The 56709-nt window shown below is 73.1% G+C and carries 53 protein-coding genes and 1 pseudogene (2 of these 54 cut by a window edge); 28 read left to right on the top strand and 26 right to left on the bottom strand.

What is annotated here, in order from left to right:
- The 15 genes from AC0B61_RS07680 to AC0B61_RS07610 form a co-directional block, all read right to left on the bottom strand.
- Positions 1 to 937, bottom strand: partial view of an immune inhibitor A domain-containing protein gene (locus tag AC0B61_RS07680; RefSeq protein ID WP_471739680.1) — the 5' end (the start) only. Its footprint begins 1385 nt before the window's first position; the window shows 937 of its 2322 coding nt (coding positions 1-937); the start codon lies at positions 935 to 937; the stop codon falls past the left edge of the window.
- A gap of 367 nt (positions 938 to 1304) precedes the next feature.
- On the bottom strand, positions 1305 to 3824 hold the full coding sequence (locus AC0B61_RS07675; protein WP_471739679.1) for an ATP-dependent Clp protease ATP-binding subunit: 2520 nt from the start codon (positions 3822 to 3824) through the stop codon (positions 1305 to 1307).
- A gap of 652 nt (positions 3825 to 4476) precedes the next feature.
- Entirely contained in the window at positions 4477 to 4827 is a 351-nt protein-coding gene (locus AC0B61_RS07670; RefSeq protein ID WP_471739678.1) for a histone-like nucleoid-structuring protein Lsr2, read from the bottom strand.
- 91 nt (positions 4828 to 4918) lie between these two features.
- Entirely contained in the window at positions 4919 to 5455 is a 537-nt protein-coding gene (locus AC0B61_RS07665) for an amino-acid N-acetyltransferase (RefSeq protein ID WP_471739677.1), read from the bottom strand.
- A gap of 9 nt (positions 5456 to 5464) precedes the next feature.
- Positions 5465 to 5902: a BlaI/MecI/CopY family transcriptional regulator gene (locus AC0B61_RS07660; RefSeq protein ID WP_471739676.1), complete on the bottom strand. Its 438-nt coding sequence runs from the start codon at positions 5900 to 5902 to the stop codon at positions 5465 to 5467.
- Between the two features lie 307 nt (positions 5903 to 6209).
- Complete coding sequence (gene lysX / locus AC0B61_RS07655; protein ID WP_471739675.1) at positions 6210 to 7766, bottom strand: bifunctional lysylphosphatidylglycerol synthetase/lysine--tRNA ligase LysX; 1557 nt, start codon at positions 7764 to 7766, stop codon at positions 6210 to 6212.
- Between the two features lie 93 nt (positions 7767 to 7859).
- Positions 7860 to 8609 carry a hypothetical protein gene (locus tag AC0B61_RS07650; protein WP_471739674.1) on the bottom strand — a complete coding sequence of 250 codons (750 nt, stop codon included), beginning with the start codon at positions 8607 to 8609 and terminating at the stop codon, positions 7860 to 7862.
- 179 nt (positions 8610 to 8788) lie between these two features.
- Positions 8789 to 9574 carry a type III pantothenate kinase gene (locus AC0B61_RS07645; RefSeq protein ID WP_471739673.1) on the bottom strand — a complete coding sequence of 262 codons (786 nt, stop codon included), beginning with the start codon at positions 9572 to 9574 and terminating at the stop codon, positions 8789 to 8791.
- A 46-nt stretch (positions 9575 to 9620) separates the two neighbouring features.
- Entirely contained in the window at positions 9621 to 10592 is a 972-nt protein-coding gene (gene nadC / locus AC0B61_RS07640; RefSeq protein ID WP_471739672.1) for a carboxylating nicotinate-nucleotide diphosphorylase, read from the bottom strand.
- A gap of 4 nt (positions 10593 to 10596) precedes the next feature.
- A complete protein-coding gene (locus tag AC0B61_RS07635; protein WP_471739671.1) occupies positions 10597 to 12270 on the bottom strand; it encodes an L-aspartate oxidase in 1674 nt (557 codons plus the stop codon).
- 16 nt (positions 12271 to 12286) lie between these two features.
- Complete coding sequence (gene panD / locus AC0B61_RS07630) at positions 12287 to 12736, bottom strand: aspartate 1-decarboxylase (RefSeq protein WP_471739670.1); 450 nt, start codon at positions 12734 to 12736, stop codon at positions 12287 to 12289.
- A gap of 116 nt (positions 12737 to 12852) precedes the next feature.
- The gene (gene panC / locus AC0B61_RS07625) at positions 12853 to 13758 is read right to left on the bottom strand and encodes a pantoate--beta-alanine ligase (protein ID WP_471739669.1); all 906 of its coding nucleotides are present in this window, start codon (positions 13756 to 13758) and stop codon (positions 12853 to 12855) included.
- Positions 13759 to 14622 (bottom strand): Rossmann-like and DUF2520 domain-containing protein, encoded by an 864-nt coding sequence (locus AC0B61_RS07620; protein WP_471739801.1) that lies wholly within the window; start codon positions 14620 to 14622, stop codon positions 13759 to 13761.
- A 261-nt stretch (positions 14623 to 14883) separates the two neighbouring features.
- A complete protein-coding gene (locus AC0B61_RS07615; protein ID WP_471739668.1) occupies positions 14884 to 15573 on the bottom strand; it encodes a response regulator in 690 nt (229 codons plus the stop codon).
- 34 nt (positions 15574 to 15607) lie between these two features.
- Positions 15608 to 16840 (bottom strand): sensor histidine kinase, encoded by a 1233-nt coding sequence (locus tag AC0B61_RS07610; RefSeq protein ID WP_471739667.1) that lies wholly within the window; start codon positions 16838 to 16840, stop codon positions 15608 to 15610.
- Between the two features lie 128 nt (positions 16841 to 16968).
- On the opposite strand from AC0B61_RS07610, the gene AC0B61_RS07605 reads away from it, so the two are divergent.
- Together AC0B61_RS07605 and AC0B61_RS07600 are read left to right on the top strand one after the other, a co-directional pair.
- A complete protein-coding gene (locus tag AC0B61_RS07605; RefSeq protein WP_471739666.1) occupies positions 16969 to 18057 on the top strand; it encodes an SAM-dependent methyltransferase in 1089 nt (362 codons plus the stop codon).
- Positions 18054 to 19223: an NADH-quinone oxidoreductase subunit D gene (locus tag AC0B61_RS07600; protein WP_471739665.1), complete on the top strand. Its 1170-nt coding sequence runs from the start codon at positions 18054 to 18056 to the stop codon at positions 19221 to 19223. Before AC0B61_RS07605 ends, AC0B61_RS07600 begins: the two co-directional genes overlap by 4 nt.
- A 10-nt stretch (positions 19224 to 19233) precedes the next feature.
- Here the strand turns inward: AC0B61_RS07600 and AC0B61_RS07595 are convergent, their stop codons facing one another.
- A complete protein-coding gene (locus tag AC0B61_RS07595; protein ID WP_471739800.1) occupies positions 19234 to 20121 on the bottom strand; it encodes a DUF3109 family protein in 888 nt (295 codons plus the stop codon).
- A gap of 276 nt (positions 20122 to 20397) precedes the next feature.
- Here AC0B61_RS07595 and AC0B61_RS07590 point away from each other — a divergent pair, with 276 nt between their 5' ends.
- The 5 genes and pseudogenes from AC0B61_RS07590 (at position 20398) to AC0B61_RS07570 (ending at position 25460) form a co-directional block, all read left to right on the top strand.
- Entirely contained in the window at positions 20398 to 20817 is a 420-nt protein-coding gene (locus AC0B61_RS07590; protein ID WP_471739664.1) for a hypothetical protein, read from the top strand.
- 71 nt (positions 20818 to 20888) lie between these two features.
- Positions 20889 to 23591: a toxin glutamine deamidase domain-containing protein gene (locus AC0B61_RS07585; protein ID WP_471739663.1), complete on the top strand. Its 2703-nt coding sequence runs from the start codon at positions 20889 to 20891 to the stop codon at positions 23589 to 23591.
- 309 nt (positions 23592 to 23900) lie between these two features.
- A pseudogene (locus AC0B61_RS07580) lies at positions 23901 to 24164 on the top strand (NF041680 family putative transposase); the annotation flags it as partial.
- Positions 24165 to 24197: 33 nt separating this feature from the next.
- The gene (locus AC0B61_RS07575; protein WP_471739662.1) at positions 24198 to 24722 is read left to right on the top strand and encodes a CbrC family protein; all 525 of its coding nucleotides are present in this window, start codon (positions 24198 to 24200) and stop codon (positions 24720 to 24722) included.
- Between the two features lie 243 nt (positions 24723 to 24965).
- Positions 24966 to 25460 (top strand): hypothetical protein, encoded by a 495-nt coding sequence (locus tag AC0B61_RS07570; protein WP_471739661.1) that lies wholly within the window; start codon positions 24966 to 24968, stop codon positions 25458 to 25460.
- Between the two features lie 42 nt (positions 25461 to 25502).
- On the opposite strand, the gene AC0B61_RS07565 is transcribed toward AC0B61_RS07570, so the two are convergent.
- On the bottom strand, positions 25503 to 25913 hold the full coding sequence (locus AC0B61_RS07565) for a transposase (protein ID WP_471739799.1): 411 nt from the start codon (positions 25911 to 25913) through the stop codon (positions 25503 to 25505).
- 590 nt (positions 25914 to 26503) lie between these two features.
- On the opposite strand from AC0B61_RS07565, the gene AC0B61_RS07560 reads away from it, so the two are divergent.
- From AC0B61_RS07560 to AC0B61_RS07535, 6 genes are all read left to right on the top strand, one after another.
- Entirely contained in the window at positions 26504 to 27565 is a 1062-nt protein-coding gene (locus tag AC0B61_RS07560; RefSeq protein ID WP_471739660.1) for an SUKH-4 family immunity protein, read from the top strand.
- Positions 27566 to 27770: 205 nt separating this feature from the next.
- Entirely contained in the window at positions 27771 to 28733 is a 963-nt protein-coding gene (locus tag AC0B61_RS07555; protein WP_471739659.1) for a Ppx/GppA family phosphatase, read from the top strand.
- A 648-nt stretch (positions 28734 to 29381) separates the two neighbouring features.
- Entirely contained in the window at positions 29382 to 30185 is an 804-nt protein-coding gene (locus tag AC0B61_RS07550) for a sugar phosphate isomerase/epimerase family protein (protein WP_471739798.1), read from the top strand.
- A gap of 51 nt (positions 30186 to 30236) precedes the next feature.
- Complete coding sequence (locus tag AC0B61_RS07545; RefSeq protein ID WP_471739658.1) at positions 30237 to 31061, top strand: class I SAM-dependent methyltransferase; 825 nt, start codon at positions 30237 to 30239, stop codon at positions 31059 to 31061.
- A gap of 220 nt (positions 31062 to 31281) precedes the next feature.
- Entirely contained in the window at positions 31282 to 33126 is a 1845-nt protein-coding gene (gene ilvD, locus AC0B61_RS07540) for a dihydroxy-acid dehydratase (protein ID WP_471739657.1), read from the top strand.
- Between the two features lie 83 nt (positions 33127 to 33209).
- Entirely contained in the window at positions 33210 to 33791 is a 582-nt protein-coding gene (locus AC0B61_RS07535; RefSeq protein ID WP_471739656.1) for a hypothetical protein, read from the top strand.
- Between the two features lie 4 nt (positions 33792 to 33795).
- Here AC0B61_RS07535 and AC0B61_RS07530 read toward each other — a convergent pair whose 3' ends face one another.
- Positions 33796 to 35160 carry an SCO2583/SCO2584 N-terminal domain-containing protein gene (locus tag AC0B61_RS07530; protein WP_471739655.1) on the bottom strand — a complete coding sequence of 455 codons (1365 nt, stop codon included), beginning with the start codon at positions 35158 to 35160 and terminating at the stop codon, positions 33796 to 33798.
- A 146-nt stretch (positions 35161 to 35306) separates the two neighbouring features.
- Positions 35307 to 35756, bottom strand: coding sequence for a hypothetical protein (locus tag AC0B61_RS07525; RefSeq protein ID WP_471739654.1), 450 nt, complete (start codon positions 35754 to 35756; stop codon positions 35307 to 35309).
- A gap of 195 nt (positions 35757 to 35951) precedes the next feature.
- On the opposite strand from AC0B61_RS07525, the gene proC reads away from it, so the two are divergent.
- Positions 35952 to 36779 carry a pyrroline-5-carboxylate reductase gene (proC, locus tag AC0B61_RS07520; protein ID WP_471739653.1) on the top strand — a complete coding sequence of 276 codons (828 nt, stop codon included), beginning with the start codon at positions 35952 to 35954 and terminating at the stop codon, positions 36777 to 36779.
- Positions 36780 to 36958: 179 nt separating this feature from the next.
- A complete protein-coding gene (locus AC0B61_RS07515; RefSeq protein ID WP_471739652.1) occupies positions 36959 to 38209 on the top strand; it encodes an MFS transporter in 1251 nt (416 codons plus the stop codon).
- A 27-nt stretch (positions 38210 to 38236) separates the two neighbouring features.
- On the opposite strand, the gene AC0B61_RS07510 is transcribed toward AC0B61_RS07515, so the two are convergent.
- Positions 38237 to 38758 carry a hypothetical protein gene (locus tag AC0B61_RS07510; RefSeq protein WP_471739651.1) on the bottom strand — a complete coding sequence of 174 codons (522 nt, stop codon included), beginning with the start codon at positions 38756 to 38758 and terminating at the stop codon, positions 38237 to 38239.
- Between the two features lie 171 nt (positions 38759 to 38929).
- On the opposite strand from AC0B61_RS07510, the gene AC0B61_RS07505 reads away from it, so the two are divergent.
- From AC0B61_RS07505 to AC0B61_RS07485, 5 genes are all read left to right on the top strand, one after another.
- Complete coding sequence (locus tag AC0B61_RS07505; RefSeq protein WP_471739650.1) at positions 38930 to 40126, top strand: acetoin utilization protein AcuC; 1197 nt, start codon at positions 38930 to 38932, stop codon at positions 40124 to 40126.
- Positions 40127 to 40352: 226 nt separating this feature from the next.
- On the top strand, positions 40353 to 40562 hold the full coding sequence (locus AC0B61_RS07500) for a helix-turn-helix domain-containing protein (protein WP_045699258.1): 210 nt from the start codon (positions 40353 to 40355) through the stop codon (positions 40560 to 40562).
- A gap of 172 nt (positions 40563 to 40734) precedes the next feature.
- A complete protein-coding gene (locus tag AC0B61_RS07495) occupies positions 40735 to 40851 on the top strand; it encodes a 30S ribosomal protein bS22 (RefSeq protein ID WP_425311139.1) in 117 nt (38 codons plus the stop codon).
- A gap of 219 nt (positions 40852 to 41070) precedes the next feature.
- On the top strand, positions 41071 to 42180 hold the full coding sequence (locus tag AC0B61_RS07490) for an NAD-dependent epimerase/dehydratase family protein (protein ID WP_471739797.1): 1110 nt from the start codon (positions 41071 to 41073) through the stop codon (positions 42178 to 42180).
- Positions 42181 to 42187: 7 nt separating this feature from the next.
- Complete coding sequence (locus AC0B61_RS07485) at positions 42188 to 43201, top strand: lysophospholipid acyltransferase family protein (protein WP_471739649.1); 1014 nt, start codon at positions 42188 to 42190, stop codon at positions 43199 to 43201.
- A gap of 135 nt (positions 43202 to 43336) precedes the next feature.
- On the opposite strand, the gene AC0B61_RS07480 is transcribed toward AC0B61_RS07485, so the two are convergent.
- The 3 genes from AC0B61_RS07480 to AC0B61_RS07470 all read right to left on the bottom strand — a co-directional run bounded on the left by AC0B61_RS07480 (position 43337) and on the right by AC0B61_RS07470 (position 47352).
- Positions 43337 to 44635, bottom strand: a complete 1299-nt coding sequence (locus AC0B61_RS07480) for a DUF5667 domain-containing protein (RefSeq protein ID WP_471739648.1) — start codon at positions 44633 to 44635, stop codon at positions 43337 to 43339.
- Between the two features lie 270 nt (positions 44636 to 44905).
- Positions 44906 to 45679, bottom strand: coding sequence for an ECF subfamily RNA polymerase sigma factor, BldN family (locus tag AC0B61_RS07475; RefSeq protein WP_471739796.1), 774 nt, complete (start codon positions 45677 to 45679; stop codon positions 44906 to 44908).
- Positions 45680 to 46338: 659 nt separating this feature from the next.
- Positions 46339 to 47352 carry an HAD family hydrolase gene (locus AC0B61_RS07470; RefSeq protein ID WP_471739647.1) on the bottom strand — a complete coding sequence of 338 codons (1014 nt, stop codon included), beginning with the start codon at positions 47350 to 47352 and terminating at the stop codon, positions 46339 to 46341.
- A gap of 103 nt (positions 47353 to 47455) precedes the next feature.
- Between AC0B61_RS07470 and AC0B61_RS07465 the strand changes: the two genes are divergently transcribed.
- From AC0B61_RS07465 to hemB, 7 genes are all read left to right on the top strand, one after another.
- Positions 47456 to 47746 (top strand): glutaredoxin family protein, encoded by a 291-nt coding sequence (locus AC0B61_RS07465; RefSeq protein ID WP_471739646.1) that lies wholly within the window; start codon positions 47456 to 47458, stop codon positions 47744 to 47746.
- 184 nt (positions 47747 to 47930) lie between these two features.
- Positions 47931 to 48653 (top strand): 3'-5' exonuclease, encoded by a 723-nt coding sequence (locus AC0B61_RS07460; RefSeq protein ID WP_471739645.1) that lies wholly within the window; start codon positions 47931 to 47933, stop codon positions 48651 to 48653.
- Positions 48654 to 48760: 107 nt separating this feature from the next.
- Complete coding sequence (locus AC0B61_RS07455) at positions 48761 to 49657, top strand: redox-sensing transcriptional repressor Rex (protein WP_471739795.1); 897 nt, start codon at positions 48761 to 48763, stop codon at positions 49655 to 49657.
- A gap of 25 nt (positions 49658 to 49682) precedes the next feature.
- Positions 49683 to 51023: a glutamyl-tRNA reductase gene (locus AC0B61_RS07450; protein ID WP_471739644.1), complete on the top strand. Its 1341-nt coding sequence runs from the start codon at positions 49683 to 49685 to the stop codon at positions 51021 to 51023.
- A gap of 41 nt (positions 51024 to 51064) precedes the next feature.
- A complete protein-coding gene (gene hemC / locus AC0B61_RS07445) occupies positions 51065 to 52072 on the top strand; it encodes a hydroxymethylbilane synthase (protein WP_471739643.1) in 1008 nt (335 codons plus the stop codon).
- The gene (locus AC0B61_RS07440) at positions 52069 to 53718 is read left to right on the top strand and encodes a bifunctional uroporphyrinogen-III C-methyltransferase/uroporphyrinogen-III synthase (RefSeq protein WP_471739642.1); all 1650 of its coding nucleotides are present in this window, start codon (positions 52069 to 52071) and stop codon (positions 53716 to 53718) included. The genes hemC and AC0B61_RS07440 overlap by 4 nt, the downstream gene beginning before the upstream one ends.
- Before the next feature lie 94 nt (positions 53719 to 53812).
- Complete coding sequence (gene hemB / locus AC0B61_RS07435) at positions 53813 to 54793, top strand: porphobilinogen synthase (RefSeq protein ID WP_471739641.1); 981 nt, start codon at positions 53813 to 53815, stop codon at positions 54791 to 54793.
- 90 nt (positions 54794 to 54883) lie between these two features.
- Here the strand turns inward: hemB and AC0B61_RS07430 are convergent, their stop codons facing one another.
- The 3 genes from AC0B61_RS07430 to AC0B61_RS07420 all read right to left on the bottom strand — a co-directional run bounded on the left by AC0B61_RS07430 (position 54884) and on the right by AC0B61_RS07420 (position 56134).
- Entirely contained in the window at positions 54884 to 55150 is a 267-nt protein-coding gene (locus AC0B61_RS07430) for a hypothetical protein (protein ID WP_471739640.1), read from the bottom strand.
- Positions 55151 to 55360: 210 nt separating this feature from the next.
- Entirely contained in the window at positions 55361 to 55705 is a 345-nt protein-coding gene (locus AC0B61_RS07425) for a rodlet layer protein (RefSeq protein WP_471739639.1), read from the bottom strand.
- Between the two features lie 84 nt (positions 55706 to 55789).
- A complete protein-coding gene (locus tag AC0B61_RS07420) occupies positions 55790 to 56134 on the bottom strand; it encodes a hypothetical protein (protein ID WP_030232098.1) in 345 nt (114 codons plus the stop codon).
- A gap of 306 nt (positions 56135 to 56440) precedes the next feature.
- Between AC0B61_RS07420 and AC0B61_RS07415 the strand changes: the two genes are divergently transcribed.
- Positions 56441 to 56709 carry the 5' portion of a hypothetical protein gene (locus AC0B61_RS07415; protein WP_471739638.1) on the top strand. 451 nt of this gene lie beyond the right edge of the window, so 269 of the gene's 720 nt are visible here — the first part of the coding sequence; the start codon lies at positions 56441 to 56443; its stop codon lies off the right edge, out of view.

Raw genomic sequence — 56709 nt, 5'->3', positions numbered from 1 at the left:
GGACGCCGCCGAGCTTGTTGCCGTCGGGGCCGGCCTGGCCCGTCAGGTTGCCGTAGGCGTAGGAGCGGTGGGCCCACAGGGCCTTGCTGCCCTGCTTGCCGCCGCCGGCCGACTTGTCCTCACCGGCGTGCACGATCTGGAAGTGATCGATGTACCCGTCGGGCTGGTTGAAGTTGCCGTCGTGGTGCGAGCCGTAGCGGTCCCACTGGTCGTACTGGGCCAGGGTCGCCTTGATCTGCTCCGGCGTCTGACCCTTCGCCAGCTGGTCCTTGTTCCAGATGTCCACGGCGTCGCGGATCAGGTCCTGGGCGCTGGCGCAGACGTTGGAGCCGCAGTAGTCGGAGCCGTAGCGGGCCTCGTTCCACGGCACCCGGACCCAGTCCGAGACCACGCCGTCGACCGAGTAGCGGCCCGAGGACTGCTTCTCGTAGAAGGTCTTCAGCGAGGGCTTGTCCTTGGAGAAGTACAGGTCCTGGTAGTGCTGCTGGTTGTAGTCGGCCTGCCAGGCGGTCGAGTTGTTGGTGGCCGGGTCCGGCTGCGCGATCTCGTTGTGCTTCGGGCCGGCCTCACCGCCGTACTTGACCTTGCCGTCCGGCGTCTTGGTGGTGCTGTCCACCTGGTCGCCGAAGTCGACCAGGATGGTGAAGATCTTGTCCGTGCGCTCGCGGGCGAGCTCCACGTACTTGTCCTTGCCGAGCTTCACGCTGGTGCTGCCGTTGTGCTGCTCGACCTGGGCGGTGCCGTCGAGCAGCTTCTCGGTGGCGGCCTTCTGCTCGGCCTCCACCTTCGCGGTCAGCGGGCCCGGGATGTTGTGCTCGGTGTTCTGCTGGACGGCGTCAGCCGGATCCCTCGGCACGGGCGCCGAACCGGCCGCGACGGCGGCGCTCGGGAACAGGCCCGCGCCGAGCGTGACTATGACCGCTGCGGCAGTGGCCACCGCAGCGGTTCTCGTGATGTTCTTCAACGGTGTGACGTCCTCCCCGACCGGGGCCAGCTCTTGGCCAAAGCCCGGCAAACCAAAATGAAAGACAGGTGGACGTCATTTGATACAAGCGTGCACAGAAAAGATAGATCTTGACCATGACATGGTCACGGCGCTATGCTCCGCGACTTCCTATCAGCTGACCGTCTGTCAACCGAATCTTCGTTAAACCTTCCTGAGAAAGAGCGCACCCGCACCAGCCAGCGTGGGAGCAGCCTCTCCGGCCCGCACCGGAACCGGCACCGGACGCCCGGAACGCACCGAGCCCCCGGCGCGGACGCCGGGGGCTCGGTTGCTGTGAAGTTGTCTGTTAAAAGTTGGGCTACTTCGTCAGGTCCGGACCGGACGAGGCGACCGCGGCCGGGGTGTCCGCGACGGCCGACTTCTCCTCGCCGCGGAAGGTGAACTTGGCTTCCTTGCCCTCGCCCTCGACGTCGACGACGACGATGTGGCCGGCCCGCAGCTCACCGAAGAGGATCTTCTCGGAGAGGTGGTCCTCGATCTCGCGCTGGATGGTGCGCCGCAGCGGCCGGGCGCCCAGGATCGGGTCGTAGCCGCGCTTGGCCAGCAGCTTCTTGGCCTCGACGCTGAGCTCCAGGCCCATGTCCTTGTCCTTGAGCCGCTCGTCCACCTTGTCGATCATGAGGTCGACGATCTGGATGATGTCTTCCTCGGACAGCTGGTGGAACACCACGATGTCGTCGACGCGGTTCAGGAACTCGGGGCGGAAGTGCTGCTTGAGCTCCTCGCCGACCTTCGCCTTCATCCGCTCGTACCCGGTCTGGGTGTCGCCCGTGGCCGCGAAGCCCAGGTTGAAGCCCTTGGAGATGTCCCGGGTGCCGAGGTTGGTCGTCATGATGATGACGGTGTTCTTGAAGTCGACCACGCGGCCCTGGGAGTCGGTCAGGCGACCGTCCTCCAGGATCTGCAGCAGCGAGTTGAAGATGTCCGGGTGGGCCTTCTCGACCTCGTCGAAGAGGACGACCGAGAACGGCTTGCGGCGGACCTTCTCGGTCAGCTGGCCGCCCTCCTCGTAGCCCACGTAGCCGGGCGGGGAGCCGAACAGCCGGGAGACGGTGTGCTTCTCGGAGAACTCGGACATGTCGAGCGCGATCAGCGCGTCCTCGTCGCCGAAGAGGAACTCCGCCAGCGTCTTGGACAGCTCCGTCTTACCGACGCCGGACGGGCCGGCGAAGATGAACGAACCGCCGGGACGCTTCGGGTCCTTGAGGCCCGCACGGGTGCGCCGGATGGCCTGGGAGAGCGCCTTGATGGCGTCCTTCTGGCCGATGACGCGCTTGTGCAGCTCGTCCTCCATGCGCAGCAGGCGGGAGGTCTCCTCCTCGGTCAGCTTGAAGACCGGGATGCCGGTGGCGGTGGCCAGGACCTCGGCGATGAGCTCCTCGTTGACCTCCGCGACGACATCCATGTCGCCGGCCTTCCACTCCTTCTCGCGCTTGGCCTTGGCCTGCAGGAGCTGCTTCTCGTCGTCGCGCAGGGACGCGGCCTTCTCGAAGTCCTGCGCGTCGATCGCGCTCTCCTTCTCGCGGCGCACGTCGGCGATCTTCTCGTCGAACTCGCGCAGGTCCGGCGGCGCGGTCATCCGGCGGATGCGCATCCGGGAGCCGGCCTCGTCGATCAGGTCGATCGCCTTGTCCGGCAGGAAGCGGTCCGAGATGTACCGGTCGGCCAGGGTGGCGGCGGCGACCAGGGCGGCGTCCGTGATGGAGACCCGGTGGTGGGCCTCGTAGCGGTCGCGCAGGCCCTTGAGGATCTCGATGGTGTGCGGCAGCGAGGGCTCCGCGACCTGGATCGGCTGGAAGCGGCGCTCCAGCGCGGCGTCCTTCTCCAGGTGCTTGCGGTACTCGTCCAGGGTGGTGGCACCGATGGTCTGCAGCTCGCCGCGGGCCAGCATCGGCTTGAGGATGCTGGCGGCGTCGATGGCGCCCTCGGCGGCGCCCGCGCCGACCAGGGTGTGCAGCTCGTCGATGAACAGGATGATGTCGCCGCGGGTGCGGATCTCCTTGAGCACCTTCTTCAGGCGCTCCTCGAAGTCACCGCGGTAGCGCGAGCCGGCCACCAGGGCGCCCAGGTCCAGCGTGTAGAGCTGCTTGTCCTTGAGCGTCTCCGGGACCTCGCCCTTGACGATCGCCTGCGCCAGGCCCTCGACCACGGCGGTCTTGCCGACGCCGGGCTCACCGATCAGCACCGGGTTGTTCTTGGTGCGGCGGGACAGCACCTGCATGACCCGCTCGATCTCCTTCTCGCGCCCGATGACCGGGTCGAGCTTGGCCTCGCGGGCGGCCTGGGTGAGGTTGCGGCCGAACTGGTCGAGGACCAGCGAGGTCGACGGGGTGCCCTCGGCGGGCCCGCCGGCCGTGGCCGACTCCTTGCCGCCGCCGGTCTGGTAGCCGGAGAGCAGCTGGATGACCTGCTGGCGCACCCGGTTGAGGTCGGCACCCAGCTTGACCAGGACCTGGGCGGCGACGCCCTCGCCCTCGCGGATCAGGCCCAGCAGGATGTGCTCGGTGCCGATGTAGTTGTGGCCGAGCTGAAGGGCCTCCCGGAGCGACAGCTCCAGGACCTTCTTCGCCCGGGGGGTGAAGGGAATGTGACCGGACGGGGCCTGCTGGCCCTGGCCGATGATCTCCTCGACCTGCTGGCGAACGGCCTCAAGAGAAATCCCGAGGCTCTCCAGGGCCTTGGCGGCGACGCCCTCGCCCTCGTGGATCAGACCCAGGAGGATGTGCTCGGTGCCGATGTAGTTGTGGTTGAGCATCCGGGCTTCTTCCTGAGCCAGGACGACAACCCGCCGCGCGCGGTCGGTGAACCTCTCGAACATCGTTTATCGCTCCTCAGAGCGGTCGGGCAGTTCGGGGTCCGTCCCCGCCCTGTCCTTCCGCATGCTAGTCCCGCTCAGCGGCGCGGCCCACGGATTCACTCCCCGGTACGGGAGCGAGATGCTGCGCGACCAGCCGACACCAATCCCAACCTGATGCTGGGAAACGGTGTTCCCGCAGGAGGGCCGGATGCACGGGAATCCGCTACGCCATCGGCGAACAAGCGCCGACGGGACGCAGCCGGACCCCCTGCGGCCGGTCACGCATACTGCCCCTGGACGGGTCGAGAACCCGTCCACCTGCATTCATACCCGGTATCGGGGCGCTTCTCGCGCAGTTTCCGCGGTGGCGGTGTTCGCCTGGCGAGAAGTCGGGCCGCGGTGGCGGTGGTTGAACGTCGGCCGGGACGGCCGGTATGCCATCCCGGCGCTGTCCGGCGTTACCGCTTCGCCCCTACAGCGTTGCACAGCTCGTGATTGTTCCGCCGCCCGAGCCGAGACCCCCGACGCCCCCCGGCAGCGGGGGCCGCGCGGCCGTGCGGGCGCGCGCCGCGGGGCGCGGAGGAGTCTCCTCCGCGCCCCGCGCGTGTGTCGTCGGCGCCGCGAGCGGCCGCCGGGGCCCCGCACCCGCTCCGGCGTGCCGGCGGCGCCGGGATCAGGACGCGTTGGCCTTGTCGTAGGCCTCGCGGACCGTGCTCGGCACCCGGCCGCGGTCGTTGACCTCCATGCCCTGCTCCTTGGCCCACGCGCGGACCTTCGCGGTGTCCGGAGCGCCGCCGGCGGGGCGCTGGGCCGAGCCGCGGCCCGGCCGTCGCGGGCCGGCGAGCCGGCCGCTCTGCTTGCGGCCCTTCTCCACGTACGGCGCCAGCAGACCGCGGAGCTTGTCCGCGTTGGCGCTCTTCAGGTCGATCTCGTAGGCAACGCCGTCGAGCGCGAACGTCACCGTCTCGTCCGCCGAACCGCCGTCGAGATCGTCTTCAAGAATGACCTGCACCCTCTGTGCCACGGGCTTCCCTTTCCGCTAAACGACCCATTGCCTGAGGAAAGGAAAGCGCTTTTCTCCGGAAAACACAAACCCCTGACCCGCGCGGAGCCGCTCAGAGGTGGAGCAGCATGCGCGAGTTGCCCAGTGTGTTGGGCTTCACGCGCTCCAGGTCAAGGAACTCGGCGACGCCTTCATCGTACGAGCGGAGGAGTTCTTCATAGACATCCGTAGCGATCGCCGCCGGGTCTGTCGTACCATCATCGGTTTCCTGGAGCTCGCCGATCTCGACGAAACCGTGTTTCGCGAAGAACGCGACCTCGAACGTCAAGCAGAAAATCCGACGGACGCCGAGCCAACGCGCCGTCTGCACAAGCTTCTCCAGCAGCAGGTGCCCGATCCCGTGGCCGCGGCAGGCCGGATCCACCGAGAGCGTCCGGACCTCGGCCAGGTCCTCCCACATCACGTGCAGGGCGCCGCAGGCCACCACCACGCCGTTGTCGTCGCGTTCCGCGACCCAGAACTCCTGGACGGACTCGAACAGTGTGACGGTGGGCTTGTCCAGCAGAATGCCGTCGCGCGAGTAGGCGTCGATGAGCCCGCGTACTGCCCGCACGTCCGTGGTCCGTGCGCGGCGGATGGTGACCTCCATGGCGGGACGTTATCGTGTCGGCCCCGGCGCGGTCTCCCCGGTATCCGGTCCGTCCGCCGCGGAATCCGCGCCCGGCGGATCGGGCGGGAACGGAGCGGCCACCCGCAACGCGTCCCGGAGTGCCTCGCGTTGCTCGGGCGACATCAGGCCGAAGAAGTGCACCAGGGCCGCCGCCGGATTGTCGCTGGTGGCCCAGGCGTCGTTCATCAGGGCCGCCGTGTACGCCTCGCGCGAGGAGACCGGTTCATATCGATAGGCCCGGCCGACCCGGTCGCGGCGCAGCCAGCCCTTTCTGTGGAGCTTGTCCAGGACCGTCATCACCGTGGTGTACGCGATTTCGCGTTCCGACCGCAGATCGAGGAGAACCTCGCGAACCGTCACCGGTCGGTTCCACTGCCACACCCGGGTCATGATGGCGTTCTCAAGTTCGCCGAGTTGCCGGACCATAGTGCGGACAGGATAGGGAGTGAATGGGGCAAATCTTGTGAAGTGCGCCAAACCGGCGCGCCGCCACCCCCGGGAATCGGGAATGGCGGCGCGCCGGTCGTCCGGGGCGGCTGACGGCGTCAGTCGCGGGTTCGCTCGCGGGTCGGTCCGGGGGCCGGCGGATGGTCCGGGCCCCCGGGGGGATCAGTCGAAGTCTTCCTTGGCCTTCTGGTTCCCGCCCTGGCTGCGGACGATGGCCCGCACCAGGAATCCAAAACCGATCGCCATGACCAGCGGCGGCACGATCGCGCTGACGTAGTCCATCAGGTCACTCCTCCTCGGTCTTCTCCGCCGTCGCGGCGGCAGCCTTGGGCTCCGGCTTCACCAGCGGGAAGAGCACGGTCTCCCGGATGTTCTTGCCGGTCAGCAGCATGATCAGACGGTCCACGCCGAGGCCGAGGCCACCGGTCGGGGGCATCGCGTACTCCAGGGCGCGCAGGAAGTCCTCGTCCACCTGCATCGCCTCGACGTCGCCGCCGGCCGCCAGCAGGGACTGGGCGGTGAGGCGGGCGCGCTGCTCGACCGGGTCGACCAGCTCGGAGTAGGCGGTGCCGATCTCGGTGCCGAAGATCACCAGGTCCCACTTCTCGGCCACGCCCGGGATCGAGCGGTGCTGGCGGGTCAGCGGGGAGACCTCGGTCGGGTAGTCCTTGATGAAGGTCGGCCGGACGGCGTTCTCCTCCAGCAGGCGCTCGACCATCTCCAGCACGATCTGGCCGTGGCCCCAGTCCTTCTCGAAGGGGATGCCGTGCGCGGTGGCCAGCTTGCGCAGCTCCTCGACGCCGGTCTCCGGGGTGACCTCGGTGCCCAGGCGGGCGGAGATGCCCGGGTAGACGCCGATCTCCTCCCACGGCTCGGCCAGGTCGATCTCGTGCTCGACGCCGTGCGCGTCCACGCCCTTGATCACCGTGGTGCCCAGCGCGTCCCGGGCCGCGTTGACGATCGTCGCGCGGATCAGCTCGGCCTGGGTGTCGTAGTCGCCGTAGGCCTCGTACGACTCCAGCGAGGTGAACTCCGGGTTGTGGGTGGAGTCCGCGCCCTCGTTGCGGAAGTTGCGGTTGATCTCGAAGACCTTCTCGGCGCCGCCGACCACCAGCCGCTTGAGGTACAGCTCGGGGGCGATGCGCAGGTAGAGGTCGATGTCGTACGCGTTGATGTGGGTCCGGAACGGACGGGCGTTGGCGCCGCCGTGCACCGGCTGCAGCATCGGGGTCTCGACCTCGATGTAGCCGCGGTCCTCGTAGGTGCGGCGGATCGAGCGGACCACGCGGCTGCGCAGGTGCAGGATCTCGCGGGCCTCCGGGTTGACGATCAGGTCCACGTAGCGCTGGCGGACCCGGGCCTCCGGGTCGGTCAAGCCCTTGTGCTTGTCCGGCAGCGGACGCAGGCACTTGGCGGTGAGCTCCCAGCGGTCCACCATCACCGACAGCTCGCCGCGCTTGGAGGTGATCACCTCGCCCTCGACGCCGACCTGGTCGCCGAGGTCGATGTCGGACTTCCAGGCTGCCAGGCGCTCCGCGCCGAGCCGGTCCAGGGAGAACATCACCTGCAGGTCGCCGGTGCCGTCGCGCAGGGTGGCGAAGCACAGCTTGCCGCCGGTGCGGGAGAGGATCACCCGGCCGGCGACGCCGGCCCGCTCGCCGGTGGCCGTGTCCGGCTCCAGGTCGGGGTGCTTGGCACGAAGGTCCGCGATGGTGCTGGTGCGGGGGAATCCGACCGGGTACGGGTCGACACCGGCCGCCCGGAGCCGGTCCAGCTTCTCGCGCCGGACGCGCATCTGCTCGGGAAGGTCGTCGGTCGCGGGGACAAGGCTCTGATCGCTCACCCCACAAGGGTAGCCAGCCACACACGGTGCTCCGCGACGGGATGAGCCCGGGGGGAGGCCGCGGTGGCGGCCTCCCCCCGGGGCGCGGGCGGCTCAGCCGGTGCCGGTGGCGAGTTCCAGGTCGTCGGGGGTCTGGTCGGCGGGCAGTTCGGGCTGCACCGGGGGCTTGGGGCGGCGGCCGAAGAGTTCGGCCGGGGTGGGCATCCGGTGAGGGCGGGGCGGGGTCTTCGCGGCGGAGGGCTCGGCGGGCTGCTCCGGGCGGGAGTCGGTGCTGCTCATGGTGGTCCGTCCTCCTACGTGGGTGGGGTGACTGTTCGGGGGTGCGGCGGGGCTCGGTACGGCCACCAGGTGGCGCGGCTGTCCGGTGGTGAGGGCGAGGCGTTCGCGGACGGCGGCCTCGGCCAGTGCGTGGCAGCGCCCGGCCAGCCGGGAGCGGCGGGACCGTTCGCCCTGCCCGCAGGGCTGCCGGGACAGCCCGCGCAGTGCGGTGAGGTCCTCGGGCCCGGGCAGGTACCCGTCGGACACCGCCTCCTCCAGCCGTTCCAGGTAGCCGGGGGCGCTGCCGGGCAGGGCGGAGCGGTAGCGGCCGAGGTCGGCGAGCAGGAAGGCGCGCAGTCGGCCGCCCTCCTGGACGGCCTCGTCGATCGCCTCGGTGAGGCGCAGCGCCTCCTGGACGTCCTCCGCCCAGAGTTCGGCGCCCGGCCCGGCGAACGCCGTCCGGTCGGGCCCCTGGAGGTGGACGGGGACGGCGGGGTGCAGGGCTTGGGCGAGGGCTCGGCGCAGCACGCGGACTTCGTCGGCGCTGAAGGCCATGCCGCCGCGCGATCCGTGTGGCGTAGGCATGGGCTGACACTACGTGAGGAATATCCGATTTGTCGGTAACCTCGCGCCGACCCACCCCCGTTCGGCCCGGCGGAGGGATTCCTCCGCCGGGCCGGTAACGCCGTCGGGGTGCACCGGGTCAGCCGGGCATCAGGGGAGCACGAGGCCCGCCGCCCCGACGCCCGGCTTCTGAGGGCCGCTCAGCTCGGGCGGTTGCGCTCGTACACCAGCCGCAGGCCGATCAGGGTCAGCCAGGGCTCGTGGACGTCGATGCTGGTGGCCTCGCCGAGGACGAGGGAGGCGAGGCCGCCGGTGGCGATCACCTGGACGTCGTCCGGGTCCTTGGCGAGCTCGCGGGCCATCCGCTCGACCAGGCCGTCGACCTGGCCGGCGAAGCCGTAGAGGATGCCGGACTGCATGCCCTCCACGGTGTTCTTGCCGATCACGTTGCGCGGGCGGGCCAGCTCGATCTTGCGCAGCTGGGCGCCGCGGACGCCGAGCGCCTCGACGGAGATCTCGATGCCGGGGGCGATCGCGCCGCCGACGTAGTCGCCGCGGTCGTTGACCGCGTCGAAGGTGGTCGCGGTGCCGAAGTCGACCACGATGCAGGGACCGCCGTACAGGTGGTTGGCGGCCAGCGCGTTGACGATCCGGTCGGCGCCGACCTCCTTGGGGTTGTCCATCAGGACGTGCACACCGGTCTTCACGCCGGGCTCCACGATCACCGCGGGCACGTCGCCGTAGTAGCGGCGGGTCACCTCGCGGAGCTCGTGGAGCACGGCGGGAACGGACGAGCAGATCGCCAGGCCCTCCACCGCGGCCTCCCGGACCGCGGTGTGGTTGCCCATCAACCCCTGCAGCAGCACCGCCAGTTCGTCGGCCGTGCGACGCGGATCGGTGGAGATCCGCCAGTGTTCCACCACGGTCTCGCCGTCGAACAGGCCGAGTGTGGTCTGGGTGTTGCCGACGTCGATCGTGAGGAGCATGGGCCGCTTTCTGCGAGTCGGGACGGGTCTGCGCTGGCCCGGACGGTCAGGCGCGCAGGTCCAGGCCGATGTCGAGGACCGGCGAGGAGTGCGTGAGCGCGCCCACCGCCAGGTAGTCGACACCAGTCTGGGCGACCTCGCGCGCGTCGGCCAGGGTCAGTCCGCCGGAGGCCTCCAGCTTCGCCCGGCCGGCCACCAGGGAGACGGCCTCCTTCAGCTGCTCGACGGTGAAGTTGTCCAGCAGGATCAGGTCGGCCCCGGCGTCCAGCACCGGCGCGATCTGCTCCAGGGAGTCCACCTCGATCTCGACCGGCAGGTCCGGGTACGCGGCCCGGACGGCCAGGAACGCCTCGGCCACGCCACCGGCCGCGATCACGTGGTTGTCCTTGACCAGGGCGGCGTCGGACAGCGCCATCCGGTGGTTGGCGCCGCCGCCGCAGCGCACCGCGAACTTCTCCAGCGCGCGCAGGCCCGGGGTGGTCTTGCGGGTGTCCCGGACGACCGCGCCGGTGCCCTCCAGGGCGTCCGCCCAGGCGCGGGTCGCGGTGGCGATGCCGGACAGGTGGCAGAGCAGGTTGAGCGCGCTGCGCTCGGCGGTCAGCAGGTCGCGGGTGCGGGAGCGCACCGACAGCAGCACCTGGCCGCCCGCCACCCGGTCGCCGTCCTCGACGTGCCGCTCGACCTCGAACTCCTCCTCGCAGACCAGCGAGAGGACCGCCTCGGCGACCCGCAGGCCGGCCACCACGCCGGCCTGGCGGGCGGTGAAGTCGGCGGTGGCGACGGCGTCGGCGGGCACGGTGGCCACCGAGGTGACGTCCTCGCCGCCGGCCAGGTCCTCGGCCAGCGCCAGGGTGGCGATGTCCTCGACCTCGACCGGGTCCAGCCCGGCCTGCTCCAGCAGCTCGGCCAGCTGCGGGTCCAGCCCGGTCTCGTAGCTCTCGCCGTCCCCGCAGGCGCAGCCGTCGCCGCAGCCGCCGGTCTGGTCGGCCAGGGGGAGTTCCTCGTGGGAGTGGGTCATGGCTCTACTGCTCCTCAGGGATGCTGCTGACGGGGCCGCCGGCGGCGGCGAGGGTGGTGATCAGGTGGCGCCGCCAGTGGGCGTCGTCGCGCTCGGGGTAGTCCTCGCGCCAGTGGCAGCCGCGGGTCTCCTCGCGCTGCGCGGCGGCCGACACCAGCGCGGTGGCGACCAGCAGCAGGTTGGCGGCCTCCCAGGTCTCCACCCGGGGGTCGGCCGGCTTCTCCTCCGCGACGTGCGCGTAGGCCTGCTCGGCGATCAGGGCGAGCCCCGCGGCCGTGTCGGCCATCGAGGCGGCCGTGCGCACCACGCCCGCGCCGCGCGACATCAGCCGCTGGATCTCGGCGCGCGCCTCGGACGGGGGCAGCGGCACCGCGTGCGCGGCCCGCGCGGCGTCCACGTCCACGGTGCGCTCGGGCAGGTCGCCGGCCCGGTGCCGCCCGGCCAGGTCGGCCGCGATCCGCTCGGCGAAGACCAGGCCCTCCAGCAGCGAGTTGGAGGCCAGCCGGTTGGCGCCGTGCACCCCGGTGCAGGCGACCTCGCCGCAGGCGTACAGGCCCGGGACGCTGGTGCGGCCGTGCCGGTCGGTGCGGACGCCGCCGGAGGCGTGGTGCGCGGCCGGGGCGACCGGGATCGGCTCGGTGACCGGGTCGATGCCGTGTGCGCGGCAGGAGGCGAGGATGGTCGGGAAGCGCCGCTCCCACATCTCGGCGCCGAAGTGCCGCCCGTCCAGGAACATGTGCTCGGCGCCCTGCTCCTGCATGCGCCGGGTGATCGCCTTGGCGACGACGTCGCGCGGGGCGAGCTCGGCCAGCTCGTGCTGCCCGACCATGAAGCGGACGCCGTCCGCGTCCACCAGGTGGGCGCCCTCGCCGCGCACGGCCTCGGAGACCAGCGGCTGCTGGCCCTCGGCGTCCGGGCCGAGCCAGAGCACGGTCGGGTGGAACTGGACGAACTCCAGGTCGGTGACGGCGGCCCCGGCCCGCAGCGCGAGCGCCACGCCGTCGCCGGTGGAGACCGGCGGGTTGGTGGTGGCGGAGAAGACCTGGCCCATGCCGCCGGTGGCGAGCACCACCGCGCGGGCCCGGACGGCGCCGACGCCGTCGCGCTGGCCCTCGCCCATCACGTGCAGGGTGAGCCCGGCGGCGTGGCCGTCGGCGTCGGTGAGCAGGTCGAGGACGAGCGCGTGCTCGATCAGCTCGATCTCGGGGTCGGCGCGGACGGCCGCGACCAGGGCGCGCGATATCTCGGCTCCGGTGGCGTCCCCGCCGGCGTGCACGATCCGGCGGCGGTGGTGGCCGCCCTCGCGGGTCAGCAGGATCTCGCCGTCCTCGCCCCGGTCGAAGGCGGCGCCGACCGCGATCAGCCGGCGGACGGCGTCCGGGCCCTCGGTGACCAGGGTGCGCACGGCGTCCTCGTCACAGATCCCGGCGCCGGCCACCAGGGTGTCCGCCAGGTGCTGCTCGGGGGTGTCCCCCTGGCCCAGGGCGGCCGCGATGCCGCCCTGCGCCCAGCGGGTGGAGCCGTCGTCCAGCATCGCCTTGGTGACCACCATGGCCCGCAGGCCGGTCTTGCGGACGTTGAGCGCGACGGTGAGGCCGGCGACCCCGGAGCCGACCACGACCACGTCCGTGGTGGCGGTCCAGCCGGGGGCCGGGGCGGTGAGGCGATGCGTGGACATGGCGTCAGTGACTCCTTCAGCGCGCGGCGGCGGTGGCCGCGCCGTTGCCGTCACCGTACGCCGCGTCGCCGCGGAGCAGTCCGGTGCCCTCCCGGGCTTCGGCCGGGTCGCCGCCCAGGCCGGTGATCCGGTTCCGCTCGTCCACGAAGACGACCTTCGGCTCGTAGCCCTTGGCCTCGGCCGTGTCCATCTGCCCGTAGGCGATGAGGATGACGAGGTCGCCGGGGTGGACCAGGCGGGCGGCGGCGCCGTTGATGCCGATCACGCCGGTGCCGCGGGGGCCGGCGATGGTGTACGTCTCCAGCCGGGCGCCGTTGTTGATGTCGACGATGTGGACCAGCTCGCCGGGGAGCAGGTCGGCGGCGTCGAGCAGGTCCTCGTCCACGGTGACCGAACCGACGTAGTGCAGGTCGGCCTGGGTCACCGTGGCCCGGTGGATCTTGGACTTGAGCATGGTGCGGAGCATGGGGTCACGCCTCCTGTGAGTGCATGCCTGAAGGGGGTCTCGCGGGCTCAGCGGTCGGCTGAGCGGTGGGTGAACCGGTCGGTGAAGAGCGGTGGGTGAACCGGTCGGCGAACCGGTCAGCGAACGATGATGCGGACGTTGTCGATCAGGCGGGTGGAGCCCACCTGCGCGGCGACGGCCAGCACCGCCTCGCCCTGGAAGTCGTCCGCCGCCTCGGTGAAGTCGTGCGGGTCGATCAGGGCGAGGTAGTCGGGGGTGAGGTCCTCGGCGGCGGCGAGGACGGCCGAGGCGGCCTCGCGGACGGCCTTCGGGCCCTGCGCGGCGGCGTCCCGGCCGGCGAACAGCGCCTTGGACAGGGCGAGGGCCCGCGCCCGCTCCTCCTCCGACAGGAACCGGTTGCGCGAGGACAGCGCCAGGCCGTCCTCCTCGCGGACGGTCGGCACGCCGACGATCTCGACGTCGAAGTCCAGGTCGGCGACCATCCGCTGGATGATCGCCAGCTGCTGGGCGTCCTTCTCGCCGAAGAGCGCGAAGTCCGGGTCGGTGATGTGCAGCAGCTTGGCGACCACGGTCAGCACGCCGTCGAAGTGGCCGGGGCGGGTGGCGCCCTCGAAGCGCTCGCCCATCGGGCCGGCCGTCATGCGCACCTGGGGCGCGCCGTTCGGGTAGACCTCCTCGACGGACGGCGCGAAGACCACGTCGGCGCCGTTCTCCTCGGCCAGCCGCACGTCCTCGTCCAGGGTGCGCGGGTAGCGGTCCAGGTCCTCGGCCGGGCCGAACTGCAGCGGGTTGACGAAGACCGTCACCGCGACCCGGCCCTCCTGGCCGACCTGCTTGCGGGCCGCCCGGATCAGCGCGGCGTGGCCCTCGTGCAGCGCGCCCATGGTCATCACGACGGCGTTGTCCACCGGCCGCTCGTCCGGCCAGAACGCGGCCTCGAAGTCGTCCACGGTGCGGGTGACGACGGCCCGGTGGACCTTCGGCGTCCGCTGGGGCTTGCTCGGCTGCTTTCCGCGTGCCATCTAGCGCTTCTCCTCGTTCAGTACGTCCAGCAGCGCCGCCGCCGACGTTTCGTCGATCGTTCCGTTGGCGAGCGCCCGCTGCGCGGTGGCGCGGGCCATCGCCCGGTAGGCCGCCGGGATGTCCGGGGACACCGTAGTGAGCTGCGCCAGGTGGCGCCGCACGGTGCCCGCGTCGCCCCGGGCGACCGGGCCGGTGAGGGCCGCGTCGCCGGAGCGCAGGCTGTTGTCCAGGGCGGCGCCCAGCAGCGGGCCGAGCATCCGGCCGGGCTCGGCGACGCCGGCCGTGCGCAGCAGCTCCATCGCCTGGGCGACCAGGGTGACCAGGTGGTTCGCGCCGTGCGCCAGGGCGGTGTGGTAGAGCGGGCGGACCTCCTCGGGCACCCACTCGGGCTCGCCGCCCATCTCCACGACCAGCGCCTCGGCGACCGGCCGCAGCTCGTCCGGCGCGGTCACGCCGAACGGGCAGCCGGCCAGCCGGGCCAGGTCGACCGAGGTGCCGGTGAAGGTCATCGCCGGGTGCAGGGCCAGCGGCAGCGCCCCGGCCCGGGTGGCGGGCTCCAGGACGGCGACGCCGTGCGCGCCGGAGGTGTGCACGACCAGCTGGCCCGGGCGGACCGCGCCGGTGGCGACCAGCCCGGTGACCAGGTCGGCCAGCGCGTCGTCGGGGACGGTCAGCAGGACGAGGTCGGCGGCGGCCAGCACCTGCGGCGGGGTGACGATCCGCACCCCCGGCAGCAGCGCCTCGGCGCGGCGGCGGGACGTGGCGGACACCCCGGAGGCGGCGACCACGGTGTGCCCGGCGAGCTGCAGCGCGGCGCCCAGCGCCGGGCCGACCCGGCCGGTGCCGACCACGCCGACGGCCAGCCGGGCCGGACGGCTGCCGGGATCGCCGAGGCCGCTGCCGAGGCCGTCGCTGAGCGGGGAGAACTCGCCGAAGGCGGCGAAGTCGGACGGATCCACGCGTCCACCCTTGTCGTGAATGGCCGTTCCGGTCCATCTGGGGGTACCGGACGTACCGCCCCAGTGTACGGGCGCCCCCGGGGCGGTGGCCCTGGTCGGCGGGCTTGGCCGGCGGCCTGAGTCGGCGTGCCTGGTCCTGCCTGGTCGTGGGCCTGGGCGTGGGCTTCAGTCGGTGGCGCCGGCCCGGATCAGCCCGGCCTCGTACGCCAGCACCACGGCCTGGACCCGGTCGCGCAGGTTGAGCTTGGCCAGGATCCGGCCGACATGGGTCTTCACGGTCGCCTCGGAGAGCACCAGCCGGGCCGCGATCTCACCGTTCGACAGGCCCTGGGCGACCAGCAGGAACACCTCCCGCTCACGCTCGGTGAGCGGGCCGAGGACATCCGAGCCGGGCGCGCTGTGCGGAGTGGGCAGCACCTCGGCGAAGCGGTCGATCATCCGGCGGGTGGTGGTCGGCGCGACCACCGCCTCCCCGCCGTGCACCGCGCGGATCGCGGCCACCAGTTCGGTCGGCGGGACGTCCTTGAGCAGGAAGCCGCTGGCGCCGGCCTTGAGCGCCGCGAAGGCGTACTCGTCCAGGTCGAAGGTGGTGAGGATGAGCACGTGGGGGGCGCCCGGCAGCGGGCTGCCGTCCTCGGCCAGGCAGATCCGGCGGGTCGCCTGCACGCCGTCCAGGCGGGGCATCCGGACGTCCATCAGGATCACGTCCACCCTGGTGTGCCGCAGCAGCTCCAGGGCCTGCGCGCCGTCGCCCGCCTCGGCGGCGATCTCGATGTCCCCCTGTGACTGCAGGATCATCCGGAACCCGGTGCGCAGCAGTTCCTGGTCGTCGACGAGCATCACGCGGATGGTCAAGGTGGCTCCTAGGCAGAGGGGGAAGCGGGCGGGGCTAGTGGGCCGCCTTGAGCGGCAGGACGGCGCGGATCCGGAAGCCGCCGCCGGGGCGGGGGCCCACGTCGAGGCTGCCGCTGACCATGCCGACGCGTTCGCGCATGCCGATCAGGCCGTGGCCCAGACCGTCCACGCCGCCGGCGGTCAGCTGTTCGTCGGTGCTGCCGCGCCCGTCGTCCTCCACCAGCACGGCCAGTTCGCGCTCGCCGAAGTCGACCGCGACCCGGGCGTGCACATCGGGGCCGCCGTGCTTGCGGACGTTGGTGAGCGCCTCCTGGACGATCCGGTAGACGGTGAGTTCGACGCCGCGCGGCAGCTCCCGCGGGTGCCCGGAGGTCGCGTAGTCCACCTGCAGCCCGGCCGTGCGGACCTGCTCCAGCAGCTCCGGCAGCTCCTCGACGCCCGGCTGCGGGACGTACTCGTCGGCCCTGGTGTCGGAGGTGCGCAGCACCCCCAGCAGGCGGCGCATCTCGACCAGCGCCTGGCGGCCGGTGGAGGCGATCGTGCCGAGCGCCTCCTTGGCCTGCTGCGGCGAGTTGTCGAGGACGTACGCGGCGCCGTCCGCCTGGACGATCATCACCGAGACGTTGTGCGCGACCACGTCGTGCAGCTCGCGGGCGATCCGGGCCCGCTCGGCGGCGACCGCCACCTTCGCCTGGGCGTCCCGCTCGCGCTCCAGCCGGGCCGCGCGGTCCTCCAGCTCGGTCAGGTAGGCACGGCGCACCCTGGTCAGCCGGCCCCACGCCCAGCACAGGATGAACGGCGTGCTCATCAGCAGCATGATCGCCGCCGCCTCGCCGGGGTTGTACGGGCGGGAGACGTAGTGCCCGGCGCCGATGTCGACCGTCTTCATCGGACGCGTCTGCCAGAACACCAGCGGCCCGGCGGACAGGCCGACGGTCAGCGCCAGCCGGGACGTCCACCGCTGGCCGAAGGCGGCGCCGGTGTAGGCGAAGACCAGGTAGGCGATCGAGGAGCCGCCCGGCTCGACGTCGGCGAGGACCTGGCTGACGCCGAGACCGATGGCGGCGGCCACGGTGACGTCGGGGTGGCGGCGGCGGAAGACCATCAGCGCGGGCAGCACCAGCGCGACCAGGAGGTCCGCGGAGAAGCGCCAGCCCTCGTCGGGGAGGTTGTCGTTCGGCAGCAGGCCGATGATGAGCACGATCGCCGCCCATGCGGCGTCGACCACCATGGGGTGACGGCGGAGCCAGGCGTTGAGTCGATGCACGTGTCCAGCGTAGGCAGTCGCTCCGCGTGCCCAGGTCCGCCGGTAGGGCGATCCGTCCTACTCCGTAGGTCGGAGAAGCCCCGGCTCCGATTGGGAGGGCTTCCCGCAGCCCGGTAGCGTCCCGCCCCATGACTTGGATGCGGTGGGCGCCCGCCATGCAACAGGCCCTGTACGAACCCGGCCGGGGCTTCTACCGCAGGCCGGAGGGCCCCGCCGGTCACTTCCGCACCTCCGTGCACGCCTCGCCCCGGTTCGCCCGTGCGGTGGCCCGGCTGCTGCTGGAGGTTGACGAAGCCCTCGGTCGTCCGGAGGAGCTGGCCCTGGTCGACGTCGGGGCCGGACGGGGCGAACTGCTCGCCGGCGTGGTGGCCGAGCTGTCGGGTGAGGTGGCCGGGGAGCCGGCCGGTGAGCCGGTCGGGGGGTTGCTGGGGGGACCGCCCGGTGAGGTGCGCGGCGATCTGCTGGCGCGGCTGCGCCCGTACGGCGTGGAGATCGCGGACCGGCCGGCCGGCCTGCCGTCCACAGCCCTGTGGACGGACGAGCCGCCGCGCGGCCTGACCGGACTGCTGTTCGCCAACGAGTGGCTCGACAACGTGCCGCTCGACGCCGGCGAGGTGGACGCGGACGGGGTGCTGCGCTACGTCGAGGTGGACACCGCGACCGGCGAGCAGCGACTCGGCGAACCGGTCTCCGCGGCCGACGCGGCCTGGGCCGAGCGCTGGTGGCCGGTCTCGGAACCCGGGGCGGTGGTGGAGTTCGGCGGCCCCCGGGACGCCGCCTGGGCGCGGGCCGTCGCCGGGCTGGAACGCGGACTGGCCGTCGCCGTCGACTACGGGCACACCGCCGGGCGTCGGCCGCCCTTCGGCACGTACACCGGCTTCCGGGACGGCCGGGAGGTGGCCCCCGTGCCGGACGGCTCCTGCGACGTCACCGCACACGTCGCCCTGGACTCCGTCGCCGTACCCGGTCTCCACAGCCTGTGGACGACCCAGCGGGAGGCGCTGCGCGCACTCGGCGTCAGCGGCGGGCGCCCGCCGCTCGCCCTCGCCTCCACCGACCCGGCGGGCTACCTGCGGGCGCTGAGCGGCGCGGGGGAGGGTGCCGAACTGACCGACCCGGGCGGGCTCGGCGGCTTCGGGTGGCTGGCACAGAGCGTCCGCATGCCGGTACCGGCGAGCTTGGCGCCCCTGCCGGGATGGCAGACTCTGGAGGCATGAGGGAGACCACGGTCGGCATCGGGGCGGGAGCCGAGAACTTCACCGGCGAGGCGGGCACCACCGACATGGTGCTCAACATCGGCCCCCAGCACCCGGCCACGCACGGCGTGCTGCGGCTGCGCCTGCTGCTCGACGGCGAGCGCATCATCACCGCCGAACCGGTGATCGGCTACATGCACCGGGGCGCGGAGAAGCTGTTCGAAGCCCGTGACTACCGGCAGATCATCATGCTGGCCAACCGGCACGACTGGCTCTCCGCCTTCTCCAACGAACTCGGCGTCGTCCTCGCCGTCGAGCGGATGCTCGGCATGGAGGTCCCTGAGCGGGCGGTGTGGATCCGCACCCTGCTCGCCGAACTCAACCGGGTGCTCAACCACCTCATGTTCCTCGGCTCGTACCCGCTCGAACTCGGCGGCATCACCCCCGTCTTCCACGCCTTCAACAGCCGCGAAGACCTCCAGCACGTCCTGGAAGAGGCCTCCGGCGGCCGGATGCACTACATGTTCAACCGCGTCGGCGGCCTCAAGGAGGACCTGCCGGCCGGCTGGCTCGGCCGGGTCCGCACCGCCGTCGCCGCCGTCCGCTCCCAGCTGCCGGTCTTCGAGGACCTCGTCCTCGGCAACGAGATCTTCCGCGCCCGCACCGCCGGCGTCGGCGTCCTCACCAAGGCCCAGGCCCAGGCGTACGGCGTCAGCGGCCCCATCGCCCGCGCCGGCGGCCTCGACTTCGACCTGCGCCGGGACGAGCCCTACCTCGCGTACGGCTCCGAAGAACTGCGGCAGGTACTCACCGTCGTCACCCGCGACGAAGGCGACTGCCTCGCCCGCTTCGAATGCCTCCTGGAACAGACGGCCAACTCGCTGGACCTCGCCGACGCCTGCCTCGACAAACTCGCCACCCTCCCGGCCGGCCCCGTCAACCAGCGGCTGCCCAAGGTGCTCAAGGCGCCCGAGGGCAGCACCTACACGTGGACCGAGAACCCGCTCGGCATCAACGGGTACTACCTGGTCTCGCGCGGCGACAAGACGCCGTGGCGGCTCAAGCTGCGCTCGGCGTCCTTCAACAACGTCCAGGCGCTGACCGAACTGCTGCCGGGGACGCTGGTCGCGGACATGGTGGCGATCCTGGGGTCGATGTTCTTCGTGGTCGGGGACATCGACAAGTAGGGCGCTGGGGTCAGTTGGCCGGGGGCTTCTTGGCGGGGTCGACCTTCTTGGCGCGGTCGGCGCTCTTGGCGGCATCGGACTTCCTGGTCGGGTCCGCCGGGTGCGGGGCGATCCTGCGGTCGCCCTTGGTGGCGATCCGCTCCTCGCACAGACCGGCCAGCACGTCGTACGCCGCCCTGCCCATCAGCTCGGTGAGCTCGGGGCGGTAGCTGACGTACACCGGCTCCGCGCCCTGGTGCGCCGCCGGGGCGCCGGTGCACCACCAGTGCAGGTCGTGGCCGCCCGGGCCCCAGCCGCGCCGGTCGTACTCGCCGATCGAGACCTGCAGGTAGCGGCTGTCGTCCGGGCGGTCGATCCAGTCGTAGGTGCGGCGGATCGGCAGCTGCCAGCAGACGTCCGGCTTGGTCTCCAGCGGCTCCCGGCCCTCCTTGAGGGCCAGCGCGTGCAGGGCGCAGCCGGCGCCGCCCGCGAAACCGGGGCTGTTCACGAAGATGCAGGCGCCGTCGACCCGGCGGGTCTGGCGGTCGCCGTCCTCGTCCAGCATGGTGATGCCGCCGGAGGTGCCGTCGCCGGACGTGATCCGGCCCTTGGCGTCGGTGCCCTCGGCGAAGTTCTCCCACAGCTCGGGCGTCAGCCGCGCCGCGTGCCCCACGACGCGCTTCTCGTCGTCCTCGTCCGAGTAGTGCGCGCCCAGCGTGCAGCAGCCGTCCGACTCGCCGCGGCCCTCGCGGATGCCGTGGCAGCCCTGGCCGAAGACGCAGGACCAGCGGGACGTCAGCCAGGTGAGGTCGCAGCGGAACACCTGCTCCTCGTCGGCGGGGTCGGCGAACTCGACCCAGGCGCGCGGGAAGTCGAGCGGGACCTCGTCGCGCGGGATCTCGCGGCGCAGGGTCGGCATCGCGAGGTCGACGTGGGCGGGGGAGGCCTGGGGCTTCGCCTTGGCCTTCTTCTTGGACGTTTCTGCTGGTGCCACCCGGCAAGGGTAGAGCTTTCGCGGCGGTGGTGACGGGCTCGGTGCGGGTGAAGGCGCGGTGAAGAGGTCCGTCTGGCACTGCGGGCGGGGCTGGGAGCGTGCCTAGGATGGCGGCCGGTCGGCTGCGGGGTACGGGGTACGGGGCCGCGGTTGCGGGCCATGGGCTGCGGGGCATGGGGCAGGGGTACGGGAGGTACGGGGATGGCAGGCGGCAGCACCGGGGCGTCCGACCGCGCGGGCGGGGAGTTCGCCCTCAAACCGTGGGAACTGCACGGCGAGGGGCGGGAGTTCGAGAAGCTCGGCGGAGAGCTGACGAAGGCCGTCGCCGCCCTGGAACGGGATCTCACCGCGCTCGGCACCCCCTGGGGGACGGACCAGGCGGGCAGCGGCTTCGCCGCCGTGTACGGTCCGGCGCACGGCGAACTCGTCGGCGGGCTGCGCGGGTTGGCCGGCCGGGTGCGGAACGTCGGGTCCGGGCTGCACGCCATGGCCGAGCGCACGACGGACACCGACACCTCGGCCGCGAGCGGATTCGGGGCGGGGGCAACCCCGGGGGCGGCGCCCGCCGCGGGGGCAACCGCCGGGGCGGCGCCCGCCGTCCCCAAGGACATGTCGGTCTGAGACCTGCCGGTGTCAGACCTGCCGGTGTGAGACCTGCCGGTCTGACGGACCCGGCTCGAAGGGGGAAGCGCGTGTCCCGGAAACTGCCCGAGGAACTGGCCCCGGTGCTGGCCAGGACCGGCCACCAGTGGCCGCACGCCGACGAGGAAGGCCTGCGCAAGGCAGCCGGCGTCTGGCGCGAGCTCGGCAAGGAGACCGACCGCCTCACCCGTCGCTGCGGCGAGTCCGTCCAGCGCGTCACCGCCGACAACTCCGGCCACGCGGTCGAGGCCTTCGGCACGTACTGGCAGGCCTTCAGCGGAGGCGGCAAAGGCCACCTGGACGACGCGCACACCGCGGTCGGCCTGGTCGCCGGGGCCTTCGACAGCGCCGCGTGGGCCGTGGACACCTGCAAGGCAGAGATCATCGCCACCCTGCGGCAACTCGCCGCCGACCTGGCACAGGCCGACGAGCAGGCGGCCAAGGCCAAGGAAGCGGCTGGCAAGGTCGCCGTGGCGGCGGCGGACGGCGGGCTGGAGAAGACCGTCGGCGGCCTCGCGACCAAGGTCAAGAACGCCGCCACCGAGCAGGTCGCCGCGGGCGTGGCGGCCGTCGCCGTCGAAGCCGCCGCACTGAAGATCGGCGGGCTGCTCGTCGAACTCGGCCGCGGCATGAAGGACGCCCTCGCCACCGCCCTCAAGGAGCCGGCCGCCGTCGCCCTCCTCAGGCTCGGCACCGCGCTGGGAACGGGTATCACCGCCGCCTCGTACCGCACCGGCCCCTTCGGCCTGGACGCCCTGGACGCCTTGGACCCGCTGGACCCGCTCGCCGCCGGACTCCCCGCCGCCCTCGGCGAACCGGGCGTGCTCGGCGCGGACGGCTCCGGACTGGTGCTGGTCGCCGGGAAGGACGGCAAGCCGCTGGTCGGAGTGCCCGGCCTCACCGTCAAGCTCGACGAACACGGGCAGCCCGTCCTCGGCCAGGACGGGCTGCCGGTCATCCTCCGCGCCGACGGCACCCCGGTGGCCGACGCCTCCGGGCTGCTGGTCGTCCCGGGGCCGGACGGCACGCCGGTCGTCGGGGTGGCGGACCTGGCCGTCCGGCTGGACGCGCACGGGCAGCCGGTGCTCACCGACGAGAACGGCAAGGAAGTCCGCGGGCTGCCGCTCGCCGGGCTGCCGAAGTCGGCGGACCCGTCGGCCGTCACTCCGGACGGGACGTCGTCGAAGGTGCCCGGCGCGGTGACCGTGGCCTCGGCCGTCGTTGCGGACCCGGGCACGGTCGGGGGCCCGGTCGGGGGCGGGGGCGGGGACGTGAGTGCGCACTCCGGCGCGTCGTCGTCGGGGGCCGCCTCGTACGCGACGGGGGGCTGGCAGGGGCAGCGGGCGGTGACGGGCGGCGACTGGACCCCTCCGGCGCGGGACGACGGGGCATCCGGCCGGTCCGTCGCCGCCCCGGTCCGTCAGAGTGGTGGATCGGCGGGTTGGTCGGGCGGGGACTACCCGCTCCCGGCCCCCGCGGCCTCGCCGCACGGTGGAAGTGGTGGGAGCGGAGGGGGTGGTGGTGGCGGTGGTGGCGGTGCGCCGGTGACCGTGCGGACGGACTCGGTGGACGCGCCGCCAGCGCCGCCCGCGTCCCCTGCCGTATCGTCCGCGCCGCCCGTGCCGACCTCGAACGGTCCTCTGCACGGGCCCTCGTACGGCTCCTCGTACGGTCCGGGGCCGGACGCGCCCTCGGTGGTCCGGCCGGTCGGGGTGGCGTACGGCGGCGGGTACCCGCCGGTCGGCACCGTCGGGCCCGGCCCGCTCGCGGGCGGGGGCGGGGGCGGGGGATCCGCGCAGGTGGCGTCGCCGTTCGGCAGCGGCGTCGGGGCGGGGGCCTCCGGGCCGCAGCCCGTCGCCGAGTTCCGGCCAGGCGCACCCGCACCCCGCACCCCGGTCGGCGCCGCGCCGCATCCCGTCACCGGTCCGCCGGCCCCGGCCGCACCGCCGATCGTCGGCACCACCCCGGTGATCGCCCGGCCCGAGCCGCACCCTGTCGACTCCCGCCGCCGGGACACCGCCGCGACCGCCGCCGACCCCACCCTCTCCTGGGGCGCCGTCCCCGTCGCGACCGCCCACGCGCTGGCCCTGCAACTCGCCCTCCGCGCACGGCGCGGCACCCAGCCGGACAGCCAGACCATCCGACCGCGCAGCATCGCCGACAGCCGCCCGTACGGCCTGCCCGGCGGACTCGCCCCGGTCGACCCGGAACACCAGGCCGAACTCGAACGCCGCTCTCCCCGCGACGAGGACGGCCTGCCCCTCCGCCACCCCGACCCGGCCGCCGACGGCTGGGCGGAGGCCGTCAACGACGGCGGATACCGCGAACCGGGGCGGGCCAACAACAGCCTGGAGATCGCCCTGTCCGCGGTCGAGTGCCACACCGGCCGCCCCACCTGCGCCGCCCCGCGCATCCCCACCGAGGGCGACGCCGGCGAACGCGGCGGCCGCGACCGCGCCGAACGCGAACTCGGCGCACCCTTCCGCGACCTGGGCGACGGCGACCAGGCCTTCGAACGCCTCGCCGGACACCTCCGCCGCGCGGGCCACGGCGCCCAGGCCGTCCTCCTCACCCTGGACCCGTTCGGCCGTCCGCACGCCTGGAACGCCGTCAACCACCGGGACGCCCTCACCTACCTCGACCACCAACTCGCCCGCCGCAGCCCCGCCCCTCTCCACCCCGCCACCCACGGCCTCTGGGCCATCACCCTCACCCCCGAAGGCCGCCCCCTCGACCTCACCCCCACCGGCTGAGCCCGGCCCAGCCCCGTCAGCTCGGCTCGCGCAGGCGGTCAGGGCTCAATATGTGGACCGGTCGTCATATTCCTCGCGGACTGGGAGGCGACTTGCGCGAAAAGTCGGCCTGGCCGACTTTTCGCTCATGGTGAGATTGGGCGCGGGTGAACGAATCTGTAGACCGGCCGTCATAATCTTCACGCCGCGCGGTTAGCTTGACGTTTGCCGTCCGACCTCGGACGCGACATCGGGATGATCATCCACACGAGTATTCCCCCTACTCCGGAGCGGCCTTCGCATGATCCTGAACTCTGCGACGAGGTAGGGGTGATCGCCGCCCACACCCAGCTCCGCCTCGCCCGGGGCCGACGCGGGTTCAGAAACCCCCACACGAAGTCCGCATCGCCAGCGAGTGCACCGAAAACCGACCCGACGCGGCCCGGCCTCGGCCGACCACCGGGCTCCATGACCCGCACTCCGGCACCCCGTCACGACGTCGGCAGAGTCCTCGCGACCGGCGGGGCGTACGCCCGCCCGGCTCATCACAAGAGGGGTACCAAGCCCCGGAGGACTGACGACAGACCCGCCTGAGCGGCAAGGACTGCGGTGATACGGTCGCTGCCCGTGAGCGAGCCGCTTCCCGTGTTTCCGTATCACCCCGACCCCGTGGCGACCGGCGCCGTCGTCCAGTCCGACACGGAATGCAGGTGCTGTGGTCGGGCCCGCGGCTACATCTACACCGGCCCCGTCTACGCAGCCGAGAATCTCCGCGATCGGCTCTGCCCGTGGTGCATCGCGGACGGGAGCGCGGCTGACCGCTTCGAGGCCCAGTTCACCGATGTCGTCGACGACGTCCCGATGGCTCGACTGTTCGCGATCACGCAACGCACGCCAGGATTCAGCGGCTGGCAGCAGGAGCGATGGCTGATCCACTGCGCGGACGGCGCGGCTTTTCTCGGCCCCGCCGGAGCTGCCGAACTTGCCGCCTATCCGGATGCATCGGCATCACTTCGACAAGAACTTGCCTCCTGGCCGAAGCCACAGGCCGAGCAATACCTCAACGCGTTGACCAAGGACGGCCAGCCGACGGCCTACCTCTTCCAGTGCCAAGCCTGCGGCACCCACCTCGCGTACATGGATGCCACGTAGGCCCGGCTCCGGGCGTTAAGAGAACAAGGTCAGGGACTGCGCCAGAAGTCGGCTAGGTCGACTTCTGGCGCATAGTGGGTCCGGGTTCGGCTCGGTGGGAACGTTTAATCGGACGCCCTATTAGCCCGCGATGCCGGAGTGAGGTTGCGTAGAGCTCGCAACACGATCACGTGTCTGTGGATCGGCTGGCTTTGGGACAGGCCCGGCGCCCGGTCGAGGGTACGGCCTGGCGTCCTCATGCAGATGAGCGAGACGAACGAGCGCCGGGAGATCCCAAAGGGCCACTGGGTCTTCGGCCTCGAGGAGATCCCCGCATCTGACAGGGGCGAGGACGGGGCATCCCACCGTGTTGCCTCCGCCTTCGACACCACCGTCATCAGCGCTCCTCAAGGCACCCCCCAGGCGCTGTGCTGGGCAGCAGAGGAGATCGTCTCCCAATGCGGGCCGGACTGGGCGGCCTCGTCAGTCCTCCTGCAGTGGCTCAGGATCGAAGCTGGCGATGAGCTCCGGCTGGGGGTGGAAAGCTGCCTGCTGGAGCGTGTCTCCGACGACCGGATTCGCCTGCACGCCCACTACAACCAGTGGGAAGAACTGTTGGTCCCCATTGCGGACGTTCGACGCATGCTGATCGACATGATGCACTTCCTAACCAGAGAGGCCCGTCACCCGCTGCCGAGCTGGCGCATCAAGCGCCTCGGGAACGGGACTGGAAGCAGAAGCGCACCGCGGAGTAGCTGAAAATTTGCCGGCCTCGGACGGGCGGCGAAGCGCATATCGCCTCTACTCAGTAGCCCTCTTGAGTCGTCGCCAGGAGATCAGACTGCAGGCCAGCGAGATCAGGGCGTCGTGGAGGCCCAGGCGTCGTTCCCAGCGGACGGCGAGGCGCTTGAACTGGTGGAGCAGTGCGAAGGTCTGCTCCACGACGTAGCGCTGTTTGCCCAGGCCCTGGATGTCGGGTGCGCCACGTCGGGAGATGACCGGCAGGATGCCCCGGCGGCGCAGTTCGCGGCGGGTTGGCGTTGCTGTCGTAGCCCTTGTCGCCGAGTAGGGCCTCGGGGCGTTGCGCGGGTGCCCGACCCGGCCGGCAACCGACGGGATGCCGTCGACCAGGGCCAGGGTCTGGGTAACGTCGTTGACGTTCGCGGCGGTGGTGATGACTTTGAGCGGGGTTGCCGTTGCCGGCCGGGATATCGAGGATCGGGTCGATCTGGTGCCGGTTCGAGCTTGCGGTCCCGCCGCAGCTCGCGGATCCGGGCCTCGACAACTGCCGGGATGCGGTGCGGGGTGGTGAGCGGGCGACTGGGGCGGGGTCGAGTAGGCCGGCCTCGCCCTCCATGCGCCATCGCTGCACCACTTGTGGGCCGTGGCCTGGGGGAGCGCCCATCCTGGCAGCGCCGTGCGCCACCGGCCGGCCGGAACAGGCGCGGTCGACCAGGAGCCGCCTGCGGGCTTGGTGTGGGGGTTGGGCGGGGGCGTAGGGTCGCGGCGCGGGTGGGGGCGGATGCTGGGGGCAGTGGATGGGGACGGGTGACCGGGTGATTTCGCGGGCGCAGGCGGTGGAGGCGGGGCACCGGTGGATCAACGGGGATCTGCCGCAGGGGGCCGGGGCGGCGGTGCGGCGGGTTTTGGCGCACGAGTTCGACCTCGGGTGGGTCGTGTGGGCGGAGCCTCCGCGGGTGGTGGTGGATCCGCGCACGGGGGAGCGGCGGGCGCCCGAAGAGGTGGGGGCGGCGTGTGCTGTGGTGGACCGGGAGAGCGGGCGGTTGACGGTGTGGCCTTCGGTGCCGGTGGACGAAGTGGTCGGGCTGTACCGGGACTTCGTCGGCGCCGGTGGCCACGATCCGGCCAGGCCGCCGGTGACCGGCCGGGGCGCCAGGGTCGAGCTGACGTACCGGGACGCGGCGGGTGGGGAGCGTTCGTTGGCGCTGCGCTCGGCGGCGGGCCTGCCGCATCCCGCGCTGCGCGGCTGGTGGTGGCTTAGGGAGCAGGGCGTGGCGGCCGAGGATGTGCTGGCCGTCCGGATCGATCTGCGGATGAGTGCCCTGCCCGGCGGCTACTGGGCCCACGCCTTGGCGGCCGAACTGCCGCAGGTCCGGGTCGACTTCGAGCTGCCGTACGGTCCGCGCTTCGACCAGCGCGCCGCCGCCGTACGGGCGCTGCCCGGGTCGGCGGACGGGACGGCGGACGGGCCGCCCCGTAACCGGGTGCCCTTCCCGCGCCCAGTGGGGACCGGATCGCCCGAGTCCGACGCGGTGCTCGCCGCGCGGCTCGTGGAGCGCTTCGGCCCGGCGGGGGTGCAGCGTTTCGATCCGGCGGACGTCGCCCGCGCCGAACTGCCCGGGGACGCGGCCGCGCTGCTGCTGTCGGTGGGTGTGCCGACGGCCCTGCCCGGGTTCTTCGCGCTGCATCACCCCCGGACCGAGGCGATCGCGGACGGCACCCGTCCCGGCACCGTGCTGCCGCCGCTGGCCGTGCACTTGGCCGCGCTCGGCCGCGGCACCAGGGCGGCCGCGCGCGAGCGTCTGGCACTCGCCGGTCAGCGGGTGCTGGGGACGGACGGGTGGGCCGCAGTGGTCCTCGATGCCGCGGACGGTGCCGTCCGGGCGGTGGATCCGGACTACGCGACCGCCCGCCACTGCAACGCGGACCTGCGCGCCTTCGTCCGCTGCCTGGAGGTGTTCGCGGGCTGGTGGCCTGCTCTGCGCGGGCTCGACCGGGGGACAGCGGGCGAGGCGGTGGATGCCTTGCAGCGCGCATTGGTGGAGGTGGACGGTACGGTCTTCGCCGATCCCGAGAACTGGTGGGCCGTCATCGTGGAGCAGCTGTGGGACGGGCTGTTGTGAGAGGTCGCCGACCGAGCAGCAGTCGAGCAGCAGTCGAGTAGCGATCGAGCAGTTGTCGAGCCGCAACAGGGCGGCCACCAGGCAGCCACCAGGGCAGCAGCCACCGGCCGTCACGGCCCGCCACCGCGCCCCTACCGGTCCGGACCAGCGCGAATACCGCCTCGGCCGCACTCGTCCGGGCCCGAGTCGCGTAGCGTGAAGAGCTATGCGACTCGGTGTGCTCGACGTAGGTTCCAACACGGTCCACTTCCTCGTGGTGGACGCCCATCCGGGCGCTGCACCGCTGCCCGCGTACTCGCACAAGGCCGAACTGCGCCTGGCCGAGCTGCTGGACGAGAGCGGCGCGATAGGCGAGGCCGGCATCGAGCGGCTGGTCGGGCATGTCGCCTCGTCGCTGCAGGTCGCCGAGGACAAGGGCGTCGTGGACATCCTCCCGTTCGCGACCTCCGCCGTGCGCGAGGCTGCCAACGGCGAGGAGGTGCTGCGTCGGGTGGCCGCCGAGACGGGCGTCGAGCTGCGGGTGCTGTCCGGGCAGGACGAGGCCCGGCTCACGTTCCTGGCCGTCCGCCGCTGGTTCGGCTGGTCGTCGGGCCGGCTGCTCAATCTGGACATCGGCGGCGGTTCGCTGGAGATCGCCTGCGGCCTGGACGAGCAGCCGGACGTCGCGTGTTCGCTGCCGCTGGGCGCCGGCCGGCTGACCGCCCGCTGGCTGCCCGGCGACGTCGCCGACCCGGCCGGGTTGCGCGAGCTGAGGCGCCACATCCGCGCCGAGATGGCCACCGTGGTCGGTGAGATCAACCGGCTGGGGCCGCCGCAGCACGCGGTCGCCACTTCCAAGACCTTCAAGCAGCTGGCCCGGATGACCGGTGCCGCCCCGGCCGACGCCGGCCCGTACGCCGACCGCCGGCTCACCCGCAGTGGGCTGGCCGCCTGGCTGCCGCGGCTGTCCGCGATGACGGTCGCCGAGCGTGCGCGGATCCCCGGCGTGTCCGAGGGGCGCGCCAAGCAGCTGCTGGCCGGCGCGCTGGTCGCCGACGCCGCGATGGACCTGCTCGGTCTGCAGGAGCTGGACGTCTGTCCTTGGGCGTTGCGCGAGGGCATCATCCTGCGTCGCCTGGACGCCATGGACAGCCCCGCGGACCGTCGCCGCCCGGCGCTCACCCCGTAGGACGGCGCTCACCCCGTAGGACGGCGCTCACCCCGTAGGACGGCGTCCCGTTCGGCGCGCGCTCCGCTTACGCTGTCTCCCGTGGTGCAACCAGCGGGCGAGGACGGGACGCGGGAGGGCCGCGCTCCCGGGGACGGGCAGCCGCGGCCGGACAGCCCGCGCCGCCGGCTCGGCAAGGCGGTCAAGGGCGCCACCGCCGCGCAGGCGGCCAAGGCGGCCAAGGCGGCCCAGCGCAGCGCGAAGAAGGCCGCCGTGACGAAGCACACGACGGCAGAGGCCCCGTCGGCGATCGCCGCCACCGCGAAGTCGACGGCGAAGCGAGCCGCGGCGAAGAATCCGACGAAGAGCGCGACAAAGAACCGGTCCGAAAACCCGCCCGAGACCGAGAAGTCCACCCAAAGCCCCAGCCCCACTCCCACCCCCAGCCCCACCCCCAGCCCCACTCCCACCCCCAGCCCCACCTCCAGCCCCGCCCCCCGCAAGGCCGCCGCCAAGGCCGCGCCGAAGGAGACCCGTACCGCCCGGGCCGCCGGCGCCGCGAAGGCCGCCGTCCAGTCGGTGCGCTCGGTCAAGGCCGCCCGCCGGGACGCCGCCCGTCCGCCGCTGCTGCGCACCACGGACCGGCTGGTGCTGCCCCGGCATCCGGCGCTGCACATCCCGGACACGAAGGTGGTGCTGTCCACCGCCTCGGTGTACCCGGCGAGTACCGCCGTCGCCTTCGAGCTGGCCGCGAAGCTCGGCTACGACGGGGTCGAGGTGATGGTGTGGAACGACCCGGTCAGCCAGGACGTCGACGCCCTGCGCCGGCTCTCCGACGGCCATCAGCTGCCGATCCTGGCGGTGCACGCGCCGTGTCTGCTGATCACCCAGCGGGTGTGGACGACCGACCCGTGGACCAAGCTGGTCCGGGCCCGGGCGGCGGCGGAGAAGCTCGGCGCGAGCGCGGTGGTCGTGCATCCACCGTTCCGCTGGCAGCGCCAGTACGCCCGGGAGTTCGTCGAGGGCATCAACCGGATGGCGGGCGAGACCGATGTCCGCTTCGCCGTCGAGAACATGTACCCGTGGCGCTACCGGGACCGCGAGGTGCTGGCGTACGCCCCCGGTTGGGACGTCACGGACGAGGAGTACCGGCACTTCACCATCGACCTGTCGCACGTCGCGACCTCCCGGATCGACACCTTCGCCATGGTCGAGCGGATGGGTGACCGGCTCGCCCACGTCCACCTGGCCGACGGCAGCGGGTCCGGCAAGGACGAGCACCTGATTCCCGGCCGCGGCAAGCAGCCGTGCGCCGAGCTGCTGGAGCACCTGGCCCGCACCGGTTTCGACGGGCACGTGGTGCTGGAGGTCAACACCCGCCGCGCCGCGTCCCCCGCCGAACGCGAGGCCGATCTGGCCGAGGCGCTGGCCTTCACCCGCTTGCACCTGGCCACCCCTTCGCGCGTACGCTGAGCCGTACGGGGCCCGCCGCGCGGCGGTGAACTCCCGTACGGAGGGGGCGACATGACGGAGCAGCGGAACTCCCGTGAGCAGCGGAACTCCCGCGAGCAGCAGACCTCCGGTGAGCAGCGGAACTACCGGGAGGCCGCCGGGAGTTTCGGCGCGGTGGCCGCCGAGTACGAGCGGGGCCGGCCCGGCTATCCCGGCGAGTTGTTCGACGCGCTGGAGCGGCTGTGGGGCCGCGGCCTCAAGGGTGCCCGGGTGCTGGACGTCGGCGCCGGCACCGGTATCGCCACCCGGCTGCTGGCCGCCCGGGGCGCGGACGTCGTCGCGGTGGAGCCCAGCGACGGCATGGCCGCCCGGTTCCTGGCTTCCTCGCCCGCGCTGCCGCTGGTCCGCGGCAGTGGCGACGACCTGCCGTTCCACGACGGCTCGGCGGACCTGGTCACCTACGCCCAGGCGTTCCACTGGACCTACCCGGAGCGGTCCGTCCCGGAGGCGCTCCGGGTGCTGCGGCCCGGCGGCGCCGTCGCGGCCTGGTGGAACGTGTACGACGAGAGCGTTCCGTGGATCCGGGCCCGGGACGAGCGGATGGCCGCCGCCCTGCCCTCCCGCTACCACGGCTACGGCGGGATCAGCGGGCACACCAGCCACTTCGCGCCGGCCGGTCTGGCGGTCGAACGGACGGTGCTGCACTGGGAGCGTCGGGTCAGCGTCGACCACGTGCTCGCCGACCTCACGTCCCGCTCGTACCTGGCCTCGCTCAGCCCGGAGGAGCGCGCGCCGGTGCTGGCCGTCGAGCGGGAGGCGCTGTTCGCCGAGTTCCCGGACGGGACCGTGGTGGAGCCGTTCAGCCTGGATCTCACCGTGGCCGTCGCCCCGGGGTGACCCCGCCCGCGAGTCGCACGCCCGTGAGCCCCCCGCCCAGACCGCTCCGCCCCAGACCGCTCCGCCCCAGACCGCTCCGCCCCAGACCGCCCCGGACCTGACCGCATCGCGGACGGCCCGTCCGCCGGCCGGACGGCGGGCGTAGGCTCGGTAGCCACAGCGGCCCCCGCACCCTCCCACCGGCGGGGCGCCGGCGAGAGCCCCGAAGGAGTGGAGCACAGTGCCCGAGCTGAGGTCCCGTACGGTCACCCACGGTCGCAACATGGCAGGCGCCCGGGCGCTTCTCCGGGCGGCCGGCGTAGCCCGCGAGGACTTCGGCAAGCCAATCATCGCGGTCGCCAACTCCTTCACCGAGTTCGTCCCCGGCCACACCCACCTCCAGCCGGTCGGCCGGATCGTCTCCGAGGCGATCAAGCGGGCGGGCGGCATTCCGCGCGAGTTCAACACCATCGCCGTGGACGACGGCATCGCGATGGGCCACAGCGGCATGCTCTACTCGCTGCCCTCGCGCGACCTGATCGCCGACTCGGTCGAGTACATGGTCAACGCGCACTGCGCGGACGCGCTGATCTGCATCTCCAACTGCGACAAGATCACCCCGGGCATGCTGATGGCCGCGCTGCGCCTGAACATCCCGACGGTCTTCGTCTCCGGCGGCCCGATGGAGGCCGGCAAGGCCACCCTGGTCGACGGCACGGTGCGCAAGCTCGACCTGGTCGACGCGATCTCGCAGGCCGTCAACGAGAACGTGTCCGACGAGGACATCGCGATCATCGAGGAGAACGCCTGCCCGACCTGCGGGTCGTGTTCCGGCATGTTCACCGCCAACTCGATGAACTGCCTCACCGAGGCCATCGGCCTCTCGCTGCCGGGCAACGGCTCGCTGCTCGCCACCCACACCGGGCGCCGCGCGCTGTACGAGAAGGCCGGCGAGACGGTCGTCGCGATCGCGAACCGCCACTACGACGGTGACGACGCCGCCGTCCTGCCGCGCGCGATCGCCACCCGTGCCGCCTTCGAGAACGCCATGGCCCTGGACATCGCCATGGGCGGCTCGACCAACACCATCCTGCACCTGCTCGCCGCCGCGCAGGAGGCCGAGCTGGACTTCGACCAGCGGGCCATCGACGCGATCTCCCGCAAGGTGCCGTGCCTGTCCAAGGTCGCGCCCAACGGCTCGTACTACATGGAGGACGTCCACCGGGCCGGCGGCATCCCGGCCATCCTCGGCGAGCTGTACCGCGGCGGGCTCCTCAACGAGGACGTCCACACCGTGCATTCAGACTCGCTCGCCGAGTGGCTGAAGACCTGGGACGTGCGCGGTGGTTCGCCGTCCGCCGAGGCCGTCGAGCTGTGGCACGCCGCCCCGGGCTGTGTGCGTTCCGCCGAGGCCTTCTCCCAGTCCGAGCGCTGGGAGTCGCTGGACACCGACGCGGCCGGGGGCTGCATCCGCAGTGTCGAGCACGCCTACTCCGTGGAGGGCGGCCTGGCCGTGCTGTACGGGAACCTCGCCGAGGACGGCTGCATCGTGAAGACCGCCGGCGTGGACGAGTCGATCTGGACCTTCAGCGGCCCGGCCGTCGTGGTCGAGTCCCAGGAGGACGCCGTCGAGGCGATCCTCGCCAAGCGGGTCAAGGAGGGCGACGTCGTCGTCATCCGCTACGAGGGCCCGAAGGGCGGCCCGGGCATGCAGGAGATGCTCTACCCGACCTCGTTCCTCAAGGGCCGCGGGCTGGGCAAGGCCTGCGCGCTGGTCACCGACGGCCGCTTCTCCGGCGGCACCTCGGGCCTGTCGATCGGCCACGCCTCCCCGGAGGCGGCGTCCGGCGGCACCATCGCGCTGGTCGAGGACGGCGACACCATCGCCATCGACATCCCCGGCCGGACGATCTCCCTGGAGGTCCCGGACGAGGTCCTCGCCGAGCGCCGCCGCGCCCTGGAGGCCTCGGGCGGCTACCGCCCGAAGAACCGCGACCGCAAGGTCAGCCAGGCCCTGCGCGCCTACGCCGCGATGGCGACCTCCGCCGACCGGGGCGCCGTCCGCGACGTGAGCAAGCTCGGCTGAGAGCCGGTGGACGACGGAGGAGCCGTCCCGGTCCGCGGGACGGCTCCTCCGGCACGTGCGGCGGTCGGGTGATAATCGACGGCGTGACCGAGCAGCCCCCCACCCCGGCCCCCGTCCCGTCCCCCGCCCCCGCCTCCGCTTCCACTGCCCCGGCCCCGGCCCCCAAGCCCGTCGGCGCCCCCGAACCGGAGCCGATCCGCTGGTTCGGCACCAGCTGGCTGAACCGGGACGGCGGCTACTGGCCGCGCCGGGTCGCCGTGTCGGCCGGCTCCCTGGTCGCGGCCGCCGCCGTGGTGCTGGTGCTGCGCTTCGGCGTCGAGGGCATCGCCCTGTCCGACAACGGCACCTTCCTCAACGCGCTGCTGACCGCCGCCATCGCGATCTGCTCGCTGATGTCCGTCCGGCGCACCTGGAAGGTGCTCACCGAGGGCAGGGACCGGCTGACCGGCTGGATGGCCGAGGACAAGTCGCTCGGCGCGGTCTGGCTGATCGGCGGCGCGGGCTCCCTGCTCGCCTACTTCGCCCGCAGCCTGGTCGAGGCCCCCGGCGAGGCGCTCCACCGGGCCTCCTACGAGCGGGCCGTCGCCCAGTACGAGAAGCGGCAGGCGAGCCGCAGCGGCCGGCCCGCCGCCAAGGCGTCGGGCCGGACCAAGCGCAAGCGCTGACCGGTCAGTTACGGCTGATCGTGCCGCATTCGTCGGTCTGCTGGATGTCCTTGCTGCGGTCGTACGGGTCGACTGGCGCGCCGGTCGGCCGGGATGCGGGGTCGTCCGGCTGCAGCGCCGCGAACTGGTCGAACTGCGGGTGGAAGAAGCCGTCGTAGACGTTGCAGGCCGAGTTGGCCGGGTCCGTCTGGTTCTTGGCGTACACGATCTTCTTCGGCTGGACCCGGTAGCGGCCCGGGTCGTAGAAGCGGAAGGTGTCCACCCGGCGCACGATCGTACGGGTGGTCCAGGTGTCCCCGGCCACGTCGGCCGTCGGCACGAGCAGGCCCACCGGCTTGGCGGTGCCGTTCTGCGGCGATCCCGGCGATCCCGGCTTCGTCGGCGAGCCCGGTGTGGTCGGCTTCGCCGGCTGAGGCGACTCGGCGCGCTTGGCGGCCTCCGGGCCGGGGCGCAGCGCGTACACGTAGCTGAAGTCGGTGTGGATCAGGACGCCCTTGTCCCCGTCGCCCTCGTAGGTCATCCGGCCCTGGACCTTGACCGTGTCGCCCACCGGGATCGCGTCGCGCGGGTCGAACCGGCTGAACCAGTTCGTCGGGTCGTTCTCCTTGGACGGGTGCTCCAGCGCCGACCTCGCGCCGTCCTGGTCCTGGCGCTCCAGCAGTGCCAGGGCGGTGTCCGGCCGGCCGCCCGCGATCACGGTCGGATCGAGGTTGGCGGCGACCAGGTAGTCCTTGACCGACTGCAGTTGGGCGGCCACCTGTTCGGTGGAGAAGACACCGGTGGCCTGGGCCTCGGGGATGACGAAGGCCTCGGCGCCGTTCGGCCAGCCCTCGGCGGGGGAGCCGGCCCACGGGTGGTCGACGGTCGGCTGCTGTTCGTCGACCTTCGGCGGTGCGGTGGTCGGCTTGGCCGTCTCGGGGGCGACGGTCGGCACCGGCGTGTGGGCCGACGGGGAGCCGCCGTGGGCCGCGTACCAGTTGCGCAGCCCGTCGATGTTCAGCGCGGCGAGCAGGACGGCGGCGGTCAGCGCGACGTAGACCGGCGCGCGCCACGGCAGCTCGCGGCGCGGGCGCGGGTTGCCCCAGGGGTCGACCGCCTGCGGCTTCGGCTTGCGGCCGAAGCGCCGCTTGGGCGCGGGGCCGTCGTTGACCGAGCGGCGGCCGCCCGGGTCGACCGGCGGGGTGTGCTTCCACCGGGCGGAGAGCATGCGGGTGCGTCCGCTCTGCTCCTTGACGGCGGCGTTGCGGACGAACTCCTCGTCCAGGACGAGGTCGGTGAACGGGTCCTTGGCGCCCGTCCCGGACGGGTCGGACCCGCCCGGCTCGTCGCCCCGGACGGGGCGCGGTTCCGGATCTTCGGCTATCGGCATCGCGCCAGTATGCCGACGGGCTGTGACGATGCGTCGATCGGGGGCGCGCCAGGTGGCGAACCGGTGCGCGCCGGGTGGCGCTTCACCCCGTTTCGTCCGGAACCGTGCCGGTGCTCAGCCGTGTCGGTGCTCAGCCGTGCCGGTGCTCAGCCCTTGCGCCGGGCCTGCTTGACCGATCCCACCACCCCGGCGACCACCAGCAGGAGGCCGGCCGGCAGCAGGGAGAGGAAGAAGGCGCCGAACAGGCCGGCGTCGCCGAGGAACAACTGCGCCACGGTGTCGAGCAGCAGCAGCCCGCCGGCCGCCGGGAGCGCGGACTGCCACGGGTGGTCGTTCGCCCAGCGGCTCAGCCGCCGGTCGGCGGTGTCGCGGCGCAGCTGCCCGCCGACGGTACCGACCAGGAAGAAGAAGAACAGGGCCCAGCCGGCCGGTCCGGCCAGCATGCTCAACGACCAGCCTCCGGAGATCGCTTCGATCCCCAGGGCGGTCGCCCCCACCACCGCACCGACTCCCGCGGCGGTCCGCCACGGGCCCACGGTCGCCGCGGCGACGGCGAGTTGCCGGTTCTCACGTCGGGACATCTCGTCGTGTGCCATGGCTCAACGGTGCGCGTGCCCGGGCCGGGGGGCCATAGGGGAACCCCCTGGTTTTCTCCCTAGGGGCGCCCGGCCCGGCGACCGCGGAGACCGCCCGAGCCCGATCCTGATCCTGGCGACCACGGACCGGACGGCCACGGCGAGCCCCGTCGCGCGGTGCGAGGATGGCCGCAGTACCGAGGCAAGGAGCGGACCATGGGCAGCAGCGCAGCACACGGACAGAAGATCGCCTTCCTGGGCACCGGCAAGATCGGCGAGGCCCTGCTCTCCGGCCTGCTGCGGGCCGGCAAGGATCCGGCGGACGTCCTGGTGACCGCCCGCCGCCCCGAGCGCGCCGTCGAACTCGCCGGCCGGTACGGCGTGGTGGCGGTCTCCAACGCCGAGGCCGCCAAGCTGGCCGACACCCTGATCCTCGCGGTGAAGCCGCAGGACATGGGCACCCTGCTGGAGGAGCTGGCCCCGCACGTCGGCGCGGACCGGCTGGTGATCTCGGCGGCGGCCGGCGTCCCCACGGCGTGGTTCGAGGAGCGGCTGGCGGCCGGCACCCCGGTGGTCCGGGTGATGCCCAACACGCCGGTCCTGGTGGACGAGGGGATGAGCGTCATCTCGGCCGGCTCGTACGCCTCGGAGGAGCACCTGGTGCGGGCCGAGGAGATCTTCAGCTCGGTCGGCAAGGCGCTGCGCCTGCCCGAGTCCCAGCAGGACGCGGCCACCGCGCTGTCCGGCTCCGGCCCGGCCTACTTCTACTTCCTGGTCGAGGCGATGACCGATGCCGGCATCCTGCTCGGCCTGCCCCGGCAGGTGGCGCACGACCTGATCGTGCAGTCCGCGATCGGGGCCTCGGTGATGCTGCGCGACTCCGGCGAGCACCCGGTGAAGCTGCGCGAGGCGGTGACCTCGCCGGCCGGCACCACCATCGCGGCCATCCGCGAGCTGGAGAACCACGGGGTGCGGGCCGCGCTGCTGGGCGCCCTGGAGGCGGCGCGGGACCGTTCCCGGGAGCTGGCCTCCGGCGGGAAGTAGTCCGCGGCAGTCCTCGGCCGTCGGCGGCAAGTCCTCGGCAGTCCGCCGCAGTCCGCGGCGGCCCGTGGCAGAAGTCCCTGCGCGACCCCTCCCGCAATCGCGGCGCACCGCCTACGCTCTCGCCAACATCGTCCTACCGGCCGGTAGCGAGGTGGCCGGAAGGCCCTGTGGAGGTCCGTATGAGTGCCGCGCCGTCCGTGCCGTCCGCGGAGCCCGTCCCGTCCCCGATGGCGTCCGGCCTGCGCGTGGGGCGGGCCGCGCTCGCGGTCAGCTTCCTGCTCCAGGGCACCACCTTCGCGCTGCTGGTCACCTGCATCCCGGAGATCCAGCACCGGTACGGGCTGAGCGACGGGCTGCTGCCGGTCTTCCTGGCCGCGGTGCCGATCCTGGCCGGGGTCGGTTCGATCACCTCCGAGCGGCTGGTGCAGCGCACCGGCGCCCGGGCCGTGCTGCGGGTGGTCCAGCCTGCCGTCTGCCTGAGCCTGGCGGCGGCCGGGCTCGGTGGCGCGCTGTGGCAACTCGCCCTGGCGCTGGGTGCGTTCGGGCTGCTGGTGGGGGCGCTGGACGCCAGTATGAACATGCTCGGGGTGGGCCTGCAGCACCGCTACGGCCGCTCGATCATGATCGGTTTCCATGCCGCGTTCAGCCTCGGCGGTATCGTCGGCGCGGCCCTGGCGGGCCTCGGTTCGCACTACGGCCTCGGGCTGCCGGTGCTGTTCGGCACGGCCGCCGCGGTGATCGCCCCGCTCGCGGTGCTGACCGGCACCGTCCCCCAGCCTTCGGCCGGGGGGACCCCCACCGCCGGCCCGGCCGAACTCGGCGACGCCGTCCGGGAGGCCGCCGAGGCCGCCGCCCGGTCCGTCCCGTGGCGGCCGTTGCTGCCGCTCTGCCTGGCGATGGCCTTCGCGTACATCGCGGACGCCTCGGTCTCCAACTACAGCGTCAAGTACCTCACCGACGGGCTGGGCAGCCGCGCGGACCTCGCCAAGCTCTCCTACCTCGGCTACATGGTCGCCATGCTGCTCGGCCGCACCCTGGGCGACCGCGCGGTGCAGCGCTTCGGCGCCGTCCCGGTGGTCCGCGGCGGTGCCGCGCTGGCCGCGGCCGGCTTCGGGGTGGCCGCCGTCGCGCCCACCGCCTGGGCGGGCATCGCCGGGTTCACCGTGCTGGGCTTCGGCATCTGCGCGATCATCCCGCAGGTGTTCGCGGCGGGCGGCCGGCTCTTCCCGGCCGATTCGGACGCCGCGGTCGCCCGGCTCAACCTCTTCAACTACGTGGGTTTCCTGATCGGTTCGCCGCTGGTCGGGGCGATCGCCGACGCGAGCTCGTACCGCTGGGCGCTGCTCGCCCCGATGCTGCTGGTGCTCGCCGTCCTGCCGCTGGCCGACCGCTTCGCGCCGGCACCGGTGTCGGCTCCCGCCGCCGCGTGACGACGGGGGCCGTGGCCGGGGCGGGGGTCAGCCGATCACGGTCTGCAGCTCGGGCAGGCCGTTGTACCAGATCTGGTCCTTGGTGAAGGTCGGGGCGCCCGCCGGGCCGTACTCGGCGTAGACGTACGGCGCCCAGTTCAGGGTGTACGCCCCGGTCCAGGCCGGAGTGGCGGTGATCTGGACGGTGACCGTGACGGTGCGGGTGGTGCCCGGTGCGATCGGCACGACGAAGTGGAAGTTGGCGCTGTTGCCGCTGAACGCGCAGTCCGTGCTCTCGCCGGCGCAGCCGACGACGGTGAACGCGCCGCTCTGCGCGTTGGCCGGCCAGATCGGCTGGATGTACTCGTAGGCGAAGGAGATGGCGGTGCTCTCGGTGTTGGTGAGGGCGAGGGTCAGGGTCAGCTGATCACCTGGCTTGGCCGTCGGCTTGTCGACGGAGAACGAGGTGCCGCTGATCTCGGCGGAGGCCGGCTGGGCGGCAAAGAACAGGCCAATTCCCAGTATTGCAGCGAGAATTACCCCAAGGCGTTGCACGCTGAATGGCTTCATGGCGGAGAGAATAGGTAGCCGCCGGGCTTTTGTCTGCACCCCCTCGACAACCCGTCTCCACAGCGGCCCTACAGCTGCCGCACAGCTGCCCCACAACTGCCGCACCGGCGCCCGCCGTCCCGGAGCGCCCTGGCGGCCGCCCGGCCGCCGCCACCCGCTACGGTGGAGGCCATGCCCGAAGCCGAGCGTGACACCCCCTGCGGCCTGCACCTCTTCTGGGACGAGGCCGTCACCGCCTACGACTTCGGCCCCGGCCACCCGATGGATCCGACCCGGCTGGCCCTCACCATGCGCCTGGTCGAGGCCCTCGGACTGGACGGCGGTCCCGGGGTGACCGTCCGGTCCGCGCCGCCCGCCGGCGAGTCCACGCTGCGGCTGGTGCACACCCGGGAGTACGTCGAGGCGGTCAAGTACGCCGCCGCCCACCCCGAGCGGAGCGATCCCCGGCACGGCCTCGGCACCGACGACAACTGGTCGTTCCCGGCCATCCATTCGGCCTCCGCGCTGATCGCCGGCCAGTCCGTGGCCGCCGCCGAGGCGGTGTGGCGCGGCGAGACCCCGCACGCCGTCAACTTCGCCGGCGGCCTGCACCACGCGATGCCCGGCAAGGCCTCCGGCTTCTGCGTCTACAACGATCCGGCGCTGGCCATCGCCCGGCTGCTCGAACTCGGCGCCGAGCGGGTCGCCTACGTCGACGTGGACGTCCACCACGGCGACGGCGTGCAGGCGGCCTTCTGGAACGACCCCCGGGTGCTCACGATCTCCCTGCACGAGCACCCGGCCACGCTCTTCCCGCAGACCGGCTGGCCGATGGAGACCGGCGGCCCGGACGCCCCCGGCTCCGCCGCCAACCTGCCGCTGCCCGCCGGCACCGGCGACGCCGGATGGCTGCGCGCCTTCCACGCCCTGGTGCCCGACCTGCTGGACGCCTTCCGGCCACAGGTCCTGGTCACCCAGCACGGCGCCGACACCCACGTGGAGGACCCGCTCGCCCACCTCGCCGTCACGCTGGACGCCCAGCGGCTGATCGCGGAGGAACTGCACGCGCTGGCCCACCGGCACGCCGGCGGCCGCTGGGTGGCCACCGGCGGGGGCGGCTACGCCGTGGTGGACGTCGTCCCGCGCAGCTGGACCCACCTGGTCGCCACCGCCGCGGGACGGCCCGTCGACCCGGCCACCGAGACCCCCGAGTCCTGGCGCGCCGAGGTCTACCGCCGGACCCGCCGCCCGGCCCCGCTGCGGATGACCGACGGCGCCCGCCCGACCTGGCGCGACTTCGACGCGGGTTACGATCCGGCCGACCGGCTCGATCAGGCCATCCTGGCCGGCCGCCGCGCGGTGTTCCCCCACCACGGCCTGCTGGCCTGATCCCGCCGCCCCGGCCGGGGGGCCCGCCCGGCGGTGCGTACGTCGACCCGTGCGATCCGCCGAGTGGCTACGTACTGCAACAGTCCTATCTCTCACCGTACGAGGACTGCACTTCCCCTCTTCCCACTGGTACCACGCATAACTACTCTGGGGATACACGTGTGCCGGTGGAGTCACCGGAGGGGAAGCCGGTGCCTTGCACACGGGTAAGGGTCGGGTGATGGTCATGAGTTCCGTGGAGCGTCCCCTGCAGGAAGTCGTCTTCCTGACCGTGGCGGAGGTCGCTGCGGTCATGCGGGTGTCCAAGATGACGGTGTACCGCCTGGTGCACAGCGGAGAACTGCCGGCCATCCGGGTCGGACGGTCCTTCCGGGTGCCCCAGCAGGCGGTGCACGAGTACCTCAAGGAGTCGTACGTGCGGCTCGAGAGCGCGTAGCACCAGGGTCGGCGGGGCCCGGTCCGCAGCCGTGGACCGGGCCCCGTTCGCCCCGGATTTCCCGCCCGTTTCCCGGGTGGGGGGAGCACGATTACGGCCCTGGCGCCCCGGACGGTAGGCTAGGCCCTCACGTCAGTCGTATGGACTCCGTCTCTCACGGACGAGAGTCTCAGTGAGCGAGGGTTGTTCCGTGGGCTCTGTCATCAAGAAGCGTCGCAAGCGTATGGCCAAGAAGAAGCACCGCAAGCTTCTGAAGCGCACGAGGGTCCAGCGTCGTAACAAGAAGTAACGCCTGCACCTGCGCCCTGCCCCGCTTCGGCGGGGCGTGCGCGGACCCGCGTCCAGCGGCGCAGGAAGAACTCAGGCCCCGCCCTCGCGGGGTCCAGGCGTTCCACCGCCCGTCCAGGCCCGTCGTGGCCTGGGCGGGCGGTGTCGTTTCACGGCCCGGTGGGGCGGCGCGGTACGGTGCACGCAGGCCGCTCGGGTCGTGGGAATGGGGTGCAGCACCGTGGGCGTGGTCGTGCTCGTCACCGGGGTGGCACGCCATCTCGGTGCCCGTTTCGCCGCCGAAGTCCGCCGCCGCCCGGGCGTGGACCTGGTCGTCGGGGTGGACGTGCAGCCGCCCCGGTCGCCGGCCGAGGAGCCAGCCGGGCCGGCCGCCCCGTACCGCTTCCACCAGCTCGACCTGCGCCGCCCGGCGCTGTCCCGGGTGCTCGCCGAGCACCAGGTGGACACCGTGGTGCACCTCAGCGTCAGCGCCACCGGCCTGGGCTCCACCAACCGCTCCGCGGTGAAGGAGTCCAACGTCATCGGCACCATGCAACTGCTCGGCGCCTGCCAGAAGGCGCCGGCGGTGCGCCGACTGGTGGTCAAGTCCACCACCGGCGTGTACGGCTCCGCGCCCCGCGACCCGGCGGTCTTCAGCGAGCGGATCCAGCCGAAGGACCCGCCCGGCGGCGGATTCGCCAAGGACGCGGCCGAAGTCGAGGGCTACGTACGGGGCTTCGCCCGGCGCCGCCCGGACGTCGCGGTGACGGTGCTGCGCTTCGCCAACATCGTCGGCCCGACCGCGGACACCCCGCTCAGTGAGTACTTCGCGCTGCCGGTGCTGCCGACCGTCCTCGGCTACGACCCCCGGCTGCAGTTCGTGCACGAGGACGACGCCGTCGCCGTGCTCTGCCGGGCCGCCGGCGAGCCCGAGCCGGGCACCGTCAACACCGGGACCTTCAACGTGGCGGGCGAGGGCGTGCTGCTGCTCTCCCAGTGCGCCCGCCGGCTCGGCCGGCCGACCCTGCCGCTGCTGCTGCCCGCGGTCAGCTGGATGGCCGGCCTCGCCCGGCAGACCCGGCTGGTCGACGTCTCACCGGAGCAGCTGCGGCTGCTCACCCACGGCCGGGTGGTGGACACCGCGCGGCTGCGCGAGACCTTCGGCTACCGCCCGGCGTTCACCACCCCGGAGGCGTTCGCCGACTTCGCGGCCGCCCGGGGCCCGGGCCTGCTCCCGCCCGAACGGCTGGCCGCCGTCACCGACCGGCTGACCGCCCTGCTCGGCCCGGAAGGGCCCGCCGCCTCCGCCGCCCCCGCCGTCCCGAACCGCCCCCGCCGACCGAGGAGCTGAACCCGCGATGAGTGCCGCAGCCGAGAACGCGCCGGGCGAGGCCAAGGTCATCCCGATCGAGTCCGCGCCCAGCTGGTCCGAGCCCGAGGGCGCGGGCGCCGGGCTGGCCGACCGGCTCGCCGGGGCGGTCGGCGGAGCGCTGTCCGGGCCGCTCGGCCCGGCGGCCGCCCGGCTGTTCGGCAAGGGCTGGGAGGGCCGCGCCGCCGAGGGGCTGGCCTTCCTGCGCCGCCGGGTCACCGGCGACTACGAGGTGGACGAGTTCGGTTTCGACCGCGAGCTCACCGAGGAGGTGCTGCTCTCGCTGCTGCGTCCGCTGGCCGAGAAGTACTTCCGGATCGAGGTCCAGGGGGTGGAGAACATCCCGGCCGAGGGCGGCGCGCTGATCGTCGCCAACCACTCCGGGACGATCCCGCTGGACGCCCTGATGACCCAGGTGGTCATCCACGACCACCACCCGAACCGCCGGCACCTGCGGATGCTCGCCGCCGACCTGGTCTTCGTGCTGCCCGGCGTCAACGAGCTGGCCCGCAAGGCCGGCCACACGCTGGCCTGCAACGAGGACGCCCAGGCGCTGCTGGAGCGCGGCGAGGTGGTCGGGGTCTGGCCGGAGGGCTTCAAGGGCATCGGCAAGCCGTTCTCCGAACGCTACAAGCTCCAGCGGTTCGGCCGTGGCGGCTTCGTGGCGTCCGCGCTGCGGGCGAAGGTGCCGATCGTGCCCTGCTCGATCGTCGGGGCGGAGGAGACCTACCCGATGGTGGGCAACGTGAAGACGCTGGCCCGGCTGCTGGGCCTGCCGTACGTGCCGATCACACCGACCTTCCCCTGGCTGGGCCCGCTCGGGGTGCTGCCGCTGCCGACCAAGTGGACGATCCGCTTCGGCGAGCCGATCGCCACCGACGGGTACCCGGCGGAGGCGGCGGACGACCCGATGCTGGTCTTCGACCTGGCCGACGAGGTGCGCGAGACCATCCAGCACACGCTCTACCAGCTGCTGGTGCAGCGGCGCTCGGTGTTCTTCTGACGGCTCGGTTCCGACCGCACGACGGCTGGCGGGGCCGCGCGGCAGCAGGACAGCGGGAGCGGGACAGTAGGACGGGGGCCCGGCGGATATCGCACTCCGCCGAGCCCCCGCCGTCCTCCTGCCGCCGCCCTGCCGTCAGCCGCCGAGGATCCGCAGCCCGGGCAGCAGGCCCGGGACCAGCGGGGGCACCTCGACGCCCTGCTGCCGGGCCGCGTCCGGGACGGCCGGCGTGCCGGACGGCTGCGGCACCTGCGGCGGGGCCGCGTCGGCGCTCGGCGAGGGCTTGGTGCCGGTGAGCCCGCCGGTGAGGTCACCGACCAGGCCGTTGACGGCGTCCGGGGCGCTGGTGGGCAGCGTGCTCGGCAGCCCGCCGCCCTTGCCGAGGCCGCCGGTCGCGCCGGCACCCGGGTTGGCCGGGGCGTGCTCGGTGCCGCCGGGGCGGTTGCCGCCGGTCGCGCCGCTGCCCGGGGCCTCGCCGCCCGGCGTCGTGCCGGAGCCGCCCGCCGGGGCGCCGGCCGGGGATCCACCGGTCGGGCCGGACGAGCCGTCGCCCGCTCCGGGGCCGGCCGTGCCACCGCTCTTGGCGGGGGCCTGGACCAGCCGCAGGGGCGCGACGTCCTCGCTTATGTCGTCGAAGAGCCGGTTCACCAGGTCGGCCTGCTGGGTGAGCTGGACGGGCAGCCTGCCCTGCAGCTCGGTCCAGCGGCCGTCCTCGTCGTGGGCGAAGCCGGCCAGCGCGCGCATCGGGTCGAGGGAGCCGTTGCTGCGGTAGACCGAGCGCAGCAGCTCGCGGCCCTTGAGGGCGTCGGCGTGCATGTCGTCCAGCGCGTGGCGGACCTGGTCGACGACGGCGGGGCTCAGCCCGCCGGCCGGCCCGCTGCGGCCGACCAGGACATTGGCCTCGCCGAGCCGGGTGGCCGCGTTGTCGAGCAGTAGTTCGCCGCGCTCGGAGTCGGAGCCCGCGAAGTCCAGCCGGAGCCCTTCGAGGCCGCGCTTGAGCCCGTACAGCGTGTCCCCGGGGAGGGCGTTGGAACTCGCCGCGGCGGCGCCGGTCAGGCTGCCGACGGCGAGCCCGGCGACGAGCCCGCCGATGGCGAACCGGCGGCTCCAGCGGCCGCGCGGCGCCGTTCGGATCGCCCGGTGGCGGCGCTGGCGGGGCACCGCGGCGCCCGGCCCGCCCGCGAAGGCCTGCTCGAACGCGGCCATCAGCTGGGCGCGTTGGACCGTTCGGACCTCGCGGTCCAGCACCGGCCCGGGCAGCGCCCCCAGCGAGTCGGTCAGGCCGACCAGTTCGGCCATCGCGACCGAACCGGGGTCGGCACCAGTGGGCTTGGCCGATTCCGCGTTGGCCGCAGCGCCTTGCTCCGTCTGATGGGCCTCCAGCGCCTCGGCGAAGGCCTTCGCCCGCCGGTGCTCCAGCACGTTTGCCGTCACGGGCCACACCTCCCTTCGTCGTTGTCGACACGCCGGCCTGCCGGACGGTTGCCCCGGCTGGCCAAAGCCACTCCATCGGGTGACAGGTCGCAATTCGGCTTGACCGTACGCCTGGTGGAGGCTTGCACGCTGGCCAACGAGCGGTACGGGCGGTCGGTTACGCACGGCTGATCATCGGACCGACCGTTCACCCTGACGTGTCGGCCGGGTGCGGACGGTGACGGCCGGTCGGACGGCCCTGCGGCCGCCACCCCGTCGGTCCCGGTCGGCTCACCGCGCGTCGGGCGGGAGCAGCCGGGCCAGGGTGCGGACGGCGCGGTACTGGAGGGTCTTGATGGCTCCCTCGTTCTTGCCCATGATCCGGGCCGTCTCGGCCACCGAAAGCCCCTGCAGGAAGCGCAGGGTGACGCACTCCTGCTGCTGGGGGTTGAGCCGCCGCACCGCGTCCAGCAGGGCGGCGTTGGAGAGCGACTCCAGGACGGACTCCTCCGGGCTGCGCTCGCACTCGTTGGAGTCGAGCATCTCGCCGGTGGTGACCTCCAGCCGGAAGCGGCTGGACTTGAAGTGGTCGGCGACCAGGTTGCGGGCGATGGTGACCAGCCAGGCGCCGAAGTCCCGGCCCTGCCAGGTGAAGGTGCCGATCCGGCGCAGCGCGCGCAGGAACGTCTCGCTGGTGAGGTCCTCGGCGGTGGCCCGGCTGCCGACCCGGTAGTAGATGTAGCGGTAGACGGTGTCGGCGTAGTGGTCGTAGAGCCGGCCGAAGGCCTCGCTCTCGCCGGCCTGGGCCCGCTCGACCAGCTCCATGATCGGGTTGTGCTCGGTCTCGTAGCCGGGGCCGGTCGTGGTCCGGGAGCGGCCGCGGCCGGTGCCGGTGGCGCCGGTGCGGCCGCGCGTGCCGGTGCCGGTCGAGCCGGCGGCGGTGGTGCGCAGCGCCAGGCCGACGGTGTGCGGGTGGCCGAACGGACCGCCGGCGGGGACGAGTTGGGTCGAGGCGGCGAGCCGGCTGCGGAGCAGGGTGCGCAGCAGGTCCAGGCCGGTGGAGATCTGCCGCTCGGCGGTGGGGCGGCCGCGGTGGCCGGTACGGGGGCGCAGGGGCGCGGACGACGGGCGGGAGGGTGCAGGCGCGTCGTTCCGGACGGGTGGGTACACGGGACTCCCAGAGGCAGAACTGTGGACGGATCACCTCCGCCTGCGCGGAGAGCACTCCCGAAGCGCCCGTTCGAGCGGGACGCGTGGTGACGTGCATCCAGGAGAGAATAACGCTTTGTGCAATGACAGCTACACCGTGTGGTCGAAGTGGTCGTTTGGGATCCAGTTGTTGTGCATATTCGGCTGACACTGACCGGAGCTGTCATCGTTCATCCGGCCCAACGTGATCGAACGGGCGCTCAGGGTGACCAATTCGGGGGTCCGGCGGGCGGTTTCCCAGCCTTGAGGCTCGGCAACCCCCGACTTTCCCGGTCTGGCGAACGATCAGAACCGGTCACCCGCTGACAGGTTCGTGCATAGGTGCCGGACTGTCATGCGATCAAAGGGAGTTCGCCCGTACGAGCGGCCAGGTCAGGGGCCTGGTTGACGACCGGTCGCCCACCCGGGCGAGCCCGCCGGAGTGACCCGCGCAAGCCCCGCTGACGGCCCCGGCGAGACCCGGTGAAGCCCGACGAGGGCGCGGCGAGGGCGCGATGAGGGCCCGGCGCGGCGGCTCAGGCGCGGCGGCGGCGCCGGTGCAGCGCGACCGCGGCCGCGGCGGCGCCGGCCGCCACCCCGAGCGCGGCCGCCGCCGGCAGGCCCACCCGGGCCGCCTTCCGCCCGGTCCTGAAGTCCCGCACCCGCCACCCCTGGGCCCGGGCGTGGCGCCGCAGCGCGCCGTCCGGGTTCACCACGTACGGGTGGCCCACCAGCGAGAGCATCGGGATGTCGTTCGCGGAGTCGCTGTACGCGGCGCAGCGGTCGAGGTCGAGCCGTTCGTGCCGGGCCAGTGCCCGGACGGCGGCGGCCTTGGCCGGGCCGTGCAGCAGGTCGCCGACCAGCCGGCCGGTGTAGCGGCCGTCCCGGGCTTCGGCGACGGTGCCGAGCGCGCCGGTCATGCCGAGCCGGCGGGCGATGATCCGGGCGACCTCCAGCGGGGCGGCGGTGACCAGCCAGACCCGCTGGCCGGCGTCCTGGTGCATCTGGACGAGGGCGCGGGTGCCCGGCCAGATCTTGTCGGCGACGACCTCCTCGAAGACCTCCTCGCAGATCGCCTCCAGGTCGGCGGTGGGCTTGCCGGCGACGAGGCCCAGGGCGGTGTGCTGGGCGTCCGAGATGTGGTCCGGGTCCTCGGCGCCGTGCAGCCGGAACCAGGCCTGCTGCCAGGCGAAGCGGGCGATGTCCCGGTGGGTGAGGAAGCCGCGGCGGTAGAGGCCGACGCCGAGGTAGAAGATCGCGGCGCCGCGCAGGATGGTGTTGTCGCAGTCGAAGAAGGCGGCGGCGTGGGGGTCGCCCGGCTCCGGGGTGTGGTTCTCGACCGGGGCCTTGGGGGCCTTCCCAGGCCTGGCCGGGACCGGCGCGGTCTGCTCGGCCGGCAGGTCCGCGTCCGCGGCGGGAGCGGCCTCGGGAGCGGCCTCGGGCTCGGCGCGCAGCGCGGCCTCGGCCGCCTCGGCCGCGGCTTCGCCGGCCAGGGCGTTCCGCTCGCTGGTGGAACGCTTCGCCTGGGTGAGCCTTCGGAGCACGGCCATGTCATCGAGCATAGCCAGCGGGACGCGGAGCGTCCGTGACGGAGCCGTGCCCGGGAGGTGAACAGCTCGACCGGGCGCGGACCGGGTGCGCGGCGGGCGCAGAATGCAGAATGGGGCGGTGAGCCCACTGCTGCGACGTAAGAGCCCCAAGCCCGCGGACCGGACCGTGACCCTGCTCGGCAAGCCCGGCTGCCACCTGTGCGACGAAGCCCGCGAGGTGATCGTCCGGGTGGCGGGCGAGCTGGGGGCGTCCTTCGAGGAGAAGGACATCACCCGGGACGAGGAGCTGTACCGCCGCTACGGGGAGCAGATCCCGGTCACCCTGATCGACGGCCGGCAGCACGACTTCTGGCGGGTCGACGAGCGCCGGCTGCGCGCCGCCCTCGGCGGCTGATCGGCCGTTCGCGCGGGCGCCGCCCCCGCCACTCGGCGGGGGTGCTTCGCCGAATCGTTGCCAAAGACACTCCGTTCCGGCTTGGGGCGGGGCGGGTTGGTCGACTTACGATCGAACGCGTTTGCGCCCGTGGGGGGCTGAGCACGCGAGGAGTGCCGCCATGCTTCCCGGTCCTACCCATGGGTTGCCCGAAACCCCGCCCGGGGCCCGGGGCTTCGCCGTGGTGGACGTGGAGGCGACCGGCCGCAGCCCGTGGCGGCACCGGGTGGTCGAGGTCGCGGTGGTGCTGCTCGACGAGCGGCTGCGGCCCGAGGGCGAGTTCGCCACCCTGCTGGACCCGCTGGGCCCGGTCGGCCCGACCCATGTGCACCGGATACGCCAGTGCGACGTCGAGGGCGCCCCGCGGTTCCGGGAGGTCGCCCCGCTCCTCCTGGAGCTGCTGGCCGGCCGGGTGCTGGTCGGCCACCACGTCAGCTGCGACCACGCCTTCCTGGACCGCGAGTTCGCCCGGATCGGGGTGCCGCTGCCGCCCGTCCCGCTGCTCTGCACGATGCGGCTGGCCCGCGCGCACCTGCCGGAGGCCTCCGGGTACGGCCTGGCGGCCTGCGTGGAGTCGGCCGGCCTGGGCTGGTTCGCGGCGCACACCGCGCTGGGCGACGCCCGGGTGACCGCGGAGCTGCTGCGGCACTGTCTGGGCGCGCCGTCGTGCCCGCCGGACGACTGGGCGGGCCCGCTGCGCGAGGCGGCCCGGGTGCCCTGGCCGCGGCTGGGCCGGGCCCGCTCCCGCCCGTCCGGCGCGGCCGTCCCGCTGCTGCGCCGGGAGGCGCCGTACGGCCCCTGGCTGCCCGGCGCGCAGGCCCCGGAGGTCGTGCTGACCCAGGCCGGTGCTATGCGCTCGACGGCGTGATGCGCATCACTGTGCATGGACAAATCGGACACCATCTTTGTGCACACGTTCACAAACGCATAGCCTGGCTGCCAAAGCCCAGCTTCACCCACAGGAGCACCGTGGCAATCGGCCGATCACCACAGAGCAGTTCGCAGACGCCCGACCAGGGCGCCGCGCGCCGACCCTCGCGTGCCCGGGGCATCCCGGAGGCGACCGTCGCCCGCCTTCCCCTGTACCTGCGGGCCCTCACCGCGCTCTCCGAGCGCTCGGTGCCGACCGTCTCCTCCGAGGAGCTGGCCGCCGCGGCCGGCGTGAACTCCGCCAAGCTCCGCAAGGACTTCTCCTACCTCGGCTCCTACGGCACCCGCGGCGTCGGCTACGACGTCGAGTACCTCGTCTACCAGATCTCCCGCGAGCTCGGCCTGACCCAGGACTGGCCCGTCGTGATCGTCGGCATCGGGAACCTCGGCCACGCCCTCGCCAACTACGGCGGCTTCGCCTCCCGCGGCTTCCGGGTGGCCGCCCTGCTGGACGCCGACGCCCACGTGGTCGGCACCAGCGCCGCCGGACTGCCGGTGCGCCACATGGACGAGCTCGAGGCGATCGTCGAGAGCCAGCACGTCTCCATCGGTGTGATCACCACCCCGCCCGGCGCCGCCCAGCAGGTGTGCGACCGGCTGGTCGAGGCCGGCGTGACGAGCATCCTGAACTTCGCCCCGACCGTGCTGACCGTCCCGGACGGCGTGGACGTGCGCAAGGTGGACCTCTCCATCGAACTGCAGATCCTCGCCTTCCACGAGCAGCGCAAGGCCGGCGAGGAGCCGGACGACCGCGCCGAGTCGGTGCTCGACCGCGCCCCCGGCCCGGTCCGAGCGGCCGCCGCCAAGCTGCGCCGCGCGGCCGGCGGCACCGCCAAGGCCCGCGGCACCGCCGAGGCGGTGGCCAAGGAGCCGGTCGAGCAGGCCAAGGGAAAGTCCGCCAAGGGCGGCGACGGGGATCTCTCCGCGGTGATGCCCGCATGAACACCGAGAGCTGTGAGGGGCGGGCATGAGCCTTCTCGTCGTAGGGCTGAGCCATCGCACGGCCCCGGTCGGGGTGCTGGAGCGCGCCGCGCTGACCGGTGACGTGCCGACCCGGCTGCTGCACGACGCGGCCGCGACCGCCACCGTCGGCGAGGCCGCGCTGCTGAACACCTGCAACCGCATCGAGCTGTACGCGGACGTGGACAAGTTCCACGCCGGCGTCGCCGAGCTGTCGCTGCTGCTGGCCCACCACAGCGGGGTGGACCTGGAGGAGCTGACCTCCCACCTGTACGTCCACTACGAGGACCGCGCCGTCCACCACCTCTTCTCGGTGGCCTGCGGCCTGGACTCGATGGTGGTCGGCGAGGGCCAGATCCTCGGCCAGCTGCGCGACGCGCTGGCCAAGGCGCAGGAGGAGCACACCGCCGGGCGCGGCCTGAACGAGCTGTTCCAGCAGGCGCTGCGGGTCGGCAAGCGGGCGCACAGCGAGACCGGCATCGACAAGGCCGGCCAGTCGCTGGTCACCTTCGGCCTGGAACAGGTCGCCGCGGGCGCGGGCGAGATCGCCGGCAAGCGCGCGCTGGTGGTCGGCGCCGGCTCGATGAGCTCGCTGGCCGCCGCCACCCTGGTCCGCTCCGGCGTGACCGACCTGCTGATCGCCAACCGGACGCCGGCCCGCGCCGAGCGCCTGGTCGAGATCCTCGGCCCGGACGTGGCCCGCACCCTGGACCTCGCCAAGGTGCCGGACGCGCTGGCCGACGTGGACCTGGTGATCTCCTGCACCGGCGCGGCCGGCGTGGTGGTCAAGGCCGCGGACGTGGCCGCCGCGGTCGCCCTGCGCACGGCCCCCGAGCCGCTCGCCCTGCTCGACCTGGCCATGCCGCGCGACGTCGACCACGCCGTGCACGAGCTGGACGGCGCCCTGCTGGTCGACCTGGAGAGCCTCTCCCACGCGCACGCCGCCAGCCCCGGCGCCGGCGACGTCGACCAGGTCACCCGGATCGTCGCCGACGAGGTGAGCGCCTTCGGCGCCGCCCAGCGGGCCGCCCGGATCGCGCCGACCGTGGTCGCGCTGCGCTCGATGGCCTCCGACGTGGTCGCCGCCGAGCTGGGCCGGCTGGAGTCCCGGCTGCCCGACCTGGACGAGCGCTCCCGCGCCGAGATCACCCAGACCGTCCGCCGCGTCGTCGACAAGCTGCTGCACGCCCCGACCGTCCGGGTGAAGCAGCTGGCCGCCGAGCCCGGCGGCGCCTCCTACGCGGAGGCCCTGCGCGAGCTGTTCGACCTCGACCCGGCGGCCGTGCACGCCGTGTCCGGCACGCCGGTCGGCGGCCCGCCCCAGCCCTCCGCCGGGGGCACCAGATGAACCGTCAGCCATCCCACGAGTACCACCGGGACGATCACCTCATGAATGGTCAACCGATCACGGAGCAGCCTCCGGTCACCGCGCCCCTTCGGCTCGGCACCCGGCGCAGCGCCCTCGCCATGGCCCAGTCGGGCATGGTGGCCCGCGAGGTGACCAGGCTCACCGGGCGCCCCGTCGACCTGGTCGAGATCACCACCTACGGCGACACCTCGCGGGAGGCGCTGGCACAGATCGGCGGCACCGGCGTGTTCGTGTCCGCGCTGCGCGACGCGCTGCTGGAGGGCCGGATCGACTTCGCCGTGCACTCGCTCAAGGACCTGCCCACCGCCGCCCCCCGGGGCCTGGCGCTGGCCGCCGTCCCCGAGCGCGAGGACGCCAGGGACGCCCTGGTCGCGGCCGAGGGCCTGACCCTGGACGAGCTGGTGGAGAAGCTGGCCGGCGCCGGCCGCCCGGCCCGGATCGGCACCGGCTCGCCGCGCCGGATGGCCCAGCTGAACGCCTGGGCCGCCGCCCGCGGCGCCCAGCTGGAGACCGTCGCGATCCGCGGCAACGTGGACACCCGGATCGGCTACGTGGCCGGCGGCGAGCTGGACGCGGTCGTGCTGGCGACGGCCGGCCTGAACCGGCTCGGCCGCGGCGCCGAGATCTCCCAGCACCTCGACCCCGAGCTGATGCTCCCGGCGCCCGGCCAGGGCGCGCTCGCGATCGAGTGCGCCACCGCCGACCCGGAGCTGACCGCCGCGCTCGCGGCCCTGGACCACGCCCCCACCCGGGTCGCCGTGGTCGCCGAGCGCGCCCTGCTGGCCACCCTGGAGGCCGGCTGCTCGGCGCCGGTGGCCGCGTTGGCCACCTGGGGCCGGGAGAACGAACTGCGGCTGGACGGGGTGGTCGGCAACCCCGACGGCTCCGCCCTGCTGAAGATGTCCGCCAACGGTCCGATCGTCCTCGACGAGACCGCCGAGCAGCAGGCGGCGGCCCTCGGCCGCGCCCTGGCTGACCGGCTGCTCGGCGCGGGCGCGGCCGCCCTGATGGGGGAGCAAGCCCGATGAGCCCCACCGCCGCCACCGACGCCCTGTTCCCGGCGGGACAGCCCGCCACCGGACGGTGCACCTTCCTGGGCGCGGGCCCCGGGGATCCGGGCCTGCTGACCCTGCGCGCGGTCGAGGTGCTGTCCACGGCCGACGTCCTGGTCGCCGACCCGCTGACCGCGGCCGCCGTGCGCAGCCACTGTCCGGCCGCCGTGCAGGTGCACGCCCCGGCCGCCGAGGGCACCGGCTTCGACCTGGCCAAGCTGGTCGCCGAGGCCGTCCGCTCGGGCAAGCACGTGGTCCGCACCGTCGACGGCGACCCCGGCCTGGACGGCTGCGCCGCCGAGGAGATGCTCAGCTGCGCCGGCGACGGGATCCCGTTCGAGGTGATCCCGGGCGTCGCCCAGTCGGTCGGCGTCCCGGCGTACGCGGGCGTTCCGCTGCGGGCCGGGTCCGGCACCGACGTGCGCTTCGTGGACGGCGTCCAGCTGCTGTCCGGCGGCCCGGTGGACCTGGGCGCGCCGGAGACCACCCTGGTGGTCCGCACCACCCTGGGCCAGCTGCCGGCCACCGCCGCCGCGCTGGTCTCCAACGGGCGCAAGCCGGAGTCCGCGCTGAGCGCGACGCTCTCCGGCACCACCACCCGCCAGCGGACCTTCACCTCCACGCTGTCCGGCATCGCGGCCGACCTGAAGGCCGCCCGGGTGCTGCCCTCGCCGGTCTCCGCCCCGGTCGACCCGGCCACCTCGGTGATAGCCGTGGTGGGCGAGCAGGTCGCCCGCCGGGCCTCGCACTCGTGGTTCGAGACCAAGCCGCTGTTCGGCTGGAACGTGCTCGTGCCGCGCACCAAGGAGCAGGCCACCGGCCTGTCCGAGCAGCTGCGCTCGTACGGCGCGGTGCCGCAGGAGGTGCCGACCATCGCGGTCGAGCCGCCGCGCACCCCGCAGCAGATGGAGCGGGCCATCAAGGGCCTGGTCACCGGGCGCTACGAGTGGATCGCGTTCACCTCGGTGAACGCGGTGCGCGCCGTCCGGGAGAAGTTCGAGGAGTACGGCCTGGACGCCCGGGCGTTCGCCGGGATCAAGGTCGCGGCGGTCGGCGAGACCACCGCGCAGGCCCTGGTGGACTTCGGTGTGAAGCCGGACCTGGTGCCATCCGGCGAGCAGTCCGCGGCCGGTCTGCTGGAGGACTGGCCGCCGTACGACCCGGTCTTCGACCCGATCGACCGGGTGCTGCTGCCGCGCGCGGACATCGCCACCGAGACCCTGGTGGCCGGCCTGGTCGAGCTCGGCTGGGAGGTCGACGACGTGACGGCGTACCGGACGGTGCGCGCCTCGCCGCCGCCGGCCGAGACCCGGGAGGCGATCAAGGGCGGCGGCTTCGACGCGGTGCTGTTCACCTCGTCCTCGACCGTCCGGAACCTGGTCGGCATCGCGGGCAAGCCGCACAACGTCACGGTCATCGCCTGCATCGGCCCGGCCACCGCCAAGACCGCCGAGGAGCACGGCCTGCGGGTCGACGTGATGGCCCCGGCGCCGTCGGCGGCCGCACTGGCGCAGGCGCTGGCAGACTTCGGGGCCAAGCGCCGGGACACCGCGACGGCCGCCGGCGAGCCGGTCTACCGGCCCAGCGAACGCCGTCCGGGATCCCGCCGCAAGGCTCGCTGAGAGCCCCCAATTATCGTCTTGGGGCCAACTATGGTGCGGGGGGCGGTGGTTCGCCGCCACCCCCGCGCCGCACAACCGTTCGGAGAGAGAAGCCGTGTCCGCTGAATTCCCGTACGTTCGCCCCCGCCGGCTGCGACAGAGCCCGGCGATGCGCCGGCTGGTGGCCGAGACCCGGCTGCACCCGGCGGAGCTGATCCTGCCGCTGTTCGTCCGCGAGGGCGTCAGCGAGCCCGTCCCGGTCACCTCGATGCCGGGCGTGGTCCAGCACAGCCGGGACACCCTGCGCAAGGCCGCCGTGGAGGCGGCCGAGGCGGGCGTGGGCGGCATCATGCTGTTCGGCGTCCCGCAGGTGCAGGACGCGGTCGGCAGCGAGGGCACCAACCCGGACGGCATCCTGCAGCAGGCGATCCGGGACGTGGTCTCCGAGGTCGGCGACGCCCTGGTGGTCATGTCGGACCTCTGCCTGGACGAGTACACCGACCACGGCCACTGCGGCGTGCTGGCCGCCGACGGCAGCGTGGACAACGACGCCACCCTGGAGCGCTACGCCGAGATGGCCCGGGTGCAGGCGGACGCCGGCGTCCACCTGGTCGGCCCGTCCGGCATGATGGACGGCCAGATCGGCGTCGTGCGACGGGCGTTGGACGAGGCCGGGCACCAGGACGTGGGCATCCTCGCCTACACCGCCAAGTACGCCTCGGCGTTCTTCGGCCCGTTCCGCGAGGCCGTCGGCTCCTCGCTCAGGGGCGACCGCAAGAGCTACCAGCAGGACCCGGCCAACGCCCGTGAGGCGCTGCGCGAGCTGGAGCAGGACCTCGCCGAGGGCGCCGACCTGGTGATGGTCAAGCCGGCCATGGCCTACCTGGACATCCTGCGCCAGGTCGCCGACGCCTCGCCGGTGCCGGTCGCCGCGTACCAGGTGTCCGGCGAGTACGCGATGGTCGAGGCGGCCGCGGCGAACGGCTGGATCGACCGGGAGCGGATGATCATGGAGACGCTCACCTCGATCCGCCGGGCCGGCGCCGCGCAGATCCTCACCTACTGGGCCGTCGAGGCCGCCGCGATGCTCAAGTAGCCGCTGCCTGCCTGCCCGCACGCCCGCACGCGCGACGCGAAAGGCCGGGCCGCTCCCCACGGGGAACGGCCCGGCCTTTCGCGGCTTCCGCTACATCCAGCCCTTGATGTGGGCGAAGCCCTCGCCGCCGCCGATGATGTCGGTGGAGGTGGCGGCGACGCCGCCGAAGCCGCCGGCGGCGGTGTCCGTGGTGTGGGCGAGGCCGAAGCCCTCGGCCGCCAGGAACGGCTCGTCCGCGGTGGCGACGAACGCGCCGCCGCCGACCAGGCCGGTGTGGGCGAAGGCCGGGGTGGCGGCACCTGCGAGCGCCAGCGCGGCGGTGGCGGTCAGTGCGGCCTTGGCCAGCATGCTCTTCATGGATCTGCCCTCTCTCTGGGAGCGCCCGCGTGGGCGCTCTGACACGTGTTCACCTCCGGCCGACCGGCCCGGCGCCCCGCGCCGGTCCCGGACGGCCGCTCACCCGGCCGGTCCGCCCCGTGGCGGCCGGCCGGACACTTCGTCCGCCAAGCCCGGAGGGCCCGGGGAGACCTTCCTCCCCGGGCCCTCCGTCCGTGCCGTGCCCCGTGATCAGCCGATCAGGTGCGAGACGCCCGCGTCGCCCGAGGACTGGGTGTTCTGGCCGACGTTGCAGATCTGCTTCGGGGTGCTGTTCAGGACCGGAACCTCGACCGGAACCGCGACGCCGACCACGGCGACGGCGATGTTGTGGATCTCCGGCAGGCAGATGTTCGCGTTGTCCAGGGTGTGGAAGTTCGGGCTGCCGTTGCCGTGGGTGCCGGTCTGGTTGGTGCCGCCGTTGCCCTGGACGGAGGTGGCGGCGCCGTCCGAGTCGGCGATGGCGGAAGCCGAGCCGGCGGACATCGCGATGGCGGCGGCGGCCAGACCGGCGGCGGCGAGGGACTTCTTGATCATTTCCGGTGTTCCTCTCAAGGGTGAATCGGGGAGCGATTCGAAGGTGGATCAGAGGGGGGTGGTGCAGGGGAGCTGAACGGAGCGTCAGCCGATCAGGTGGGACACGCCCGCGTCGCCGTGGCTCTGGGTGCCCTGGCCCTGGGTGCAGTACTGCTTGCCGCCGCTGTTGGCGATCGGGACCTCGACCGGGACCGCCACACCGAGCACGCCGACGGCGATGTTGTGGATCTCCGGCAGGCAGACGTTCGCGTTGTCCAGGAAGTGGAAGTTCGGGCTGTTGTTCCCGACCGTGCCGGTGAAGTTGGTGCCGCCGTTGCCCTCGATGGAGGCGGCGGCGCCGTCCGCGTCACCGATGGCCGAGGCGGGCGCGGCGGCGGCGGCCAGCGCGGCGACGGCCAGGCCGGCAGCGGCGAAGGACTTCTGGATCATGGGGAGATCCCTCTCTGAAATGCTCTTGGATTCCGTGGGCGTACAACGCGTAGAACGCTCAGACCCGGTCTGCAGTCACTGATGTCCAGATCAAAGAATGACGGCACGGAAGGTTACGGGGATTTTTGAAAAGAGTCCGGGAGGCGCGGCGAAGGATGGTTTCCGGTCGGATTATTAGGCCGAACCGGCTAACCGGCGCAATCCGCGCTCCCGGTCACTCGTTGAGACGGACAGATTGCTTTCCGGCTGCGCCCGCGCAGCCGTTCCCCAGTGAACCCCAGTACGGACAGCAGAACGGTGAAAAGCATGAAGTTCTCCAAGCGGGCCGGTGCGATGTTGCTGGCGGTCGGTGCGGGCATGCTCGCCTCCCAGGGACCGGCCTGCGCCGCCCCGGTCGGCCTCGACCACGTCGGAGCCCTGGAGGACGCGCTGGCCACCCAGCAGGTCCCGGCGGACGTACCGCTCACCCCGCTGGGCAGCCACCTCTCGGCCGGCATCCCGACCTCGCTGCTCATGCCGCCGGTGCCCGGCCGGACCACCAGCACCAGCACCGAGCTGGTCCCGGAGCGGATCGT

This window comes from Kitasatospora sp. NPDC023385 (assembly GCF_055664045.1).
Note: the sequence above shows the minus strand (reverse complement) of the source record. Positions and strands in the feature narration are given on the sequence as shown.

Coding starts and splice junctions, on each gene's coding strand:
- AC0B61_RS07505 (WP_471739650.1), top strand. CDS start 38,930: ATGCCCGAAGCCGAGCGTGACACCCCCTGCGGCCTGCACCTCTTCTGG.
- AC0B61_RS07500 (WP_045699258.1), top strand. CDS start 40,353: ATGAGTTCCGTGGAGCGTCCCCTGCAGGAAGTCGTCTTCCTGACCGTG.
- AC0B61_RS07525 (WP_471739654.1), bottom strand. CDS start 35,756: ATGGCACACGACGAGATGTCCCGACGTGAGAACCGGCAACTCGCCGTC.
- proC (WP_471739653.1), top strand. CDS start 35,952: ATGGGCAGCAGCGCAGCACACGGACAGAAGATCGCCTTCCTGGGCACC.
- AC0B61_RS07470 (WP_471739647.1), bottom strand. CDS start 47,352: ATGGCCGTGCTCCGAAGGCTCACCCAGGCGAAGCGTTCCACCAGCGAG.
- AC0B61_RS07465 (WP_471739646.1), top strand. CDS start 47,456: ATGCAGAATGGGGCGGTGAGCCCACTGCTGCGACGTAAGAGCCCCAAG.
- AC0B61_RS07485 (WP_471739649.1), top strand. CDS start 42,188: ATGAGTGCCGCAGCCGAGAACGCGCCGGGCGAGGCCAAGGTCATCCCG.
- AC0B61_RS07555 (WP_471739659.1), top strand. CDS start 27,771: ATGCGACTCGGTGTGCTCGACGTAGGTTCCAACACGGTCCACTTCCTC.
- nadC (WP_471739672.1), bottom strand. CDS start 10,592: ATGACCCACTCCCACGAGGAACTCCCCCTGGCCGACCAGACCGGCGGC.
- AC0B61_RS07510 (WP_471739651.1), bottom strand. CDS start 38,758: ATGAAGCCATTCAGCGTGCAACGCCTTGGGGTAATTCTCGCTGCAATA.
- AC0B61_RS07660 (WP_471739676.1), bottom strand. CDS start 5,902: ATGGTCCGGCAACTCGGCGAACTTGAGAACGCCATCATGACCCGGGTG.
- AC0B61_RS07515 (WP_471739652.1), top strand. CDS start 36,959: ATGAGTGCCGCGCCGTCCGTGCCGTCCGCGGAGCCCGTCCCGTCCCCG.
- AC0B61_RS07675 (WP_471739679.1), bottom strand. CDS start 3,824: ATGTTCGAGAGGTTCACCGACCGCGCGCGGCGGGTTGTCGTCCTGGCT.
- AC0B61_RS07530 (WP_471739655.1), bottom strand. CDS start 35,160: ATGCCGATAGCCGAAGATCCGGAACCGCGCCCCGTCCGGGGCGACGAG.
- AC0B61_RS07605 (WP_471739666.1), top strand. CDS start 16,969: ATGACTTGGATGCGGTGGGCGCCCGCCATGCAACAGGCCCTGTACGAA.
- AC0B61_RS07665 (WP_471739677.1), bottom strand. CDS start 5,455: ATGGAGGTCACCATCCGCCGCGCACGGACCACGGACGTGCGGGCAGTA.
- AC0B61_RS07425 (WP_471739639.1), bottom strand. CDS start 55,705: ATGATCAAGAAGTCCCTCGCCGCCGCCGGTCTGGCCGCCGCCGCCATC.
- AC0B61_RS07600 (WP_471739665.1), top strand. CDS start 18,054: ATGAGGGAGACCACGGTCGGCATCGGGGCGGGAGCCGAGAACTTCACC.
- AC0B61_RS07635 (WP_471739671.1), bottom strand. CDS start 12,270: ATGTCCACGCATCGCCTCACCGCCCCGGCCCCCGGCTGGACCGCCACC.
- AC0B61_RS07545 (WP_471739658.1), top strand. CDS start 30,237: ATGACGGAGCAGCGGAACTCCCGTGAGCAGCGGAACTCCCGCGAGCAG.
- AC0B61_RS07440 (WP_471739642.1), top strand. CDS start 52,069: ATGAGCCCCACCGCCGCCACCGACGCCCTGTTCCCGGCGGGACAGCCC.
- AC0B61_RS07595 (WP_471739800.1), bottom strand. CDS start 20,121: ATGCCGACCCTGCGCCGCGAGATCCCGCGCGACGAGGTCCCGCTCGAC.
- AC0B61_RS07450 (WP_471739644.1), top strand. CDS start 49,683: ATGAGCCTTCTCGTCGTAGGGCTGAGCCATCGCACGGCCCCGGTCGGG.
- AC0B61_RS07570 (WP_471739661.1), top strand. CDS start 24,966: ATGAGCGAGACGAACGAGCGCCGGGAGATCCCAAAGGGCCACTGGGTC.
- AC0B61_RS07590 (WP_471739664.1), top strand. CDS start 20,398: ATGGCAGGCGGCAGCACCGGGGCGTCCGACCGCGCGGGCGGGGAGTTC.
- panD (WP_471739670.1), bottom strand. CDS start 12,736: ATGCTCCGCACCATGCTCAAGTCCAAGATCCACCGGGCCACGGTGACC.
- AC0B61_RS07650 (WP_471739674.1), bottom strand. CDS start 8,609: ATGCCTACGCCACACGGATCGCGCGGCGGCATGGCCTTCAGCGCCGAC.
- panC (WP_471739669.1), bottom strand. CDS start 13,758: ATGGCACGCGGAAAGCAGCCGAGCAAGCCCCAGCGGACGCCGAAGGTC.
- AC0B61_RS07420 (WP_030232098.1), bottom strand. CDS start 56,134: ATGATCCAGAAGTCCTTCGCCGCTGCCGGCCTGGCCGTCGCCGCGCTG.
- AC0B61_RS07645 (WP_471739673.1), bottom strand. CDS start 9,574: ATGCTCCTCACGATCGACGTCGGCAACACCCAGACCACACTCGGCCTG.
- AC0B61_RS07430 (WP_471739640.1), bottom strand. CDS start 55,150: ATGAAGAGCATGCTGGCCAAGGCCGCACTGACCGCCACCGCCGCGCTG.
- hemC (WP_471739643.1), top strand. CDS start 51,065: ATGAATGGTCAACCGATCACGGAGCAGCCTCCGGTCACCGCGCCCCTT.